Annotated in this window: 51 protein-coding genes; 22 read left to right on the forward strand and 29 right to left on the reverse strand. The window is 65.3% G+C overall.

Features of this window, described 5'->3' with window-relative positions:
• Positions 1-93 precede the first annotated feature (93 nt).
• Positions 94-651, reverse strand: coding sequence for a type I restriction endonuclease (locus tag A6A05_RS09455; protein ID WP_068499779.1), 558 nt, complete (start codon positions 649-651; stop codon positions 94-96).
• 296 nt (positions 652-947) lie between these two features.
• Here A6A05_RS09455 and A6A05_RS09460 point away from each other — a divergent pair, with 296 nt between their 5' ends.
• Positions 948-1,289, forward strand: a complete 342-nt coding sequence (locus A6A05_RS09460) for a DUF6538 domain-containing protein (RefSeq protein ID WP_068499781.1) — start codon at positions 948-950, stop codon at positions 1,287-1,289.
• A 40-nt stretch (positions 1,290-1,329) separates the two neighbouring features.
• Here A6A05_RS09460 and A6A05_RS09465 read toward each other — a convergent pair whose 3' ends face one another.
• Positions 1,330-1,959, reverse strand: a complete 630-nt coding sequence (locus A6A05_RS09465; protein ID WP_068499784.1) for a hypothetical protein — start codon at positions 1,957-1,959, stop codon at positions 1,330-1,332.
• 143 nt (positions 1,960-2,102) lie between these two features.
• On the opposite strand from A6A05_RS09465, the gene A6A05_RS09470 reads away from it, so the two are divergent.
• Together A6A05_RS09470 and A6A05_RS09475 are read left to right on the forward strand one after the other, a co-directional pair.
• Complete coding sequence (locus tag A6A05_RS09470; RefSeq protein ID WP_068499787.1) at positions 2,103-2,435, forward strand: hypothetical protein; 333 nt, start codon at positions 2,103-2,105, stop codon at positions 2,433-2,435.
• Entirely contained in the window at positions 2,428-2,862 is a 435-nt protein-coding gene (locus A6A05_RS09475) for a type II toxin-antitoxin system VapC family toxin (protein WP_068499789.1), read from the forward strand. Before A6A05_RS09470 ends, A6A05_RS09475 begins: the two co-directional genes overlap by 8 nt.
• 13 nt (positions 2,863-2,875) lie before the next feature.
• Here the strand turns inward: A6A05_RS09475 and A6A05_RS09480 are convergent, their stop codons facing one another.
• Positions 2,876-3,181 (reverse strand): hypothetical protein, encoded by a 306-nt coding sequence (locus tag A6A05_RS09480; RefSeq protein WP_068499792.1) that lies wholly within the window; start codon positions 3,179-3,181, stop codon positions 2,876-2,878.
• A 9-nt stretch (positions 3,182-3,190) separates the two neighbouring features.
• Positions 3,191-4,474, reverse strand: coding sequence for a tyrosine-type recombinase/integrase (locus A6A05_RS09485; protein WP_068499794.1), 1,284 nt, complete (start codon positions 4,472-4,474; stop codon positions 3,191-3,193).
• A gap of 459 nt (positions 4,475-4,933) precedes the next feature.
• Here A6A05_RS09485 and A6A05_RS09490 point away from each other — a divergent pair, with 459 nt between their 5' ends.
• On the forward strand, positions 4,934-6,649 hold the full coding sequence (locus tag A6A05_RS09490) for a glycosyltransferase family protein (RefSeq protein WP_068499797.1): 1,716 nt from the start codon (positions 4,934-4,936) through the stop codon (positions 6,647-6,649).
• Here A6A05_RS09490 and A6A05_RS09495 read toward each other — a convergent pair.
• A complete protein-coding gene (locus tag A6A05_RS09495; RefSeq protein ID WP_068499798.1) occupies positions 6,646-7,032 on the reverse strand; it encodes a hypothetical protein in 387 nt (128 codons plus the stop codon). The genes A6A05_RS09490 and A6A05_RS09495 overlap by 4 nt on opposite strands.
• A 283-nt stretch (positions 7,033-7,315) precedes the next feature.
• On the opposite strand from A6A05_RS09495, the gene A6A05_RS20810 reads away from it, so the two are divergent.
• Positions 7,316-7,486 carry a hypothetical protein gene (locus A6A05_RS20810; protein ID WP_156520989.1) on the forward strand — a complete coding sequence of 57 codons (171 nt, stop codon included), beginning with the start codon at positions 7,316-7,318 and terminating at the stop codon, positions 7,484-7,486.
• A gap of 72 nt (positions 7,487-7,558) precedes the next feature.
• Entirely contained in the window at positions 7,559-7,987 is a 429-nt protein-coding gene (locus A6A05_RS09500) for a DUF411 domain-containing protein (RefSeq protein WP_068499801.1), read from the forward strand.
• On the opposite strand, the gene mnmA is transcribed toward A6A05_RS09500, so the two are convergent.
• From mnmA to cysE, 12 genes are all read right to left on the reverse strand, one after another.
• Positions 7,981-9,057 (reverse strand): tRNA 2-thiouridine(34) synthase MnmA, encoded by a 1,077-nt coding sequence (mnmA, locus tag A6A05_RS09505; protein ID WP_068499803.1) that lies wholly within the window; start codon positions 9,055-9,057, stop codon positions 7,981-7,983. The two genes, A6A05_RS09500 and mnmA, sit on opposite strands and share 7 nt — an antisense overlap.
• Complete coding sequence (locus tag A6A05_RS09510; protein WP_068499806.1) at positions 9,054-9,758, reverse strand: DUF599 domain-containing protein; 705 nt, start codon at positions 9,756-9,758, stop codon at positions 9,054-9,056. Before A6A05_RS09510 ends, mnmA begins: the two co-directional genes overlap by 4 nt.
• A gap of 130 nt (positions 9,759-9,888) precedes the next feature.
• On the reverse strand, positions 9,889-10,083 hold the full coding sequence (gene iscX, locus A6A05_RS09515; RefSeq protein ID WP_068499809.1) for a Fe-S cluster assembly protein IscX: 195 nt from the start codon (positions 10,081-10,083) through the stop codon (positions 9,889-9,891).
• A 4-nt stretch (positions 10,084-10,087) separates the two neighbouring features.
• The gene (locus A6A05_RS09520) at positions 10,088-10,426 is read right to left on the reverse strand and encodes a ferredoxin family 2Fe-2S iron-sulfur cluster binding protein (protein ID WP_068499811.1); all 339 of its coding nucleotides are present in this window, start codon (positions 10,424-10,426) and stop codon (positions 10,088-10,090) included.
• Between the two features lie 24 nt (positions 10,427-10,450).
• Positions 10,451-12,367, reverse strand: a complete 1,917-nt coding sequence (gene hscA, locus A6A05_RS09525; RefSeq protein WP_068499814.1) for a Fe-S protein assembly chaperone HscA — start codon at positions 12,365-12,367, stop codon at positions 10,451-10,453.
• A 25-nt stretch (positions 12,368-12,392) separates the two neighbouring features.
• The gene (gene hscB / locus A6A05_RS09530) at positions 12,393-13,025 is read right to left on the reverse strand and encodes a Fe-S protein assembly co-chaperone HscB (protein WP_245644253.1); all 633 of its coding nucleotides are present in this window, start codon (positions 13,023-13,025) and stop codon (positions 12,393-12,395) included.
• Positions 13,025-13,363, reverse strand: coding sequence for a HesB/IscA family protein (locus tag A6A05_RS09535; protein ID WP_068499817.1), 339 nt, complete (start codon positions 13,361-13,363; stop codon positions 13,025-13,027). The genes hscB and A6A05_RS09535 overlap by 1 nt, the downstream gene beginning before the upstream one ends.
• A gap of 22 nt (positions 13,364-13,385) precedes the next feature.
• Positions 13,386-13,799 (reverse strand): Fe-S cluster assembly scaffold IscU, encoded by a 414-nt coding sequence (gene iscU / locus A6A05_RS09540; RefSeq protein WP_068499820.1) that lies wholly within the window; start codon positions 13,797-13,799, stop codon positions 13,386-13,388.
• A 61-nt stretch (positions 13,800-13,860) separates the two neighbouring features.
• Positions 13,861-15,099, reverse strand: coding sequence for an IscS subfamily cysteine desulfurase (locus A6A05_RS09545; protein ID WP_068499823.1), 1,239 nt, complete (start codon positions 15,097-15,099; stop codon positions 13,861-13,863).
• Positions 15,100-15,118: 19 nt separating this feature from the next.
• On the reverse strand, positions 15,119-16,243 hold the full coding sequence (locus A6A05_RS09550; protein ID WP_068499895.1) for a cysteine desulfurase family protein: 1,125 nt from the start codon (positions 16,241-16,243) through the stop codon (positions 15,119-15,121).
• 18 nt (positions 16,244-16,261) lie between these two features.
• A complete protein-coding gene (locus tag A6A05_RS09555) occupies positions 16,262-16,726 on the reverse strand; it encodes an Rrf2 family transcriptional regulator (RefSeq protein ID WP_068499826.1) in 465 nt (154 codons plus the stop codon).
• Positions 16,727-16,780: 54 nt separating this feature from the next.
• Positions 16,781-17,548 carry a serine O-acetyltransferase gene (gene cysE, locus A6A05_RS09560; RefSeq protein ID WP_068499829.1) on the reverse strand — a complete coding sequence of 256 codons (768 nt, stop codon included), beginning with the start codon at positions 17,546-17,548 and terminating at the stop codon, positions 16,781-16,783.
• Between the two features lie 228 nt (positions 17,549-17,776).
• On the opposite strand from cysE, the gene A6A05_RS09565 reads away from it, so the two are divergent.
• Positions 17,777-18,463: an alpha/beta hydrolase gene (locus A6A05_RS09565; protein ID WP_068499832.1), complete on the forward strand. Its 687-nt coding sequence runs from the start codon at positions 17,777-17,779 to the stop codon at positions 18,461-18,463.
• A gap of 61 nt (positions 18,464-18,524) precedes the next feature.
• On the opposite strand, the gene A6A05_RS21495 is transcribed toward A6A05_RS09565, so the two are convergent.
• The 3 genes from A6A05_RS21495 to A6A05_RS09580 form a co-directional block, all read right to left on the reverse strand.
• Positions 18,525-19,004 carry a glycine zipper 2TM domain-containing protein gene (locus A6A05_RS21495; RefSeq protein ID WP_156520990.1) on the reverse strand — a complete coding sequence of 160 codons (480 nt, stop codon included), beginning with the start codon at positions 19,002-19,004 and terminating at the stop codon, positions 18,525-18,527.
• Between the two features lie 139 nt (positions 19,005-19,143).
• Positions 19,144-19,716, reverse strand: coding sequence for a DUF1013 domain-containing protein (locus tag A6A05_RS09575; RefSeq protein WP_068499898.1), 573 nt, complete (start codon positions 19,714-19,716; stop codon positions 19,144-19,146).
• Between the two features lie 88 nt (positions 19,717-19,804).
• Positions 19,805-20,773: an NAD(P)H-quinone oxidoreductase gene (locus A6A05_RS09580; protein ID WP_068499837.1), complete on the reverse strand. Its 969-nt coding sequence runs from the start codon at positions 20,771-20,773 to the stop codon at positions 19,805-19,807.
• A gap of 84 nt (positions 20,774-20,857) precedes the next feature.
• Here A6A05_RS09580 and A6A05_RS09585 point away from each other — a divergent pair, with 84 nt between their 5' ends.
• From A6A05_RS09585 to A6A05_RS09595, 3 genes are read left to right on the forward strand one after another with little or no spacing between them, the layout of a single operon-like run.
• Positions 20,858-21,040: a DUF1192 domain-containing protein gene (locus A6A05_RS09585; RefSeq protein WP_068499838.1), complete on the forward strand. Its 183-nt coding sequence runs from the start codon at positions 20,858-20,860 to the stop codon at positions 21,038-21,040.
• Positions 21,041-21,058: 18 nt separating this feature from the next.
• Positions 21,059-21,841 carry a 3-hydroxybutyrate dehydrogenase gene (locus A6A05_RS09590; protein WP_068499901.1) on the forward strand — a complete coding sequence of 261 codons (783 nt, stop codon included), beginning with the start codon at positions 21,059-21,061 and terminating at the stop codon, positions 21,839-21,841.
• A complete protein-coding gene (locus A6A05_RS09595) occupies positions 21,838-22,272 on the forward strand; it encodes an acyl-CoA thioesterase (protein WP_068499840.1) in 435 nt (144 codons plus the stop codon). Before A6A05_RS09590 ends, A6A05_RS09595 begins: the two co-directional genes overlap by 4 nt.
• A 4-nt stretch (positions 22,273-22,276) precedes the next feature.
• On the opposite strand, the gene A6A05_RS09600 is transcribed toward A6A05_RS09595, so the two are convergent.
• Together A6A05_RS09600 and A6A05_RS09605 are read right to left on the reverse strand one after the other, a co-directional pair.
• Complete coding sequence (locus A6A05_RS09600) at positions 22,277-22,474, reverse strand: hypothetical protein (RefSeq protein WP_068499904.1); 198 nt, start codon at positions 22,472-22,474, stop codon at positions 22,277-22,279.
• A gap of 153 nt (positions 22,475-22,627) precedes the next feature.
• Positions 22,628-23,101, reverse strand: a complete 474-nt coding sequence (locus tag A6A05_RS09605; protein ID WP_068499843.1) for an Hsp20 family protein — start codon at positions 23,099-23,101, stop codon at positions 22,628-22,630.
• Between the two features lie 226 nt (positions 23,102-23,327).
• Here A6A05_RS09605 and A6A05_RS09610 point away from each other — a divergent pair, with 226 nt between their 5' ends.
• On the forward strand, positions 23,328-23,720 hold the full coding sequence (locus A6A05_RS09610; RefSeq protein WP_068499845.1) for a DUF1465 family protein: 393 nt from the start codon (positions 23,328-23,330) through the stop codon (positions 23,718-23,720).
• A 9-nt stretch (positions 23,721-23,729) separates the two neighbouring features.
• Here the strand turns inward: A6A05_RS09610 and A6A05_RS09615 are convergent, their stop codons facing one another.
• The 3 genes from A6A05_RS09615 to A6A05_RS09625 all read right to left on the reverse strand — a co-directional run bounded on the left by A6A05_RS09615 (position 23,730) and on the right by A6A05_RS09625 (position 26,345).
• Positions 23,730-25,529: an adenylate/guanylate cyclase domain-containing protein gene (locus tag A6A05_RS09615; RefSeq protein ID WP_068499848.1), complete on the reverse strand. Its 1,800-nt coding sequence runs from the start codon at positions 25,527-25,529 to the stop codon at positions 23,730-23,732.
• Between the two features lie 167 nt (positions 25,530-25,696).
• Complete coding sequence (rpmE, locus tag A6A05_RS09620) at positions 25,697-25,921, reverse strand: 50S ribosomal protein L31 (RefSeq protein ID WP_068499851.1); 225 nt, start codon at positions 25,919-25,921, stop codon at positions 25,697-25,699.
• 82 nt (positions 25,922-26,003) lie between these two features.
• Positions 26,004-26,345 (reverse strand): response regulator transcription factor, encoded by a 342-nt coding sequence (locus A6A05_RS09625; protein WP_172822255.1) that lies wholly within the window; start codon positions 26,343-26,345, stop codon positions 26,004-26,006.
• 151 nt (positions 26,346-26,496) lie between these two features.
• Between A6A05_RS09625 and cyaY the strand changes: the two genes are divergently transcribed.
• Complete coding sequence (gene cyaY / locus A6A05_RS09630) at positions 26,497-26,829, forward strand: iron donor protein CyaY (RefSeq protein ID WP_082910843.1); 333 nt, start codon at positions 26,497-26,499, stop codon at positions 26,827-26,829.
• Between the two features lie 2 nt (positions 26,830-26,831).
• On the opposite strand, the gene tyrS is transcribed toward cyaY, so the two are convergent.
• A complete protein-coding gene (gene tyrS / locus A6A05_RS09635; RefSeq protein ID WP_068499909.1) occupies positions 26,832-28,082 on the reverse strand; it encodes a tyrosine--tRNA ligase in 1,251 nt (416 codons plus the stop codon).
• An 84-nt stretch (positions 28,083-28,166) separates the two neighbouring features.
• On the opposite strand from tyrS, the gene A6A05_RS09640 reads away from it, so the two are divergent.
• Positions 28,167-29,240, forward strand: coding sequence for an anhydro-N-acetylmuramic acid kinase (locus tag A6A05_RS09640; RefSeq protein ID WP_068499855.1), 1,074 nt, complete (start codon positions 28,167-28,169; stop codon positions 29,238-29,240).
• Between the two features lie 68 nt (positions 29,241-29,308).
• The gene (locus A6A05_RS09645; RefSeq protein ID WP_068499858.1) at positions 29,309-29,629 is read left to right on the forward strand and encodes a ZinT/AdcA family metal-binding protein; all 321 of its coding nucleotides are present in this window, start codon (positions 29,309-29,311) and stop codon (positions 29,627-29,629) included.
• Between the two features lie 5 nt (positions 29,630-29,634).
• Here A6A05_RS09645 and A6A05_RS09650 read toward each other — a convergent pair whose 3' ends face one another.
• From A6A05_RS09650 to A6A05_RS09660, 3 genes are read right to left on the reverse strand one after another with little or no spacing between them, the layout of a single operon-like run.
• Positions 29,635-30,192: a hypothetical protein gene (locus A6A05_RS09650; RefSeq protein ID WP_068499861.1), complete on the reverse strand. Its 558-nt coding sequence runs from the start codon at positions 30,190-30,192 to the stop codon at positions 29,635-29,637.
• A 3-nt stretch (positions 30,193-30,195) separates the two neighbouring features.
• Positions 30,196-31,344 carry a pyridoxal phosphate-dependent aminotransferase gene (locus A6A05_RS09655; RefSeq protein WP_068499864.1) on the reverse strand — a complete coding sequence of 383 codons (1,149 nt, stop codon included), beginning with the start codon at positions 31,342-31,344 and terminating at the stop codon, positions 30,196-30,198.
• A gap of 1 nt (position 31,345) precedes the next feature.
• Positions 31,346-32,965, reverse strand: a complete 1,620-nt coding sequence (locus tag A6A05_RS09660) for a gamma-glutamyltransferase (RefSeq protein WP_068499867.1) — start codon at positions 32,963-32,965, stop codon at positions 31,346-31,348.
• Here A6A05_RS09660 and A6A05_RS09665 point away from each other — a divergent pair.
• The 8 genes from A6A05_RS09665 (at position 32,952) to A6A05_RS09700 (ending at position 40,565) form a co-directional block, all read left to right on the forward strand.
• A complete protein-coding gene (locus tag A6A05_RS09665) occupies positions 32,952-34,328 on the forward strand; it encodes a M48 family metalloprotease (protein WP_068499871.1) in 1,377 nt (458 codons plus the stop codon). The genes A6A05_RS09660 and A6A05_RS09665 overlap by 14 nt on opposite strands.
• A 76-nt stretch (positions 34,329-34,404) precedes the next feature.
• Entirely contained in the window at positions 34,405-35,193 is a 789-nt protein-coding gene (locus A6A05_RS09670; protein ID WP_068499875.1) for a DsbA family protein, read from the forward strand.
• A gap of 144 nt (positions 35,194-35,337) precedes the next feature.
• Positions 35,338-36,252, forward strand: a complete 915-nt coding sequence (locus A6A05_RS09675) for an ABC transporter permease subunit (protein WP_068499878.1) — start codon at positions 35,338-35,340, stop codon at positions 36,250-36,252.
• A gap of 1 nt (position 36,253) precedes the next feature.
• Positions 36,254-37,507 carry a high-affinity branched-chain amino acid ABC transporter permease LivM gene (livM, locus tag A6A05_RS09680; protein WP_068499880.1) on the forward strand — a complete coding sequence of 418 codons (1,254 nt, stop codon included), beginning with the start codon at positions 36,254-36,256 and terminating at the stop codon, positions 37,505-37,507.
• Positions 37,504-38,346 (forward strand): ABC transporter ATP-binding protein, encoded by an 843-nt coding sequence (locus tag A6A05_RS09685; RefSeq protein WP_068499883.1) that lies wholly within the window; start codon positions 37,504-37,506, stop codon positions 38,344-38,346. The genes livM and A6A05_RS09685 overlap by 4 nt, the downstream gene beginning before the upstream one ends.
• A 3-nt stretch (positions 38,347-38,349) precedes the next feature.
• On the forward strand, positions 38,350-39,066 hold the full coding sequence (locus A6A05_RS09690) for an ABC transporter ATP-binding protein (protein ID WP_068499887.1): 717 nt from the start codon (positions 38,350-38,352) through the stop codon (positions 39,064-39,066).
• A complete protein-coding gene (locus A6A05_RS09695) occupies positions 39,063-39,404 on the forward strand; it encodes a DUF6867 family protein (protein WP_068499889.1) in 342 nt (113 codons plus the stop codon). The genes A6A05_RS09690 and A6A05_RS09695 overlap by 4 nt, the downstream gene beginning before the upstream one ends.
• Before the next feature lie 60 nt (positions 39,405-39,464).
• Complete coding sequence (locus A6A05_RS09700) at positions 39,465-40,565, forward strand: branched-chain amino acid ABC transporter substrate-binding protein (RefSeq protein WP_068499891.1); 1,101 nt, start codon at positions 39,465-39,467, stop codon at positions 40,563-40,565.
• Positions 40,566-40,749 lie beyond the last annotated feature (184 nt).

The raw sequence follows: 40,749 nt of genomic DNA on the forward strand, positions 1-40,749 counted from the left end.
CCGTCAAGTCGCTGGGATAGCGGAGGCCGCGCCGCTCATAGACCCGCCGGTTCTCCTTCGTCCACATGCTGCCCCCCCGATTCGTCTGGAGAGCTATGGAATCACAACTGATTCATCGGACTCAAGAACCTTCCGGACGGGCTCTAAGATGCTGGCAGTCTCCAAAATTGTGGCCACGTCAAAATTGCCCGTGGCAAACTTCTTCAGCTCCTCCACCTGAGCAGGTCGATAGTTGAGCATGTCGAACTCAAAGAATGGCTTCGCATCCATCTTGTTCGGTTCAGCGAGATCGGTGAAGAACCAGTAGACAATGCCGTTGGTCAGGATGCCGAAGCGGGCCTCCGTGACAGAAAAATAGCGGTAGAGCTGGGACATGTGCTGAGTTGATAGCGCACCTTTGCAGGGCTTGCACTCAACGAGCATCACCACTTTTCCATCAAGCTTGATGGCGTAATCAACCTTCTCGCCCTTCTTCACGCCGACATCAGCGGTGAATTCAGGCATTACCACGTGCGGGTCGAATACATCGTACCCAAGGTCACGGAGAAACGGCATGATAAAGGCCGTCTTGGTGGCCTCTTCCGTTTCGATGGCATCCTTCTGTTTGGCGATGCGCTGAGCAAGCGCCGCTATCTTGTCGGAAAAATCCATCAGAAACACCCCCCTGACCGTTTGTCGAATGTCGCCACACGACCTTTGATTTAGCCCATCTTACCACCCCTATTGATTGCAGCAAGAGCGCAATATTAACTAGAATAAAAAACATCACACGTCGCAATGTGCGGGACATAACGAGAGTTCAGCAGCCAAAAGAGTGCGGCCGGAGCTTTTCACGTCGATCTGAGGGAATTTATGGTGGGCGGTGACGGGCCGACCACCCCGCCCTGATAATTCAAGGGTTTGGTATCATAAGGCTCCAGGTGTGGCAATCAGGTGCGACAATTGCCATGCAGACCACTGCCTACCTGACCCTATCACGGCACAACGTCTACTATTTCCGCTGGCCGCTGCCCATGGAACTCCATCCGCTGCGCCAGCGCCTATATATAAGGACATCGCTGCGCACCCATGACCGCAGGGAGGCGTTGCGCCTTTCGCGCAGTTTGGGCTACTTGGGAGAGACACTGACCGCCCAAGGGATCGCCTCCGGTATGCGCTATGATGAAATCCGCGCCGTGCTGACCAAGCACTTCTCCGACAAGCTGGCACAGCACAAGGCCCGCATTGCGGAGCATGGCCGCACAGGCGCTCCAAAGCGCCACGGTGGCGGGAATCGTTGGCGGCGGTGACGAGTTCCAGCCGGTCTGATTTGTCCAAGGTCATTGCCCGTTACCCCTTCGACTTCTCGACAAGATCGGCAAGGGTGCCCAACAGGGTGTCGTGGCGCTTGGCTCGTCGTTCGGCGATGGCGAGGCGTTCCTGTTCGATGGAGAGCATTTGCGCCTCGTGCTCCCGCGCCTGCCGGTTGGCCTCGTCCTGCATGGCGAGGCGGGCGGCAAGCTCGGCCTTGGTGCGGGCCTCGGTCACTTCCGCTTCGCGGGCGACCCGGCGGCGGTGCTCCTCGTCCTCGGCAAGCTTCCGCTTCCGCCGCTCTTCCTCGGCCCGTTCGGCTTCGATCCGGGCGGCTTCCGCCGCCTGCCGTTCCCGCTCGGGACGGGTCTTTTCCCACTGGTGGCGCTCATGGGCGTTGCGGCCCGCCTTGGTGACGAAGACAACGCCCCGCAGCAGCCACAGAATCACATTGCCGATGGCGTGGAAGATCGAACGGACGGTCCAGGGGATGCCCGCCCATATGCGGGGGATGATCCGCAACCCGTTGCCGCGTTCGCCGCTGAAGAACACCCAGCCGAGGACGTGGAAGCCGTAATAGAGGGCGTACAGCAGCGGGAAGGCGCAGACAAAGGCGACAACGCCAGCACCAATGGGGTTGGGCGGATGCTGAAAACTGGCCCATGCCACGGCGATCAGAAACGAAAGCTGAGGGGGCCGATGTGCTCTACAACGGTTAGAAAATTTTGAAATCCGGCGATATGGCGTATAATGTCCTCGTACCCTCTAATTTTTCCTATATGAAACAAGTGGTTGAAGGCTGAGGCGCTGACATGGAAACGGTCATTCGCGATGTGACCTTGGAAACGGTCAACCAAGCCATTGCCAACCGGGCGGGGATCAAGCCCGGTGAGAGCTTTTCCGTTGTCGTCGTCGATAGTGCGCCGCGTCCGCATTCCCGTCTGGCCGATGTCGCGGGGAAAGCACGAGTCCCCGTGGCTCCGAAAGGGCTGACGGTGGAAGGAGCTGCGAGCGAGCCGGGCGAGGGCGTCAAGAGCCGCATGGAGCGCCTGCTTGCCAAGGCAGGGGCGGGCGTTGCCCTGGTCGGCCCACAGACGACCGAAGATATCGACCGGCGTATCCGTGAGTTCCGGGGCGATGAATAGCGACGTATCGAACGCCAGCCGTATCTACGCGGACTCCAACACCCTTATCTATCTGGTCGAAGGCTCGCCGGAGTTTCTGCCGTTCGCCGAAAAGCTCTTCCGGTATGCCGGGGAGCAAGGCATTGCGCTGGTGACGAGCGAAATCACCATTGCCGAATGTCTGCACGGGGCCCACAAGCAGGGGAGCGAGGCGCTTGCGGAGGAATACCGCGAGGTGTTCCGCGATATGGACGTGTTCAATCTCGTCCCCGTTGCGCGGGAGATTCTGGAGCGTGCCGCGAGGATCGGCGCGGAGCAGAAATTGAAGCTGATCGACGCCATCCACGTCACGTCCGCCATTGATGCCGGGTGCGACGTGTTCGTGACCAATGACCGGGGCATCAAGAGCACGCCGGATTTGAAGGTCGTGCAGCTTTCGGAGCTGTAGCCAGTCGGGGCGGTCAGAAGTCGTCGGGGATGTCCACGCCCTCGGGAAACGACAGGACGCCCGCCTTTACCAAGACGGATTTGATGGTTGGGAATTCGGCGAATCCATCGTCATACAGCTCGCCATCCACGAAATCACACTCGGTCAAGGTGGCTCGAAAGAAGTCCTCGACACGCCCGCGTCGATTCGGCCCCAGGTAGCTGACGGTCAGGATGGTGCGTTTGTAGTGGATGAGGACAACCCGCCCATCGTCCGTTTCCGCTTCCCATTGGGACGGGAGGGCCGGGCAAGTGCGCCGTAGGGAAACGATGTTGATCATTGGGTTCCCCTATTTTCGCAATTTTACCACGTTGGTCGTGTCCTTGGGACTGATGAGCCCATCCAGGTAGTTCGCCCAAGCTTCAAACGCCCGGCGGCGATCATCCATATACAGGGCCTTGTTGTACACCCCCGCAACGCCCGCCTTTGCCATTCCCGAGACGTGATTGACGCAGGCTTCCACCACATGAGGGGCAATGCCGACGTGCTCATTCATCATCGTCACCATGGTGCGGCGCAGGTCGTGCAGCGTCCAATGCTGCATGGGCTGTTCACCCGCCTCCTCGCGGCGCTTGGCGATCCAGGCATCCACCCGTTCCTTGGCATTACTGAAGCCGGTGGTCGGGGTGTTGCCGGTGGTGGTGAGGAGCAATCCCATGTCTCCGACGACCGGACGACCTGTGAGGATGGTGACGACCTGGGGGGAAAGCGGCACGATATGGGGCCGTCCGTTCTTCGTGCGATCCCCTGGGATATGCCAACTCGGCTTGTCCGTGTCGGTATCCGAAAGCTCGCTCTCGCTGATGCCCGCCACCTCGCAACGGCGCTGACCGGTCAGAAGAAGGAGCTTGAATAGGTCGCCGAACAACCCGCCTTCCACCTCGAACGCGGCCAAAACTTCAGCAATCTCCTTCTCGTTCAAGGTGCGTTCGCCGATGCTCTTGGGAGATGGCGGCTTGATACGGTCGGTCGGCGGCACTTCGAGCAAATCCCGCTCCGCGCACCAATTGAAGAACTTGGAGAGGTAGGCCAGCATCTTGTTCGCCCCCTTGGGGCTTCCTTTCTCGATCATCGTATCGAGCACCGCGCGAACGTCGGCGCGGGTGATGGCGGTGATGGGCCTGTCCTTCCACCCAGCCGTATATCCACCGAACAGCGCCAGCCGGTAATCTTTCTGCGTCGCCGCCGCAAGGTGGGGTTCGGCGTGCTGGCGCATGAAGCGTTCTGCAACAGCCGCGAAGGTGGCGGCGGTTCGCTGGGTATCCGCTTCTTTCTGTTGGGCCTTCTGTTCCCTGGGGTCGATGCCGCGTGCGGTGAGTTCCGTCCACTCTCCGGCCTTCTCGCGGGCATCCTTGAGGGTGATGCCGGGGCCGTCTTCCATCACCTTCGCGTGGCCGATGGTGAGGCGGATCTTTTTCCCGTGAAGGCGGGTGATCACGAAATACGAGCGGCTACCCGCCACCGACACACGCACGCCGAACGCGGGCATGGCGGCATCAAAATATTCCACCTGCCCCTTTTCCGGGAGCTGCAAGCGGGCAACGGCAAGCACGGTGAGTTTTATCTTCGGCATGGTCTGAACCCTTTTCCTAGGGGACGCCTAGGGGACAAACGTCGCCCGTTAGGGGACGTTCACGCATGTAAGGCCATGTTCGATAAATCGCGCAAGCGCGTTGTAATTACGGGGTTTTTCACGGCTTTATGAGAAGCTATGTTCCACTGGATTTCGCGTTTCTGGAGGAATCATAATCCTGGGGTCGGGGGTTCAAGTCCCTCTCCCGCTACCATCCTTCGCGAAACAAAAACCCTTGTCGGGCCTCTGGCCGGACAGGGGTTTTTTGTTTGCTCGCGCGTCAAAATCTGCCACGACGTCATCGTTCGGGTCGAGCGGGGCGTGATTCGGTTGAATCACGCCCCGCTCTGCGGCCATTGCGGCCGCGGCCACGCAAACCGGAGGTTTGCGCCCGGCGAGGGGCAAAAAATGACGAGATCATGCTGCGATCTTTTCGCGGCATGATCGAGGATACGCGCGATGGTCGACGACGAGGTCCTGAAGCGGTGGCGCCACGACGTGCTGGAAGCAGGCGGCGGGCCGCAGGCTTGGCTGGAGCTGGCCGGCGGGCTGGCCGGGCAAGGCCTGCTTGATGGCGGGGCCATTCCGGCCCTGCTAACCGGCCTGACCCAGTTCCCCGATGATGGCAGCCTGCTCAAGGCCCTGGCGCTTCACGAGTTCCGCGCAGGCCTTGACGATGCCGCCCGCGCACGCCTGGCCGAACTGGCCACCTTTGATGCCGAGGCGGCGCTACTGCGCCTCAGGATCGACCAGGCCAGCGGCGCCATCGCTCGCGACGACATGGTCCGGGCCGCCGGACTGGTCATCAACGTCACCCCCTGGGGCGAGCCGCACGAGGAATTCGTCCGCCTGTGCCGCGAGGCCGGCTTCCACGATCTGGGGGTGCAGTTGGTGTCGCAATGGCTCCAGCACCGGGGAGCCACGGTGTGGGCCTATCTGCGGGCCGGCGAGATGATGCTGGAAGCCGGCCAGATGGCAGCGGCCATCCCGGTCTTGCTGGATCTGTGGCAGCAGCGTTATCTGGTCAGTGCCGATATCGGCCCATGGACCGGCATCCCCGACGACACCCCCGCCGACGAGGCCCGGGTGATCGAGGCGATCAGCCACGCCTTCGCCATCCCCGAGAGCGAGCTTCCAATCCACCCCCTGCCCGACCATGGCCACGACCCGGCACGGGTGTCGGTGCTGTATGTGGGGTCCGAAAGAACCGGCGCCGGCCTGGACGCCCAGAACGACCTGGCCGCCCACTTCAAGGCCGCCGCCCTGGCCGCCGGGGGACAATGCTCGGTCTGGCTGGACAGCGTTCTGGCCGCGCCCTGGGGCCGGCGCTGCGGCGATGCCCTGGCCCAGGCGCGGCGCCAGGCCTTCGTCGCCGAACTGGACCGGGCCCGCCCCGACATCGTCTTGTTCGACGTCCAGGCCCTTCCGGGCGGACGCAGCCTCTCGATCGACGAAATGACGGATTTGAAACAGCGCTTCGGGTTCCGGCTGGTGTTCGTCAGCCGCGACACGCTGCGGGCCACCCATGGTCTGATCGAAGCGTGGGCGCGGGTCGCCGACAAGATCTTGCTGTTCGACCCCAATGCCTATGTCTTCACCGATCGCGCCGCCGCCGATCTGGGGGCACGGTCGCTGGCCATCCCGGTTCCCGCCCTGGGCCCGCCCTTCGCACCAATCGACGCGCCGGCCGAACACCAATTGCTGTTCGTCGGCAGCACGTCGGGGCCGCACCGCTCCTATCTGGTCGCCGGGCTTGCCGCCGCCGACATCGGGCTCGAGGCCGTCATCGGCCGCCGCCGCCACCAGATCGCCCCCGACCGCGAGTCCTATGCCCGCCTGCTGGCGTCCAGCCGCGCGGTGGTCAATGTCGCCGCCCACGCCTATGGCGACGGCGGCTCGCTGGTGACCGGGCGGGTGTGGGAAACCATCGGCGCGGGATCGCTGCTGTTCGAACAATTGTACGAAGGGTCGTCGCGCTTCTTCGCGCCGTGGCGCCATTTCGTGCCATGGAGCGAACCCGCCGACATCATCCGCCGCTGGCGGGGGTGCTGTCCCGCCACGAGGAATTGCGTGCCAAGATCACCCGCGAGGCCCGCGACTGGGCCGAACGCCATTACGGCCCGGACCGGGTGTGGCAAGCCATACTCAGCCACGCTTTGGCTTGAGCGGCCTTAGCCCGGCTGGACGTTGGGGCAGTCGATAAGCGAGCGGCGGCAGCCGTCGGGCCGGGCCGGGGCATAGTCGGGACAGGTCCGGCAATCGCGGTCCTGGGCCAGCAACAGGCGGTCGCGTTCGGCGATCATCGCCTCGATGTCGCCTTGTTCCAGGATGTCCAGGGTGCGGTTGCGTTCCTCGGCGGCGCGCCCCGACCGGTGGCTCAAGGTCTGTTCGGCCTCGATCAACGAGGTCCGGGCCATCTCGCAGGCCGAATCCACCACCTGATTGAAGCGGTCGAAGGCCACGGTCATCGCCCGCAGCCCGTCGGCGGCGCGCTGTAATTCGACGGCCGACCGGAACATCAAGAAGCGTTCGTGGCTGATGATCTTGGCGTTCGACACGGCGGAACGCTCCCGTCAATGGAGGACACACTCAGGATAGCAGTTCCCCCCTCGGTCAAGTCGAGTGAAATCGGGGAATATCAGGTCCGCCCATCGGAGGGGGGCTCGGCGAAAAAGTATAAGCCCGGAACTAGGCCTGGTGTGGGTTCCTTAAGCTTCCGCCACTTTGGTCCCCCACCGATGCTCATTATCCCTGCACGCTGGCCATGAGTATGATTTCAGCCAACCAAGCCCATACTCAATTCAACCGCACGTACGGTTGACATTCAAAGGGAGAGAGACCATGGACAGCCGCCAGCAATGGATCGAACTGGCCCACATTCTGGAAGCCGAGTGGCGCGGCGAGCGCATCAACCGCAGCCAGGCCCGCGATCTGGCGATGACCCTGCTGCCCAAGCATCCCGAGATGCGCATGACCCTGTCCAGCATCCAGACCCGCATGGCGAGGGCTTGACCGAAGCGCTTGTTTTAGCGCTCAGCCGACCGACATAGTGCACCCACCGTCGCAAGATTTTCGGGTGCTTCCATGAAGAGTGTCGTGTTGGCCTTGGGCCTGGTGTTAACCTCGATTTCCGCCTGGGCGGCCGACGCGCCGCGCCAGGCGGTGGTCTACAAGAACCAAAGCTGCGGCTGCTGCGGTGGCTGGGTCGATTACCTGCGCGACAATGGCTGGCAGGTGGTGGTCCACGATGTCGATGACCTGGACGGGCTGAAGGACCGCATGGGCGTGCCCGATCAGGTGCGGTCGTGCCACACCGCCAAGGTCGGCCACTATGTGATCGAGGGCCACGTTCCCATCGAAGCCATCGACAAGCTGTTTCAGGCCAAGCTGAAGGTCACCGGCATCGCCGCGCCGGGCATGCCCCAGGGCTCGCCCGGCATGAGCGGCGTCAAGGAACCCAACCCCATCGTCACCTTCGGCGGCGGCCCCAGCAAGCTGATCGGGACTTATTGATCGGCGGCCACGATCCAGCCGCCGCCCAGCACCCTGGCCCCTTGATAGAACACACAGGCTTGGCCCGGGGCCACGCCCTCTTCCGGCGCGGCCAGCTCCACCTGGGCGCCGCCATCCTCGGTCAGTTCGACCACAGCTGACGCCGGCGGCCGGGTCGAGCGGACCCGCACCTCGACCGCCACCGGCCCATCGGCCACCTCGCCCAACCAGTTGACCCGCTCCAGCCGGATGCGCCGCCGGCCCAGGGCCGAACGCGGCCCGACCACCACCCGCGCCGAGGCGGCGTCCAGCGCCACCACATACAGCGGATCGCCGCCCCCCAGGCCCAGCCCCCGTCTTTGGCCGATGGTGTAATGGATGATGCCGGCGTGGCGGCCCAGCACGCGGCCATCGACATGGACGATGTCGCCGGGCCGCGACCCGCCGGGGCGCAGGCGTTCGACCAGGCTGGCATAATCGCCGTCGGGGACGAAACAGATATCCTGGCTGTCGCGCTTGGCCGCCACCGGCAAAGCGTGGCGCGCCGCGATGGCCCGGGTCTGGTCCTTGCTGTCCATGCCGCCCAGCGGGAAGCGCAGGAATTCCAGCTGATCCCGGGTGGTGGCGAACAGGAAATAGCTTTGGTCGCGGGCGGGATCGGCGCCCTTCAGCAAGATCGCCCGCCCGCCTTGCTCGGCCCGCTGGACGTAATGGCCGGTGGCCAGGGCCTGGGCACCCAAATCGCGGGCGAAGCCCAACAGGTCGCGGAACTTGACGGTGCGGTTGCACTCGATGCAGGGGATCGGGGTGCGGCCCTGGATATAGGAATCGGCGAAGCTTTCGATCACGTCGGTGCGAAAGATCGCCTCCATGTCGATGACGTAATGGGGGATGCCCAGGGCGTCGGCCACGGCGCGGGCGTCGTGGATGTCCTTGCCGGCGCAGCAGGTATTGGGCCGGCAGATGGCCTGGCCGTGGTCGTAAAGCTGAAGCGTGACGCCTACCACCTCCCAGCCTTCCTCTTGCAACAGGGCGGCGGTGGCCGAGGAATCGACGCCCCCCGACATGGCGACGACGATGCGCCCCTTCATGCCCGCCCCCCGGCATCGACGATCGAGGCCAGCGCCTTCATGCTTTTGGAATGGAACTCGCGGCGGAACAAGATGGCGGTGACGGCAGCGGCGGCGGCCATGAACACCCAGGCATTGACGAACCAGCCCAGCATGGCCAGCGCGAAGTAATAGGCGCGAAGGCCGCGGTTGAAGCTGTTGGCGGCCAGGGCCTGCAGGCGGGCGGCATGGCAGGCGAAGCGGTCCTTGTCGGCATCCAAGGCCTCGGGCATCGGCGCCGAGCCCATCAGGATGCAGCAATAATTGAACTGCCGCAGCGACCAGGTGATCTGGAAGAAGGTATAGATGAACAGGCAGGCCAGCAGCAGCACCTTCATCTCGAACGCCTCGTGGCCGCCATCGGCCATGAAAGGGATGTCGAGAGTGACTTCATAGCCCCTGCGGCCCGAGCCCATCAGCGCGGCCAGACCGCCGACCACCAGCAGGCTGGCCGAGGCGAAGAAGGCCACCGAGCGCATCAGGTTGCCGATGATGGCGGTGTCAGCGACGCGGTTGTCGCGGTCGCACAAGGATCGCATCCACACCAGGCGGTGGCGGCCCATCACCGCCGACAGCGAACGGCCCTTCGAGGTGTAATGATCGGCCGCCACGGTGTAGCAGACCCACAGCGCCAGGAACACGCCCAGCGCGGCAAGGTCGAGAATGGGGATGGACTGGATCATCGTGCGGCCCTCGTCCGTGTCGCCCGGCCCTCACCCGCCTCGGCGATGCCTCGGCACCCTCTCCCGCCCGCGGGAGAGGGAGGGACCCGACGCCAGCGGCGGCGGGAGGGAGAGGGCCACGGCGGGAACCCTAATCCCGTTCGTCGATCCAGGCCATCTGGATGGCTTCCAGGATCTTTTCGTTGGACTTGGCCGGATCGTCGTCGAAGCCCGGCAAGGCGCACACCCAGGCATGCAGGTCGGTGAACCGAAGGTTCACGTTGTCGGCATCCGGGTGGCGCTCTTCCAGGGCGATGGCGATGTCTAAGACGTCGGCCCACTTCATCGGGTTACTTCTTGTCGACCATCATGTTGCGGGTCGCCGCCGGCAGGGTGACGACCAGGCCGTCCAGCGCCTTGCTCATGATCACCTGGCAGCCCAGGCGCGAGGTCGAAGTCAGGCCGAACGCCAGGTCCAGCATGTCTTCCTCGTCCTCGGTGGCCTCGGCCAGCTTGGCGAACCATTCCGGCGCCACCACGATATGGCAGGTCGAGCAGGCCAGCGAACCCTCGCAGGCGCCTTCCAGCTCCAGCTTGTTGCGGTGGGCGATTTCCAACACCGACAGGCCCTCGGGGGCTTCGACCTCGTGGCGGTTTCCGTCGGGAGCAATGAACGTCATCTTGGGCATGGTCAAACCTTCTTCGAGTGCGATCTATTCGCCGCCCCCCAGGGCGCCATCGAGCCGATCCACCGACATGCCGGCCAGGGCGTTGCGGATGCCGCGGTCCATGCGCTTTTCGGCGAAGGACTTGGTGGCGTTCTCCAGATCGTCGACCGCCTGCGTCACCGCGTCGCGGTCCGACCCCGCGCACGCGGCGTTGACCTGCTCGATGGCCGCATCGATAGCCTGTCGTTCGTCCGCCGACAAGAGGTCTTGATCAACCGACAGCGCCGATTGCACCGCCAGCACCGATCGCTGGGCCTCGACCACCGCTTCGGTCAGCAATCTTTGCGCCATGTCATCACGGGCATGGACCAGCGAATCGCGCAGCATGGTGGCCATTTCGTCGTCGGTCAGGCCATAGGACGGCTTGACCACCACCTGCTGCTCGACCCCCGTGGTCATCTCGGTCGCCGACACCGTCAAAAGCCCGTCGGCATCGACCTGGAACTGCACGCGGATGCGCGCCGCACCGGCGGTCATCGGCGGGATGCCGCGCAGCACGAACCGGGCCAGCGAGCGGTTTTGGTCGACCATCTCGCGCTCGCCCTGGACCACATGGATGGCCATGGCCGACTGGCCGTCCTGGTAGGTGGTGAATTCCTGCGCCATCGCCACCGGGATCGGCGTGTTGCGCGGAATGACCTTCTCGACGATGCCGCCCATGGTCTCGATGCCCAAGGACAAGGGCGTGACGTCCAGCAACAGCGTGTCCGAGCCCACCGTCAGGGCCTCGGCCTGCAGGGCGGCGCCGACGGCGACCACCTCGTCGGGATTGATGTTGGAAAGCGGCGGCCGGCCGAAGAATTCGGCGACGCGGGCGCGCACCAGCGGCATGCGGGTCGAGCCGCCCACCAGCACCACGCCCTGGATGTCGGCGACATCGATGCCGGCATCTTCCACCACGTCGCGGCAGATCGAGATGGTGCGCTCGACGAAGGGGGCGGCCAGGCTTTCCAGTTGCTCGCGGGTCATGGTGTGCAGGCTGGGCTTGCCGTCCACCTCGATCATCCATTCGCCCGAGGGCCGGCTGGTCAGGCATTCCTTGGCGACGCGCGCCGTCATCAGGGCCTGCTTGACCTCACCCGAGCTGATCGGATGGTCGCCCACCGCCACCTTGCGCTGGGACAGGAAATGTTCGGCGATGGAATGGTCGATGTCGTCGCCGCCCAGCACGGCGTCGCCGCCGGTGGCCTTGACCTGGAACACGCCCTTTTCCATCTTCAGGATCGAAATGTCGAAGGTGCCGCCACCCAGATCGTAGACGGCGTAAAGACCCTCGACCGAATTATCCAGGCCATAGGCCAGGGCGGCCGCCGTCGGCTCGTTGACCAGGCGCAGCACCTCGATGTCGGCCAGGCGGGCGGCGTCCTTGGTGGCGGTGCGCGCCGCGTCGTCGAAATAGGCCGGCACGGTGATCACCGCGCGGCTGACGAACTTGCCCAGCAGCGCCTCTTCCGCGCGGGCCTTGATGGCGCGCAGGATATCGGCGGAAATCTCGACCGGGGTCAGCACCCGGCCGGCGACGCGCAGCCGCACCATGCCGCCGTCGGGATTGGGTTCCAGCGTATAGGGCAGCGTGCCGGCCAGGCTTTTGACGTCCTCGATGCCGCGCCCCATCAGCCGCTTGATCGAGGTCACCACATGGTCCGGGCTTTCCAGGATCGCCTCGCGCGCGGCCTGGCCGACCACCACCTCGCCGTCATCCTTGTAATGGACCACCGACGGGATCAGCGCCTTGCCGTCGGCGGCGCGTAAGACCTCGACCTCGGTCTCGAAGGACAGCGCCACCACCGAATTGGTGGTTCCCAGATCGATGCCGACGGCGGCGCCCCTCTCGGATTCGTGCGGGGCCGGCGTTTCACCCGGCTCGCACAATTGCAGCATGACGAGACCGTCGTCGGACATGGGATTCTTCCTTTTTCTTTGGCGGTCAGCGCGCCTGGCGGGTCAGGCGGGACTTCTTGGTGCGGGCCTCTTCGGCCAGCTTGACCAGATATTTCAGGCGGATGGTCAGGTGCACCGCTTCGTCCAGGTTCTCGCCGTTGATGGCGGCCGAGATGTGGCACTGGCACGACAGCACGTCGGTGTCGGCGGCGGCCGACAGCTTGGTGATGGTCTCGACGCTGTCGGCGTCGGCGATGGCCTCGCGCTTTTCCATCTGCTCCATCAGCAGGCTTTTGTCGCTGATGGTGCCGCACGCCGTCAGATCGACCTTGTGGCCCATCAGCTCCAGCAGATAGGCGGCCCGTTTCAGCGGGTCCTTCAAGGTCTCGTAGGCCTCGTTCAGGGCGGTGGCCTGCGACTGCGACAGCGCGCGCTCCTTCGGCGTCTTGGCGGCGAAGCGGTCGGGATGCAGCCGGCGCTGGAAGCCGAAATATTGCTTTTCCAGCTCGTCCAGATCGACGTCGAAGGTGGCCTTAAGGCCCAGCCGGGTGAAATGATCGATCGGCCCCGGCCCCTGGACGGCGCCACAGACCGAGCAGAACAGGGCGCGTGTCGCCACCGGCCCCTTGCAGGACCAGCACGGCATCAGTGCGGGCATCGCCTGGGCGGTCATGACCATCAGACGTGGAAGGACTCGCCGCAGCCGCAACGACCCTTTTCGTTGGGATTGCGGAACACGAAGCCCGACTTCATCTGCTCTTCCACCCAGTCCATCTCGGTGCCGAAGACGAACATCGCCGCCTTGGGGTCGATCAGCACGGTGACGCCTTTCTGTTCGACCACTTCGTCGAACTGAGTCTTCTCGTCGGCATATTCCAGGGTGTACTGCATCCCCGAGCAGCCCTTCGAGCGCACGCCGATGCGGATGCCGGCCGACGGCTTGCCACGCTTGGCCAGCATGGCCTTGACGCGGTCGGCGGCGGCATCGGTCAGGATGATGGGCGTCTTCATGTCCATACGCAGGTCCCTTTCTTTCCGGTCAGCCGGCGGCCTGTTCGGCCTCGTCCTCGCCCTGGCCGGACTTCTTGCGATAGTCCGCGATGGCGGCCTTGATAGCATCCTCGGCCAGCACCGAACAATGGATCTTGACCGGCGGCAAAGCCAGCTCGTGGGCGATATCGGTGTTCTTGATGGCCGCCGCCTCGTCCAGCGTCTTGCCCTTGACCCATTCGGTGACCAGCGAGCTGGATGCGATGGCCGAGCCGCAGCCGAAGGTCTTGAACTTGGCGTCCTCGATGATGCCTTCGGGGCTGACCTTGATCTGCAGCTTCATGACGTCGCCGCAGGCGGGCGCACCCACCAGACCGGTGCCGACATCGCCGGAATCCTTGTCCATCGAACCGACATTGCGGGGATGTTCGTAATGATCGACGACCTTTTCACTGTAAGCCATGGAAACCTCCAACCTGACCGGCCTAAACCGGAATCATTCTAGAATAGCACGAAAGCGCTTATCAATGCTCGGCCCATTGGATCGACTTGATGTCGACCCCTTCGAGATGCATGTCCCACAGCGGGCTCATGGCGCGCAGATGCTCGACCGCCTCGGCGACATGGCCGATGGCATAATCGATGTCGGCCTCGGTGGTGAAGCGGCCCAGACCGAAGCGCAGCGAGGTGTGGGCCATTTCGGCATCCAGGCCCAGGGCGCGCAGCACATAGGACGGCTCGAGCGAGGCCGAGGTGCAGGCCGAGCCCGACGACACCGCCAGATCCTTGACCCCCATCATCAGCCCCTCGCCCTCGACAAAGGCGAAGCTGATGTTGATGTTGCCGGGGATGCGCTGTTCCAGGTCGCCATTGACATAGATTTCCGGCAGCCGCGCCTTCAGGCCGTTCAGCAGGCGGTCGCGCAGCATGTGCAGGCGCTCGCCCTCGGCACCCATCTCGGCCTTGGCCAGACGGCAGGCCTCGCCCAGGCCGACGCACAAGGGGGTCGCCAGCGTGCCCGAGCGCATGCCGCGCTCTTGCCCGCCGCCATTGATCATCGGCACCAGACGCACGCGCGGACGGCGGCGGACATAGAGCGCGCCGATGCCCTTGGGGCCGTACAGCTTGTGACCCGAAATGCTCATCAGGTCGATGTTCATGGCGTTGACGTCGAGCGGAATCTTGCCGACCGCCTGGGCGCAATCGGTGTGGAAGAAGGCGCCCTTCTTGCGACAGATGGCGCCGATCTCGGCCAAAGGCTGGATCACCCCGATCTCGTTATTGACGGCCATCACCGAGACGATGGCGGTCTTGTCGGTCACCACCGCTTCCAGTTCGGCCAGATCGATCAGGCCGTTGGTCTGAACCGGCAGATAGGTGACGCGGAAGCCTTCCTGTTCCAGGTGGCGGCAGGTGTCCAGCACGCATTTGTGCTCGGTGACCACGGTGACGATGTGGTCCTTCTTGTCCTTGTAGAAGTGGGCGACGCCCTTGATGGCCAGATTGTTCGACTCGGTGGCACCCGAGGTGAAGATGATTTCCTTGGCATCGGCGCCGATGATATCGGCCACCTGCTCGCGACCGATCTCGACCGCTTCCTCGGCTTCCCAGCCGTAACGGTGATTGCGCGAGTGGGGATTGCCGAACTTCTCGAAGAAATAGGGGATCATCTTCTCGACCACACGCGGATCGCACGGTGTGGTGGCCTGATAGTCGAGATAGATCGGCTGTCCAGGAGCCCGGGCAAGAGTAATGTTGGTCATCCGTTCGATCCCTTTTTCTTCACGCGGCCTGGGCCGCCTGTTTAACGTCCAGTCCCTTGCGGCCCGCCAGATCGGTCCAGGCGTTCAGGAACAATTCGATCTCGTTCTTGGTCGTGTCCGGCCCCAGGCTGACCCGGATCGCCGAACCGGCCCATTCGGGCGCCAGCCCCATCGCCTTCAAGACATGGCTTTCGCCCACCTTGCCCGACGAACAGGCCGAACCGGCGCTGACCATCAATCCGGCCAGATCCATCGCCGCCACCTGCAACTGGGCGGCCACGCCGGGCAGCGCCAGGCAAGTGGTGTTGCACAGGCGCAAGGCGGCCTGGGCGACCACGCGGGCCGCCGGCACCCGGGCGAGGGCTTGGGATTCCAGATGATCGCGCAAATCACTCATCTCTAATATGGTATCCTTGCGCAGGATGTCATCGGCGGCGACACCGAAACCGACGATTCCGGGAAGATTTTCGCTCCCCGAGCGCCGACGTCGCTCCTGCCCCCCACCAAGCAAAAATGGTGCCATCGGAAAGTCGGGGTTTTTCAACGCCAACGCGCCGCATCCGGGCAAACCGCCCATTTTGTGGGCCGACAATGTCAGGAAGTCGACATCCAGGTCCGACATCGACACAACCAACCGGCCGGGGCCTTGGGCGGCGTCGCAATGGACCAGGGCGCCCAAGCGGTGGGCCAGGCGCGCCACCTCGGCGACCGGCTGGATGACCCCGGTTTCGTTGTTGGCCAGCATCACCGAGACGATCGCCGACTGGTCGGATTCGGCCAGCAGGCGTTCCAGCGCCGCCAGATCGACGATGCCGTCCTGGTCCACGGGGACGATGTCGGTGGCATAGGCCAGCACCGACGGATGCTCGACCGCCGAGGCGACCATCCGGGGCCGCTCGCACCCTTTCAGGGCCAAGGCGTTGGCTTCGGTGCCGCCCGAGGTGAAGATGATTCCACCGGCCGGGGCGCCGACCAGGCCAGCGACCGACGTGCGGGCCGCTTCCAGCCGGGCGCGGGCGGCACGGCCGGCGGCGTGGACCGAGGATGGATTGCCGGCCTCGCGCAAGATGTCCGCGACGACCGCCACCACCTCGGGCCGCGCCGGGGAGCCGGCGTTATGATCGAGGTAAGCCGAAACCGTCACGGTCAATCACGCTCCTTTCTACTGGGCCGCCACCGAGCCGGAATTGCCGTGGAACATGCCCGAACTGCCGAGGATACGGCGCTCGCACACGTCGGACAGCGACACCGACGACAGGTACAGGTAAATCTGGTTGCCCAATTCTTCCCACAGATCGTGGGTCAGGCAACGGCCCTTGTGATGGTGGCAGCCGGCCGGCGAACCGGGCGAACAGCGGGTGGTCTGGATCGGCTCATCGACCGCCAGGATGATGTCGGAAATGCGCAACTGGACCGGGGTGCGGGCCAACAGATAGCCGCCGCCGGGACCGCGCACGCTTTTCACCAGGCCGCCCTTCCTGAGCTTGCCGAACAGCTGCTCGAGATAGGACAGCGAAATTTCCTGGCGCTCGGCGATGTCGGCCAAGGCCACCGGACTTCCCTGGGAATGGCTGGCCAGATCGACCATCGCCATCACGGCATAGCGCCCTTTGGTGCTGAGTTTCACGTCTTCGTCTCCCGAGATGGCGGACCCTTGCCTTGGGCCCCGCGCCCGTTGTCGTTACTGCTGCGAGGATGCCGAGAGGGATTTTTCCTCCTCGTCCTCGCCCTGATGCGCCACGATCATCCGCGGCTTGCGACGGCTGGTGCCGTTCTTTGATTTGGTGCCTTCCAGCTCGGCTTCCAGGTCGCCGACCCGTTCCAGCAAGGCGCCGACCTGGGCGCGCAGCGAATCCACCGCGCGCGCCACCGGATCGGGCAAATTCTCGTCTTCCAGGCCATAGGCGCAGAAGGTCGGCTCGCCCTCTTTCGCCTTGCGAAGCACCATGCGGGCGGGGATGCCGACCATGGTGGCACCCGGCGGAACCTCGGTCAGCACCACGGCGTTGGCGCCGATGCGCGCCCCCTTGCCGACGGTGATCGGCCCCAGCACCTGCGCGCCCGAGCCGACGATCACCCCGTCTTCCAGGGTCGGATGGCGCTTGCCCTTGTGCAGCGAGGTGCCGCCCAGGGTGACGCCGTGATAAAGGGTGACGTCGTCGCCGATGATCGCCGTCTCGCCGATCACCACGCCGGTGCCGTGATCGATGAACAGCCGCCGCCCGACGGTGGCTCCGGGATGAATCTCGATGCCGGTGAACACCTTGCCGATGTGCGACAACACCCGGCCCAGCAGGCACAAGCCCTTGCCCCAGCACCAATGCGCCAACCGATAAATCAGCAGCGCATGCAGGCCCGGATAGCACAAGATGACTTCCAGCCACGAATGCGCCGCCGGGTCACGGCTGCGTATCGACGCGATATCTTCTTGAAAAGACTTGAAATCCATGGCGGGCAATATGCTAATCTTCCGGCTCGGTCGCGGCAGGCCATGGCTTGGGGGGATACCGGCCAAGGTTCTGCAGCGATCGAAAGTGAATATAGGATGTCCGACCAGGCCGGTCAACCATGACCGACCCCAATCCATGAAGGCCTCGATAAGTCTCCGACATCGACGGTGGGAGATTCCCGCCGATCCGGGCCGGAAAACCGAACGAAGCTGAAGTCAGGGGATACGATGCCCGAGGTTATTTTCAACGGACCAGACGGCCGCCTTGAAGGCCGCTATCACCATTCCAAGGTTCCCAACGCCCCGATCGCCTTGTTGCTGCACCCGCATCCGCAGCATGGCGGCACCATGAACAACAAAGTCGTCTATGGGATGTACCACACCTTCGTTCGGCGTGGTTTCTCGACGCTTCGCTTCAATTTCCGCGGTGTCGGGCGCAGCCAGGGCAAGTTCGACAACGGACAGGGCGAATTGTCCGATGCCGCCTCGGCGTTGGATTGGATGCAAAGCTACAACCCCAATGCCGGCGCCTGCTGGGTTGGCGGGTTCTCGTTCGGTGCCTGGATCGGCATGCAATTGCTGATGCGCCGGCCGGAAATCGACGGCTTCATCTCGGTGGCGCCGCCGGCCAACATCTACGACTTCACCTTCCTGGCGCCCTGCCCGTCCTCGGGTCTGATCGTCCATGGCAGCTCGGACGAGCTGGTGCCCGAGCCCAGCGTCGCCAAGCTGGCGGCCAAGCTGGGCAGCCAGAAGAACATCAAGGTCCGCTATCGCACCGTCGAGGGCGCCAACCACTTCTTCGGCGCGCACATGGACCCCTTGAACGAGCTGGTCGACCAGTATCTGGGCGAATCGCTGGACGGTGCCACCCGCGCCGAGCCGGCTGCGGCCCTGGCCGCCGCCCTGCCCTGACCGGCCGATCGGCGCTGAAAGAAGATCGGGCCGCCCCTAGGGGCGGCCCGTTTCGCTTGGATTAGTAACGCGGCGGCACGGTGGCATAGCCGCGCGGTTCCGGCGGGCTCCAGCTGGGCTGGTTCCAGCCGCCGCCCCACGCCCCGCCTTGCGGCGCCGCATAGGCCGGCGGTGGCGCATAGTTCCACGCCTGGGGCGCGCCATAGCCCTGGGGAGCGCCGTAGGCCGGTGCCGGGGCATAATGCTGATAGGGCTGCGGCCCATAGGAATAGCGCGGCTGTTGTTGGGCGGCATAGGTGCGGTCGGCGCGGTCCATCGAGGCGCCGGCTTCCGAGCCCATCCACGCCCCCAGCAAGGTGCCGAGCGCCGTGGTAGCCAATTGCCCCTTGCCCTTGCCGAACTGCGAGCCGGCCAGAGCGCCGCCGGCACCACCCAACAGGGACCCGCCGGTCTGCTTGCTGATGCCGAAACCGTCGCCGCCCGGCTGGGCGCAGGCGGCGAGAGACAGGGTCAAAGCGGCCGCCACCAGAATCTTGCGCATGATGTCCTCCATGGTCGGGACCCCATGTCGGAAGGTCCCATGGACATCATATAATACGCCCGGATGGCCGAATTATGGCAGCCCAAACGAAAACGCCCGCCGTTTCCGGCGGGCGTTTGGTTCGCGCGAGGGGCCGTGATTATTCGGCCGAGCCTTCGCCTTCCTCGTGGAATTGCGGCGACACCGTGCCGGCACGCGGCCGGGCCAGGGCGACGGACTTTTCCAACTCGGCCTCGGTGCACAGGCCCAGGGTGACCGGATTGCGCGGCTTGATGTTGGTGGCGTTCCAGTGGGTCTTTTCCCGCACCGACTGGATGGTCGGCTTGGTGGTGCCGATCAGCTTGCACAGCTGCGGATCCGACAGTTCCGGATGGTGCTTCAGCAGCCAGGCGATGGCGTCGGGGCGATCCTGACGCTTCGAGACCGGGGTGTAGCGGGCACCCTTGGGCTTGGCGCGGGGCTGCGGATAGTCGGTGATGTTCAGCTTCAGGTGGGCGTCCTGATCGGCCTCGCAGCGCTCGATCTCGGACTTGGACAGCTGGCCGTTGGCGACCGGATCCAATCCGACGATGCCGGACGCGACTTCGCCATCGGCGATCGCCTGCACTTCCAGGGCATGCAAGCCGCAGAAATCAGCGATCTGCTCGAAGCTCAGAGCCGTGTTCTCGACCAGCCAGACGGCAGTTGCCTTGGGCATGAGCGGCAGGGCCATGTATCTCTCCATCTTGGGGCGCCCGTGCTGGTGGGCGCCGACAATCAATTCCATAAGGCCGTTGTTATAGGGGAGTGGTCAGCCCGGGTCAAACCGTCAACACGATCTTGCCGATATGGGCGCCTGATTCCATCAGCCGATGCGCGTCGGCCGCCTGGGCCAGGGGGAAAGTGGCGTGTACCACCGGGCGGATGGTGCCGGCTTCGATCAGCGGCCACGCCATGTCCTTCAGCCCTTGCGCCATGCGGGCCTTGGCATCGTCCGATTGCGGCCGAAGGGTCGAGCCGGTCAGGGTCAGGCGCTTCAGCATCACCGGCATCAGGTTCAGCTCGGCACTCGAGCCCTTCATGAAGGCAATGTTGACCAGACGGCCGTCGGCGGCCAGCGAGCGGATGTTGCGGGCCATATAATCGCCGCCGACCATGTCGAGGATGACGTCCACCCCTTTGCCGCCGGTCAGTTCCTTGATGGCGGCGGCGAAATCGGTGGCGGTGTAGTCGATGGCGTGGTCGGCCCCCAGCTCGCGGCAGGCCGTGATCTTACGCTCGCCCGAGGCGGTGGCGAACACCGTCGCCCCGAAGGCCTTGGCCAGCTGGATGGCGGTGGTGCCGATGCCCGAGGTGCCGCCATGGACCAGGAACTTCTCGCCCGCCTTCAACTGGCCGCGCTCAAACACATTGTGCCAGACGGTGAAGAAGGTTTCCGGCAAGGCCGCCGCCTGCACCAGATCCAGCCCGGCCGGAACCGGCAGACAATGGCGCTGGTCGGCGGTGACGTACTCGGCATAGCCGCCGCCGGCCACCAGGGCGCACACCGTCTGATCGGTTCCGACGATGGTGCCGGCCACTTCCAGCCCCGGCAGGTCCGAGGCGCCGGGCGGGGCCGGATAGGCACCCTGGCGCTGCAGCACGTCGGGGCGATTGATGCCGGCCGCCGCCACCTTGATCAGCACCTGCCCCGGCCCCGGCTGCGGCACTGTCCGGGTGGCGGGCTTCAGCACCTCGGGCGCGCCCGGTTCGCTGATCTCGATGCAGGTCATGGTGGTGGGCTGGGTCATGGTCGAAGCTCTTTCCGGGCCTGTTTCGCGCCGCGACAATCTGGTACGGTCACGGGAATATGGCAAGTGGCGCCGGAGGTTCCGATGGATTGGGACGAACCCGAGAAGAAGAAGAAACGCCTGGAACCAGCCAATCTGGAAGTTCTGGGCGTCGCCGAACTGGGCGAGTATATCGCCGAGCTGGAAGCCGAGATCGCCCGCGCCCAGGCCGCCATCGCCGCCAAGAAGAATGTCCGTGCCGGCGCCGAGGCGCTGTTCAAGAAATAACCACCGGGGGGAATGAATATGCTGAAGGGACGCACCGCCATCGTCACCGGCTCGACCAGCGGCATCGGTCTGGGGATCGCCCGGTCGCTGGCCGCCAAGGGGGCGGACATCATGCTGAACGGCTTCGGCGACGCCGCCGAGATCGAGGCGATCCGCGCAGGCCTGGAAGCCGAGTTCAAGGTCCGCGCCCTTTATAACGGCGCCGACCTGTCCAAGGCCGACCAGTGCGAGGCGCTGGTCAAGGATGCCGAGACCCGGCTGGGCCGCGTCGACATCCTGGTCAACAATGCCGGCATCCAGCACGTCGCCCCCATCGACGAATTCCCGCCCGAGCGCTGGGACGCGGTGATCGCCATCAACCTGTCCTCGGCCTTCCACACCATCCGCGCCGCCCTGCCCGGCATGAAGGCGCTGGGCTGGGGCCGGCTGATCAATGTCGCCTCGGCCCATGGGCTGGTGGCCTCGGTCAACAAGGCGGCCTATGTCGCCGCCAAGCACGGCTTGATCGGTATGACCAAGGTGGTCGGCCTGGAATGCGCCGAAACCGGCATCACCTGCAACGCCATCTGTCCCGGCTGGGTGCTGACGCCCCTGGTGCAAAAGCAGATCGACGCCCGCGCCGCCGCCCAAGGGGTGTCGGTGGCCGATGCCGGCCGCGACCTGTTGTCGGAAAAGCAGCCGTCCAAGCGCTTCACCACGCCCGAGCAATTGGGCGACACCGCCGTCTTCCTGTGTTCCGACGCGGCCTCCAACATCACCGGCACCCAGCTTGCGGTGGATGGCGGCTGGACCGCGCAATGACCAAGCCCGCCCCGTTGACCAAGGCCGACTTCCGCTATTTCGTCGATATTCAGACCCGCTGGGCCGACAACGACATGTTCGGCCACGTCAACAATGTCGAATATTACCGCTTTTTCGAAATCGCGGTGGTCGATTTCCTGATGGGGCCGTGCCAACTGGACCTGTTCAACGCCCCGGCGGTGCCGTTCGCCGCCGAAAGCAAATGCCGGTTCTTCCGGCCGCTGTCATGGCCGGAAAAGGTGGTGGCCGGCATCCGGATCGAGAAGCTGGGACGGACCTCGGTGACCTATGGGATCGGGCTGTTCGGCGAAGGATCGGACCAGGCGGCGGCGGAAGGCCACTGGGTCCACGTGTTCGTCGGTCGCGAGGATCAGCGCCCCACCGACATCCCCCCCGCACCCCGCGCCGCCTTCGAGGCACATCTGGCCTGACGGATCAGTCTTTTTCCCGCTTCAGCAGCACGCGGACATCCGGCGTGTGGTCGAACGTGTCGATCCGCCAGCCGATATCCTCGACCCGATAGACACGGCCGGAACGGGCGCGGATACGATTGCCAATCCGGCAGGGGATATCCGCCTCGAAATAATGGTTCACTTCAGTCTTGTCGAAAGACTCTGCTATGAAGAACCGCATGACACCCACCATGCCTTACGTTTAAACCCTATTCATAATTATCCATCTTCTTTAGAGTGATTTCAATATTTTCATTTTTATCTATTTTTTTACAGTATTCACAAACAAAACACCCGGAGTCATTGCTGACTCCGGGCGTTGGCACGACGGCGATCAGGCCGCTTTGTCTTCGGCCGGCGGGCTTTCAATCAGCCGCGGGCGTTCCTTCATTTCGATGGGGATGCTGCGCGGCTTGGCCGATTCGGGGATTTCCCGCTTCAGATCGACATGCAGCAGGCCGTTCACCAGGGCGGCACCATCGACCAGGATGGTGTCGGCCAGTTCGAAGCGACGTTCGAACGAACGCCCCGCGATGCCGCGATGCAGGTATTCGGCGGGCTTTTCCTCGTGCCGGTTCTTGCCGGTGATCACCAGGGTATGGTTGGTCACGGTGACGTCCAGGTCGGCTTCGGCGAAGCCGGCCACCGCCATGGTGATGCGGTAATGGTCGTCGTCCAGCTTCTCGATGTTGTAGGGCGGATAGGCCAGCGTCTGGTCATCCAGGCGGCCGGCGGCATCCAGCATCCGCGACAGATGGTCGAAGCCGATGGTCGAGCGGAACAGGGGGGAGAGATCAAAAGCACGCATGCCCAGTCCTCCTTCTCGAAGCAACCAGAATTGAGATGGCGGGCCATTGGCCGCCCGTGCCGTCCCCAGGGACCGGACAGCGGCGAATCCCGCGCGAAGTGCCGGTTCCGGCCACCTCGCACCATCGATTTAGGATGGATTCTGGGGCCGTCAAGCCCCCGCCCCTTGCCGGTCGGAACCGGCGTTCCCACCTCGGAAAAGATGGGCATCACACGGGATTTCGGCCATGCAACACCCGGCTTTCGTGCGCAAGACCTATGCCGAGACACTGGACCTGATGGTCGAGGCCCGCAATTACCTGGGCCTGGCCGGCCCGCCGGTCGGCCGATCCCCCATCGAATCCGTCGTCGGCTTGCGCCACTCGTGCGAGGCGCTGCGGGCGACCGCCCGGCTGACCAGCGTGATGGCCTGGCTGATGATGCAACGCGCGATCCAGCTGGGCGAAGTGGACGAGGATCAGGCGCTGGCAGGAGCCGCCTGGCTGGACGGCGACCCGGTCTGCCTGGCCGAGGCCGACGAACCGCTTCTGCCGCAAGGGCTGCAAAATCTGCTCAGGCGCAGCCTGCTGCTTTACGTCCGGGTGGCGCGGATCGAGGAACGTCTGCGTCAGGCGGCGTGACCAGGCCAGCTATTTCCAGGGAATCTCGTAAAGGGGAATGGCGTCCTTGAAGCCCTTCATGTGCTTGGCGCCGACGGCGCGGAAGCCGGCCTTGGGCTTGCCCGACAAATCCATCACCGAGGCGGTGCACAGGATTTCGTCGGTGTTGGTGGCGGCGCAGACGCGGGCCGCCAACTGAACGGTCGAACCGAACAGATCGTCTTCCTCCTGGATCGGCTCGCCGGCATTGAGGCCGATGCGCAGATGCAGTTCCTGGCTGGGCATGCGCTGGTTGTGCTCGGCGACCTGGCGCTGCATGGTCACCACCGAGTCGATCGCGCCGGCGGCCGAATAGAACGACGCCATGATGCCGTCGCCGGTATGCTTGACCTCGTTGCCGCCATACTTGGCCAGGGCGTTCCTGACGATCAGATTGTGGCGGCGCACGATTTCCTGGGCGGCGGCGTCGCCCCGCTGCTGGGTCATGTCGGTCGAGCCGACCATGTCGGTGAACAGCACCGTCATCATCTGCTTCTTGGTCTCGCCGCCCTTGCGGTTCCAGTTGGTGAAGACGTCGCGCAGGCCCAGATGGGCGCCGTCCTCGTCGCCCAGCAGGAAGTTGCCCATGGCGTCGCGGCCGGCCTGGGCGACCGACAGGTAGCGCGGCTCGCGCAGATATTCCGGCAGCTTGTCGTGGAAGCCCTCGGCCAGTTCGCCCTTGGTCCCCAGCCGGTCCAGGGCCTGGGCCAGCAACTGGCGCCGGCCGGAACTGGAAATCTTCCTGAACTCGCCCAGGGATTCGATGGCGCCGGCCAGATAAAGGTGCAGGGCGAACTTGTTGTAGGCGTCCATCTCGATCCGGTTGGCGCGACAGAAATCCATCGCGCCATCCAGATAGCGGCGCACCGCGCCGGCCTGCGATTCGGCCGACTGGCCGCCGGCTTCCTCTTTTTGCGGTTTGGCCTGCTCGGCCTCACGCGATGGCTGCGACATGATCTCGGGCAGGGCTTCGTCGGCCGGCGGCAGGATCGGCGGGAAATCGTCGTCGGCAAAGGCCGGCAGGTCGTCGTCCTTGTCGGCGATCAGCGGCAGGTCGCGCGCCGCCTCGTCGGCCAGCTTGTCCACCGACTTCTGCAACTGGCTGTCGCGGCGGGGCGCGCGCGGCGTGCCCCACGACAGGTTGGGCGCGCCGAAGGTCGGGACCTGGGCGCGGCGCGGCATGAACTTCATGCCCAAGGGCACCGCCGTCATCAGGAAGGTCAGGGCGAACACGGCGACCAACAGCTGGTTGTAAGCCGCTTCCGAGATCGACATCGAAAAGCCCATCTTCCACAACAGCACGATCGCTTCCGGCGTGACCTTCAGGGCCAGCATCGATACCGCCAGCGACAGGGCGCAGATGCCCATCAGGCGGACCAGGATCTGACGCAGCTTGGCGGCATCCTCGATCTCGGACGCGGTCTTCTTGCGCTGGGGCGCGGGCGCCGGTCTGGCCGCGGCCTTGGCGGCCGGCTTGGCCGCCGCCTTGCCCGAGGATTTGGGCTGGTCGCGGTCGCCGGACGACGACGATGCGCGGGCCTGGGCCGGTTTGGGTGCCGTCGGTGGCGGCTTGCCCGAACCGACGCCCGAGCTGACATAGACGTCGGCTTCCTCGAAGGCGTTGTCGTCGGTGTAATAGGTTTCGCGGAGCACCTTGACCTTGATCTTCAAGGTCTGCTCCAGCTCCTTGGCTTCGGCAATCGCGGTTTCACGCTCGGTACGTGGGAACCGTGCGTGCAGCATCCAACCCCGGCCTTCGAGGACGTAAACCTCGTAATGGACGATGATCATGACGTCTGCTTACCCGCTCTTCTGATCCGCTCCAGCGAACCAATCCCCCGGTTGCTGTACCCATTTCACCGGGATAAGTCTATCCCAAAACGGCAATAGGGCCGCCAGTCCAAAAGACTGGCAGCCCTAAAAATCGTCCGAGGCCGGGCCGAAACGGCCCGTCTGCATCAGGACTTGATGCCGAAGCTGGCGAAACGCTTGTTGAACTTGGCGATCTGGCCGCCGCTGTCAACCATGCGGTGCACACCGGTCCAGGCCGGGTGCGACTTGGGGTCGATGTCCAGACGCATGGTATCGCCTTCCTTGCCCCAGGTCGTACGAGTCTTGAACTCGCTGCCGTCCGTCATGACCACGTTGATTTCGTGGTAGTCGGGATGAATGTCGTTCTTCATGGCGTCCTGCTCCGCAAATCGAAGGCGCCTCTATACAGAAAAGCCCGGGCCTTCGCAAGCGGTCGAGAAGAAAAAAATGCGATCAGCGCGTCGTCGGGATCGGCGGGGCGGCCCCCAGGCTGACCCGGACGGCGGCCAGCAGGTCCTCGCGGCCGAACGGCTTGGGCAGGAAATGGGTGATGTCGGTCCCTTTGACCGCCTCGCAGGCCCCGCCGCCGGGCACCGCCAGGACGCGGGTCCCGCTGAAGCCGGCCGGGCTGACATGGCCGTCGGCAATGAGCAGATCGGCCGGACGACGGGCGTGGCGGGACAAGGCGTCAACGCCATCGTCGGCGACATCGACCTCGTATCCGGCGGATTCCAGGATGGTCTTCAGCGAATGGCGCAGGCGCAGTTCGGATTCCAGCACAAGGATGCGGGTCATGGTCGTCTCCCCAGACTTCTTTTGGGCCATTCGGCCGCTTGGTTGCATCCAGTATCACCATCCGGACACAAATACGCAATCACCGTGATGACGAGGCGCTTCCAAGGCGATACCATTCGGCCCAACTGTGAAAGCCCAAGGAACCACACCGATGACCATGGATCTCAGCCGCTTCAACACCTTGGCCGACGATACCATCGAAGCCATCGCCGACAAGGTCGATGACCTGCTGGGCGACAAGATCGACGCCGACCTGCAGGGCGGCATCCTGACCATGACCATCGGCGGCGGCGGCGGTCAGTATGTCGTCAACAAGAACGGGCCGATGCGCCAGGTGTGGCTGGCCTCGCCGGTCAGCGGCGCCTGGCATTTCGAATGGGACGAATCCGGCCATTGGCTGTCGACGCGCGAGCCGAAGCTGGCGCTTGACGCCATCCTGGCGCAAGAGCTGAACGACCGCTTCGGCGTCACAGTCGCGTTTTAGGCTTATTCCGGCCGAACCAGGACGTGACGCTTCTTGCCGGCGGTCAGCTTCAGCACGCCGTCCTTCAGGTCGGCGCTCGAGATCGGCTGGGCCGGGTCCTTGATCGGCTGGTCGTTCAGGCGACCGCCGCCTTGTTGGATCAGGCGCCGGGCCTCGCCGTTGGAGGTCACCAGTCCGGCCTGGACGAACAGGGCGAAGGCGGTGATGCCGGCGGCCAGATCGCCGGCCGCCACCGACACCGTCGGCAGGTTGGCCGACAGCGCCCCTTCCTCGAAGGTCTTGCGGGCGGTCTCGGCGGCTTCGGCGGCTGCCGCCTCGCCGTGTGCCAGGCGGGTGACCTCGCCGGCCAGGATCTTCTTGGCCTCGTTGATCGCGGCGCCCTGCAGGGCCTCCAGCTTGGCGATCTCGGCCAGCGGCAGCTCGGTGTAGAGCTTGAGGAAACGGCCGACATCGGCGTCCTCGGTGTTGCGCCAATATTGCCAGAAATCCCACGGGCTCAGCATGTCGGCGTTCAGCCACACCGCGCCGTTGGCGGTCTTGCCCATCTTGGCGCCCGAGCTGGTGGTCAGCAGCGGGCTGGTCAGGCCGAACAGCTCGGCCCCATGGACGCGCCGGCCCAATTCCACGCCGTTGACGATGTTGCCCCACTGGTCCGAGCCGCCCATCTGCAGCACGCACTTGTTGCGCGCCCACAGCTCGGCGAAATCATAGGCCTGCAGGATCATGTAGTTGAATTCAAGGAAGGTCAGCGGCTGCTCACGCTCCAGCCGCAGCTTGACCGAATCGAAGGTCATCATGCGGTTGATGGTGAAGTGGCGGCCGTAATCGCGCAGGAAGCTGATATAGTTCAGCTGGTCCAGCCAGTCGGCATTGTTGACCATCATGGAATCGGTCGGGCCGTCGCCGAAGCTCAGATACTTGGCGAACACCGTCTGGATGCCGGCCATGTTGCGGGCGATATCCTCGTCCGACAGCATCTTGCGGGCTTCGTCCTTGCCGGTCGGGTCGCCGATGCGGGTGGTGCCGCCGCCCATCAGCACGATCGGCTTGTTGCCGGTCTTCTGCCACCAGCGCAGCAGCATGATCTGCATCAGCGAGCCGACATGCAGCGACTGCGCGGTGGCGTCGAAGCCGATATAGGCCACCGCCGGCCCCTCGCCCAGGCGCTTGTCCAGCGCCTCCAGGTCGGTGCACTGATGCATGAAGCCGCGCTCGGCGACGACCTGCAGGAATTCGGAGCGGGGAGAGGTCATGGCTTCGACCGATCGTTTCTGTTGCTTGCCCAAAGGCGGCCCCTTTAGCACAATCGGCGCTTTCTCACAACGACGCGGGCGACCATGCTGGCCTTGGGACTGATGAGCGGGACCTCGCTGGACGGCATCGACGCCGCCTTGGTGGCCACCGACGGCGAGACGGTGGAAAGCTTCGGCGCCGCCGCCACCTTCCCCTATGACGAGGATTTCAAGGCGGCCCTGCGCCAAATCCTGGGCGGCACCGGCCCGGTGGCCGAGGTCGAGCGGCACCTGACCCACCTGCATGCCGAGGCGGTGGCCGGGCTGCTGGCCAAGGCCGGGCTGGAGACCGCGGCGGTCGATGTCATCGGCTTCCACGGCCATACCATCCTGCACCGGCCCGACCAGCGCCGCACCTGGCAGATCGGCGACGGCGCCCTGCTGGCCCGGCTGACCGGCATTGCCGTGGTGAACGATTTCCGCTCGGCCGACGTCGCCGCCGGCGGCCAGGGCGCGCCGCTGGTGCCGGTGTTCCACCAGGCGCTGGCCGCCGGGCTGGCGAAGCCCTTGGCGATCCTGAACCTGGGCGGGGTCGGCAACGTCACCTGGCTGGGCGAAGACGGCGCCATCCTGGCCTTCGACACCGGCCCCGGCAACGCGCTGATCGACGATTGGGCCATGGCCCATACCGGGCGGCCCTGCGACACCGACGGCGCCCTGGCCGCCTGGGGCCGCGTCGATTCCGGCGCCCTGGACCGCTTCGCCGGCCACCCCTATTTCGCCCGCAAACCGCCCAAATCGCTGGATCGCGACGATTTCCAGTCCTTCGCCCTGGGGCTGGTCACTGACCAGGACGCCGCGAACGGCGCCGCCACCCTGACCGCCTTCACCGCCCGCGCGGTCGCGCTGGCTGGCGACTGGTTCCCCGCCCCGGCCGCGCGCTGGCTGGTGTGCGGTGGCGGCCGGCACAACCCGGCCCTGATGGAGGCCCTGAACAGCGGACTGGGCGTCACGGTCGAACCGGTGGAACGGGTCGGCTGGGATGGCGACGCCCTGGAGGCCCAGGCCTTCGGCCTGTTGGCGGTGCGCTCGCGACGCGGGCTGCCCCTGACTTATCCTGCGACCACGGGCGCGCCATTTTCGTGCAGCGGTGGAAAATTTCATCCCGCTCTGAGGTGAAGCCCGTATCGACTTTGTTAAGGCCTGGCGTCTAGGCTAGCCTACCATCGAAGGCTCGGGAGGAACCGATGAAGGTGTTGGTCGCTGCCGCCATTCTGATGCTGTCGATGCTGGCGCCGTCGGCGCGGGCCGATCAGGTCTCGGCGATCGGGGCGGTGCGCGCGCAGCCCAAGGTGATCAATGCCCAGGCCGACAATTCCGGCACCCTTTACGCCTTCGTCAAGGCCGACAAGGCGGCGTGGGACCAGTATGCCGCCTATCTGTGCCAGGTGATCAAGCCCCACCAGGCCCGTATCTTCCATATCCGCATCGTCGACGTCACCAAGGCCAATTTCAGCCAGAACCCCAACAATTGGCCGCGCCTGGGCGAGGCCGCCTGCGGACGATAACAAGCTCACTCCGGCTTCTTCGGGGTCAGCGCCTTTGGATTCCAGCCCTTGACCGCCACCGGCTTGCCGCTTTGCGAGCGCATGACCCGGGGCCGCACCACCTGATCGGCTGATGGCGCCGCCCCCTTGGCCGCCGCCTCGCCCTGGTAGAACTTGACCATCTCGGCGAAGGGGACTTCCTCGTTCGGCCCCTTGTTCATCGCCGCCGCCACCGCCGGATGCTCGTTCAGCCGCTTGTTGAGCTGGTCGGCCGAGTACTGACCGAAGCGGCGCCAGATGCTGTCGAGGAAATGGGCGGCCTGATCGGGCACCGGATTGCCTTCCAGATGCGGCGGCCGCCCATAGGCGAAGGCGTGGAACACGGTGGGTTCGACGGGTCCGAAATTGTCGGTGACGAAGGTCGCCGGCATCAGCTTGCGGCCGGGATAGGCCACGGTGTAATAGGCCTGGGCCAGGAACATCAGCCGATGCAGCTTCTGCGGCTGGATGTATTCGCGGTCGTTCAGCGCGCGGTCGGAAAACCAGATCACCACGTCCAGGCATGATTTGATGGCGAACTGCATGAACTATCTCCGCCAGCTTTTCAGACGCTTGGCCGCTTCGACCATGTCGGCGGTGGCGCCCGCGAACGAGAAACGCAGGGTCCGGCTGCCGTGGAACGGATCGAAATCGGTCCCGGGCGTTACCGCCACCCCGGTCTCGGCCAGCATGCGCTTGCAGAATTCGGGGCTGTCGTTGGTCAGCTCGGCCAAATCGGCATAGAGATAGAACGCCCCGTCCGACGGCGCCAGCCGATTAAACCCGGCCTTGGGCAATTCTTCACGCAAGATGTCGCGGTTGACGCGATAGGTGGCGACGCGGGCGTCAAGCTCGTCCGTGCAGTCGAACACCGCTTCGGCCGCCAGTTGCGACAGGGTCGGCGGCGAGATGAACAGGTTCTGCTGCAGGCACTCGACCTCGCGCGCCAGGTCGGTCGGCACCACCATCCAACCCAGCCGCCAGCCGGTCATGGCGTAATATTTCGAGAAGGAATTGACGATCAGCGCATGGGGGGCGATGCCGGCGGCGCTGGCCGCCGCCCCTTCATAGGTGATGCCGTGATAGATCTCGTCCGACACCAGGCGGACCTGGTTGGTCTCGCACCAGACGGCCAGTTCGGCCAGTTCCGCGGCGGACAGCATCGACCCGGTCGGATTGGACGGGCTGGCCACCACCACGCCGTCCAGCCGGCCGGGCACACTCTCCAGGATCGGCACGGTCAATTGCCAGCGCGATTGCTCGCCCACCGCCACCGGCACGCACTCGATTCCCAGGGCGGTCAGGATGTTGCGATAGGCCGGATAGCCGGGTGCGGCCACCGCCACCCGCGCGCCCTTGGGGAAGGCCGCCAGGAAGGCCAGCACGAAGGCCCCCGACGAGCCGGTGGTCACCGCGATCCGTTCCGGCGCGACCGCCACCCCATAGGTCTGGCGGTAATGGCCGGAAATTCTTTCACGCAAGGATGGAAGCCCCAGGGCGTCGGTATAGCCCAGGGCATGGGACGACAGCGCCGAACGGGCGGCGTCCAGCACCCGGGCCGGGGCCTGGCCCGAAGGCTGGCCGACTTCCAGATGCAGCACGTCGCCGCCGGCCGCCGCCCGTTCGTTGGCGGCGCGCATGACGTCCATGACGATGAACGGATCGATCTGCCCCTTCAGGGCGTTGTGAAATGCCATGTCAGTCCTTGCCGACCACCGCCGACAACCCCGCCCCGCGCGGGTCGGCGACCGCCCGGCAGGTCGTGAATCCGGCCTTGCCGGAATCGCATTGCAGGGCGTTGACCCGGGCCGGGATCGGCGTCGCCCGCACCTCGTGGCCGCGCTTGGTCAGCGGCTCGGGGTTGCCGCCCTGGTCGGCCGGCTCGATGGCGGTGGTGTCGGGATTACCGGAATGGTGGACACGTGCAGCCGCCACGGCGTCGGGCAGCTTGCGGCCCTCGACCTGCGCCGCCAGCAGCACCTGGGTCAAGGCCGTCGGCGCGGTGATGCCGCCGCTGGGCGAGGCGGCGAAATGCACCTCGTTGACATGGGGGTTGACGACCACCACCGGCCCCAGGCCGGCCGGGCCGGTATTGTGTCCGGGCGAGGCCGCCAGCACCATGCCGGTGCCCTGGGCCACCTTGCCGATACCGAACAGCCCGTTGGTGCTGACGTTGCAGGCGATGGTGTTGCCGCGTCCGTCCATCACCAGCAGGCCGGCGGCCTGGATGGCGTCGGCCGGCTTGTTGGCCTCGACCGCGACGTGACGGGCGGGATTGTAGCCCGCCAGCAGACCGGCCACCCGGTCGGCATTCAACAGACCGGCGGCCTGTTCGTTGGGCCAGCCGTCGGGCCGCATCCAGCGGGCGCGATCGGAAAAGGCCCGGGCCGAGGCCTCGGCCATCAGGTGCGGACGTTCTTCGGCGGCGACGTCGGCCCACTTGCCGACCAGGGCGGCAGTCAGCTGGGCCGCCACCGCGCCGGCCACCGCCGGCGGCGGGGCGAAATGGGCGACGTCATGGCCGACCTTGACCTGCAGCGGCGTCACCCATTCGGGCTTGACCGCGCGCAGGTCCTCAGGCGTCAGCGAACCGCCGGCCTGGGTGACCGAGGCGATCAACTCGCGCGACAAGGCGCCGGTGTAGAAATCGCCGGGCGAACGCCGCACCCGGGCGATCAGGCTGGCCAGGTCGAACTGCACCAGTTCCTGGCCCTCGGCCAGCGGCCGGTTGTCGGGAAAGAACACCCGACGCGCACCCGGGTCGGCGGACAGGGCCTGGGCGGCGCGGTTGAAGTCGTTGGCGAAGGCGCGCGAGGTCGGCGTGCCCAGGCGAGCCAGCTTCTCGGCCTCGTTCAGCAGGCCTTCCCACCTCATTTTGCCATATTTGGCGTGTAGGGCATAAAAGCCGCGCACATTGGCCGGCACGGCCGTCGGCACCCGGGCCTGGCCCGCGGCCACCGACGGGCGGGCCATGAATTCCAGCGCCTCGGTGGTCTTGGAATCCTTGTCATGGACCACACAAACGCCGCCGCCGCCCAGGCTGGCAGTTGACGGAAGGGTGACGGACATCGTGAAATACATCGCGACCATCGCATCGGCGGCGGTGCCGCCGGCAGACAGGACGTCGCGGGCCACCAGGACGGCTCGCGGCTCGTCGGCAACGGCGACGCCACCGAAGCCCTTGACGTACCCGATGGTGCCGACAGGCTTGCCGCCATCGAAACAGGCCGAAAGGCCGGTCGCCAGAAGGGCCGTGAGGATCGCACGGTTGAAACGACGAGACCCATTCGACGGAGACCAAGGCTTGCTCACGCGCATCATCCTTCTTTCATTCCTGGTGCTGACGCTGATGATGCCCGGGGCCGCCCATGCCCAGCAAGGCCAACCCAAACGCAGCTTCATCCGCGACGCGGAGGTGGAAAATACCATCCGCACCTTCACGACGCCACTTTTCCAGGCGGCCGGCCTGGCGCCCGATTCGGTGCGCCTGCATCTGATGGTCGATCCGTCGCTGAACGCCTTTGTCGCCGGTGGGCTCAACATGTTCATCCATACCGGCCTCTTGATCCGCGCCGATAGCCCCGGCCAGTTGATCGGCGTGCTGGCCCACGAGACCGGCCACATCGCCGGCGGCCATCTGGCCCGCATCCAGGACGCCGCCGGCAACGCCTCGACCGAGGCGCTGATCGGCATGCTGCTGGGCGCCGCGGTCGGTGCCGCCACCGGACGCGCCGATGCCGGTGCCGCCGTGATGCTGGGCTCGCAGGAACTGGCGGTACGCAACTTCCTGACCTACACCCGGGGCGAGGAATCCTCGGCCGACCAGGCGGCGCTGCGCTTCCTGGACGGTACCGGCCAATCGTCCAAGGGCCTGGCCGAGTTCTTCGAGATCCTGGGCGACCAGGAATTGCTGGTGACCACCCGCCAGGACCCCTATGTCCGGACCCACCCGCTGACCCGCGACCGTATCTCGGCGGTCCGCGACCATGTCGCCAAATCGTCCTTCTCGAACATTCCGCCCCGGCCGGAATGGGTCGAGATGCAGCGGCGCATGCGCGGCAAGCTGTTCGCCTTCATCGAACCGCCGTTTCGCACACTGACCCGCTACAAGGACAATGACGCCAGCCTGGAAGCGCGCTATGCCCGCGCCATCGCCCTTTACCGCAAGCCCGACATGGCCGCAGCATTGCCGGCCATCGATGCCCTGCTGGCCGAGCGCCCCAAGGACCCCTATTTCTGGGAACTGAAGGGGCAGATGCTGTTCGAGAACGGCCGCGGCACCGAGGCCCTGGCCCCCTATGCCAAGGCGGTCGAGCTGCTGCCCGAAAGCGCCCTGATGCGGATCCAGCTGGCCCAGGTGCAGATCGAGCAGGAAGACCCCGCCCTGCTGGCCGAGGCGCAGAAGCACCTGGCGCTGGCGGTCCACCAGGAGCCCGACAACCGCACCGGCTGGCGCCTGTTGGCCATCGCCCACGGCCGAGACGGCAACGAGGGCATGGCCGCCTATGCCATGGCCGAGCAGGCCCTGATCGAGGGCCGCCTGCCCGACGCCAGCTTCCACGCCGGCAAGGCCGAGCGCCTGCTGCCCAAGACCGGCGAGATCTGGCTGCGCATCCAGGACATCAAGGAACGCGCCGCCCAGGCCGCCGACGAGCAGAAGGGCCAGCGGCGCCGTCGCTAAATTTCAATCCTTTGTTGCCCGCCGTCCGGCCTTGGGCCAATATGCCGCCACACCGTTTGCAGGAGTTTCTCCGTCGATGATTCGCAAGACCTTTGCCGCCGCCCTGCTGGCCTCGGCCGCCCTGTTCACCGCGCTGCCCGCCAGCGCCCAGGAAGACCAGACCTTCAACGCCAAGCAGACCGACGCCGTCCGCAAGATCGTCCGCGACTATCTGATGGAACATCCCGAGGTGATCGGCGAGGCCATCGAGGCCCTGCGCGAAAAGATGAAGGCCCAGGCCGAATCCGACGCCAAGAAGGCGATCGAATCGCGCAAGGATGAAATCCTGAACGCCGCCGATGATCCGGTCAGCGGCAATGCCGCAGGCGACGTCGTGGTGGTCGAGTTCTTCGACTACAACTGCCCCTATTGCAAGGTGGTGCTGGACCCGATGATGGAGGCCGCCAAGGCCGACGGCAAGGTCAAGGTGGTGTTCAAGGAAATGCCGATCCTGTCGGAGGAATCGCTGACCGCCGCCCGCGTCGCCCTGGCCGCCAAGAAGCAGGGCAAGTATGACGAGGTGCACCGCGCCTTCATGAAATTCCGCGGCAAGCTGGACGACAAGGCGATCTTCCGCCTGGCCGGCGAGGCCGGCGCCAACGTCGATCAGATCAAGAAGGAAATGATGGCGCCCGAGATCGAGAAGCAGATCCGCAAGAACATCGACCTGGCCCACGCGCTGGACATCTCGTCGACGCCGTCCTTCGTGGTGGCCGGCAAGGACGGCAAGGCCGCCCGCATCCTGGCCGGCGCCATCGAAGGCCCGGTGTTCAAGCAATTGTTCGACATCACCAGGAAGGGCGGCCGCCTGAGCGGCGCCAACTGATCAATCCCGACAGGTCAGGGCGAAGGCCGGCCGCAAGGCCGGCCTTCGTCATTTCTGGCGCCCTGTCCGCTTGACTTGCCCGCCCGCTCGCGTAGGGTTTCCAGGGCCCTGCCCGAGGGTGGGCGGCGGCGACCGGGAACAGGCATGGAATACTTCCTTCAGCAATTGATCAACGGCTTAACACTGGGGGCGATCTATGGGTTGATCGCCATCGGCTACACCATGGTCTACGGCATCATCGGCATGATCAACTTCGCCCATGGCGAGGTTTACATGCTGGGTGCCTTCATCGCCTTGATCGCCTATTTGGTTTCGACCTTGGTCGGCGGCCAGTCGGTGGCATTGGGCTTGATGGCGGCCCTGCTGGCCACCATGCTGTTCACCGGATTGTGGGGCTGGGCGATCGAACGGGTGGCCTATCGCCCGCTTCGTGGCGCGCCCAAGCTGGCGCCCCTGATTTCCGCCATCGGCATGTCGATCGTGTTGCAGAATTTCGCCCAGATCAGCCAGGGCGCCCGGGTCAAGCCGCTGCCGCCGGTGATCGGCGGCGGGTTCGAGCTGATGACGGGCGACGATTTCACCGTCAGCCTGTCGTCCTTGCAGATCGTCATCATGGTGGTGACGGTGGTGCTGATGGCGCTGTTCACCTGGATCATCACCCGCACCCCGCTGGGCCGCGCCCAGCGCGCCACCGAGCAGGACATGAAGATGGCCGCCCTGCTGGGCGTCGATGTCGATCGGGTGATCTCGGCGACCTTCGTGATGGGGGCGGTGCTGGCCTCGGTGGCCGGGCTGATGGTGACGCTGTATTACGGCGTCATCGATTTCTATATCGGCTTCCTGGCCGGCATCAAGGCCTTCACCGCCGCCGTGCTGGGCGGCATCGGCTCGCTGCCGGGCGCCATGCTCGGCGGGCTGCTGCTGGGCCTGATCGAGGCCTTCTGGTCGGGCTATTTCTCGATCGAGTACAAGGACGTCGCCGCCTTCTCGATCCTGGTGCTGGTGCTGCTGTTCCGCCCCACCGGCCTGTTGGGCCGGCCGGAAGTGGAGAAGATCTGACATGAAGGCGCCCCCCATAGCCGCAGCCTTGCGCGAAGGCCTGGCCGGCGCATTGGTCGCCGCCGGGCTGGCCCTGCCGATGCTGGGCTTTCGCCTGGTGGATTCGGCGCAAGGCCTGTCGCTGGGCACCCGGTTCGACTGGGTGTTGTGGGCCGCCCTGATCGTGGGATTGGGCCGCTTCGCCATGACCATCCTGCGCGGGGCCTGGCAGCCATCCCAGGCGCCGGCCATGGGCGAGGCCAAGGCCGCCCGCCTGCGCCTGATGGCCGGCTGGGCCTTGGCCGGGCTGGCGATCACCCTGCCCTTCCTGCCCTTTTCCGACCGCAATCTGGTCGATAAGGCGACCTTGGTGCTGATCTATGTGATGCTGGGCTGGGGGCTCAACATCGTGGTCGGGCTGGCCGGCCTGCTGGATCTGGGCTTCGTCGCCTTCTACGCCGTCGGCGCCTATTCCTATGCGCTGTTGGCCACCGGGCTGGGCTGGTCGTTCTGGCTATGCCTGCCGCTGGCCGGGCTGTTCGCCGCCGGTTTCGGGGTGGCGCTGGGATTTCCGGTGCTGCGCCTCAGGGGCGATTATCTGGCCATCGTCACCCTGGGCTTCGGCGAGATCATCCGCGTCATCTTGCAGAACTGGCAGGATTTCACCGGCGGCCCCAGCGGCATCAGCTCGATCCCGCGCCCGACCCTGTTCGGCCTGCGCTTCATGGCCAGCGCCCCCGACGGCCACCAGACCTTCGCCGATTATTTTGGCCTGGCCTTTTCCGGCGACCACCGGGTGATCTTCCTGTACTTCATCATCTTAGGCTTGGCGCTGTTGACCAACCTGTTCACCCTGCGCATCCGCCGCCTGCCCATCGGCCGGGCCTGGGAAGCGCTGCGCGAGGACGAGATCGCCTGCCGCTCGCTGGGGCTGAACCCCACCACCATCAAGCTGTCGGCCTTCGCCCTGGGCGCGATGTTCGCCGGCTTCGCCGGGTCCTTCTTCGCCACCCGCCAGGGCTTCATCAGCCCGGAAAGCTTCAGCTTCATCGAATCCGCGGTAATCTTGGCCATCGTCGTGCTGGGCGGCATGGGCAGCCAGATCGGCGTGGTGCTGGCCGCCCTGATCCTGGTCGGCCTGCCGGAATGGTTCCGCGAATTGCAGCAATACCGCATGATCGCCTTCGGCGGCGCCATGGTGCTGATCATGCTGTGGAAGCCGTCGGGACTGTTGTCCAGCCGCGCCCCCACCATCCGGCTTAAGGGGGCGAAATGACCTTCAAGCCGTTGTTGGAGGTCGAGCACGTCACCATGCGCTTCGGCGGCCTGATCGCCGTCAACGACCTGTCGTTCCAGGCGGGCCAGGGCAAAATCACCGCCATCATCGGCCCCAACGGCGCCGGCAAGACCACGCTTTTCAACTGCATCACCGGTTTCTACAAGCCGCAGGTCGGGCGCATGGCGCTGCACCACGCTTCGGGGCCGGTGCTGCTGGAACGGCTGGACGATTTCCGCATCGCCGGCCAAGCCCGGGTCGGGCGGACCTTCCAGAACATCCGCCTGTTCTCGCGCATGAGCGTGCTGGAAAACCTGATCGTCGCCCAGCACAAGACGCTGATGGCGGCCAGCGGCTTCTCGCTGGCCGGCCTGTTGGGCCTGCCCGTCTATCGCAAGGCCGAAGCCCGCGCCATCGACAAGGCCCGCCATTGGCTGGACAAGGTCGGCCTGACCGAATGGGCCGATGCCGATGCCGGCTCGCTGCCCTATGGCTCGCAGCGCCGGCTGGAAATCGCCCGGGCGATGTGCACCGACCCGCTGCTGTTATGCCTGGACGAGCCGGCGGCCGGCCTGAACCCCCGCGAATCGGCCGAGTTGAACAACCTGCTGGTCGGCATCCGCGACGAGGAGAAGATCGGCCTGTTGCTGATCGAACATGACATGAGCGTGGTGATGGGCATTTCCGACTGGGTGGTGGTGCTGGATTACGGCGCGAAGATCGCCGAAGGCGCCCCGGCCGACATCGCCCGCGACCCGGCGGTGATCCGCGCCTATCTGGGCGAGCCCGAGGACACGCCGCTGCCGCCCGACATCGCCGCCGAGATCGGGGAGCTTTGACCCATGCTGAAGGTCGAGAATCTCCATTCCGGTTACGGCCGCATCCAGGCGCTGCACGGCATCGATCTCGAGGTCGGGCAAGGCGAGATCGTCACCCTGATCGGCGCCAACGGCGCCGGCAAGACCACGCTGTTGATGACCATCTGCGGCAATCCGCGCGCGACCCAGGGCCGCGTGCTGCTGGACGGCACCGACATCACCCGGCTGCCAACCCACAAGATCGCCCGCCTGGGCCTGGCCCACAGCCCGGAAGGACGACGCATCTTCCCGCGCATGAGCGTGCTGGAAAACCTGCAGATGGGCGCGGTGGTGGCCGATCCCAGGCACTTTTCCGACGATCTGGACCGCGTGCTGACCCTGTTTCCGCGCCTGCAGGAACGCCTGAACCAGCGCGGCGGCACCCTGTCGGGCGGCGAACAGCAGATGCTGGCCATCGGCCGCGCCCTGATGAGCCGGCCCGCCCTGCTGCTGCTGGACGAGCCGTCGCTGGGCCTGGCCCCCTTGGTGGTGCGCCACATCTTCGACCTGATTGCCAAGATCAACGCCGAACAGAAGGTCACGGTGTTCCTGGTCGAACAGAACGCCTTCCACGCCTTGAAGCTGGCGCACCGCGGCTATGTGATGGTCAACGGCCGCATCGCGCTGGCCGGCAGCGGCGCCGAATTGCTGGCCAACCCGGAAATCCGCAGCCATTACCTGGAAGGGGGCGTGCAGGCATGATCGACAGCATCCCCGTCTTCATCGGAATCACCATCTTGTTCATGGGCGGTTGCGCCTTCATGACCGGCAACGCCCTGGCCCGGACCTGGCGGCCGTGGTGGATGGGCGCCCTTTACGCCCTGGGCCTGGGCGCCGCCGACCGTTTCATCGGCTTCGCCCTGTTCGGCGGCAGCCTGCTTTCGCCCGGCGGTTACGCCATCGACACCATGGTCCTGGAAGCCATCACCTTGGCGGCCTGGCGGGTGACCCTGGCCAAACGCATGTGCGACCAATATCCGTGGCTATACCAACGCACCGGCCTGTTCGGCTGGACCGACAAGATCGCCCATCGTCACTAGACGGCGTGGGTGTTAAGGTTGTTCAGGGACGTGACACCAACTACTGGAGGGACAAGGGAGATGAGGACGATCAAGACGATTGCCGTCGCCGCCGCCATCGCGGCGTTGACCACCGCCACCGCCAAGGCCGACATCGTGATCGGCGTCGCCGGCCCGATGACCGGCTCGGAAGCCGCCTTCGGCGAGCAGTTCAAGCGCGGCGCCGCCAAGGCGGTCGAGGACATCAACGCCAAGGGCGGCGTGCTGGGCCAGAAGCTGCAATTGGTGATGGGCGACGACGCCTGCGATCCCAAGCAGGCCCGCTCGGTCGCCGAGGAACTGGCCTCGAAGAAGGTGGCCTTCGTCGCCGGCCATTTCTGCTCGGGCTCGTCGATCCCGGCCTCCGAGGTCTACCAGGAAAACGGCATCTTGCAGATTTCCCCTGCCTCGACCAATCCGAAGTTCACCGAACGCGGCCTGCCCAACGTCTTCCGCACCTGCGGCCGTGACGACAACCAGGGCAAGATCGCTGCCGAATACGTCGCCCAGAAGCTCAAGGGCAAGGTGGTCGCGGTGATCCACGACAAGTCGGCCTATGGCAAGGGCCTGGCCGACGAATTCAAGGGCTCGCTGAACAAGCTGGGCGTCAAGGAAGCCTTCTTCGAGGCCATCACCCCCGGCGAGAAGGATTATTCGGCGCTGGTGACCAAGGCCAAGCAGGCCAAGGTCGATGTGCTGTTCCTGGGCGGCTACAAGACCGAGGGCGGCCTGATCGTGCGCCAGATGCGCGACCAGGGCATGAAGACCACCCTGATGGGCGCCGACGCCCTGGTCACCGAGGAATATTGGGCCATCACCGGCGCCGCCGGCGAAGGCACCTTGATGACCTTCAGCCCCGATCCGCGCCTGCTGCCGCAGAACGCCGATCTGGTGAAGCATTTCCGCGCCCAGAATTACGAGCCCGAGGCCTATACCCTTTACACCTACGCCACCATCCAGGCGTGGGCCAGCGCGGTCGAAAAGGCCAAGAGCGCCGAGTGGAAGAAGGTCGCCGACACCCTGCGCGCCAACAAGTTCGACACCGCCATCGGCAATGTCGGCTTCGATTCCAAGGGCGACGTCATCGGCCCGACCTATGTCATGTATGTGTGGAAGAACGGCAAGTACACCTACGCCGAATAACCCGCGTTTCGGCAAGATGAGAGCGTCGCGCCTTTGATCGAAGGCGCGACGCTCCGGCGCCCATGTGTGGACGGCCCCTGCGTTGCAAGGGAAATTCGACGTTCTGCGCGACCAGGCTGGGTGCAGTCATGTGTCCGGCCTGTTTGTGCGGTTCACCTGACCGCTGGCCATGATGTGATCCGCG

The sequence above is a fragment of the Magnetospirillum moscoviense genome (genome assembly GCF_001650635.1).
GTDB classification, from domain to species: Bacteria; Pseudomonadota; Alphaproteobacteria; order Rhodospirillales; family Magnetospirillaceae; genus Magnetospirillum; species Magnetospirillum moscoviense.

Bases quoted from the DNA above. Each gene is read 5' to 3' on its own strand.
- A6A05_RS09455 (WP_068499779.1), bottom strand. From the start codon at position 651: ATGGATTTTTCCGACAAGATAGCGGCGCTTGCTCAGCGCATCGCCAAA.
- A6A05_RS09460 (WP_068499781.1), top strand. From the start codon at position 948: ATGCAGACCACTGCCTACCTGACCCTATCACGGCACAACGTCTACTAT.
- A6A05_RS09470 (WP_068499787.1), top strand. From the start codon at position 2,103: ATGGAAACGGTCATTCGCGATGTGACCTTGGAAACGGTCAACCAAGCC.
- A6A05_RS09475 (WP_068499789.1), top strand. From the start codon at position 2,428: ATGAATAGCGACGTATCGAACGCCAGCCGTATCTACGCGGACTCCAAC.
- A6A05_RS09480 (WP_068499792.1), bottom strand. From the start codon at position 3,181: ATGATCAACATCGTTTCCCTACGGCGCACTTGCCCGGCCCTCCCGTCC.
- A6A05_RS09485 (WP_068499794.1), bottom strand. From the start codon at position 4,474: ATGCCGAAGATAAAACTCACCGTGCTTGCCGTTGCCCGCTTGCAGCTC.
- A6A05_RS09490 (WP_068499797.1), top strand. From the start codon at position 4,934: ATGGTCGACGACGAGGTCCTGAAGCGGTGGCGCCACGACGTGCTGGAA.
- A6A05_RS20810 (WP_156520989.1), top strand. From the start codon at position 7,316: ATGGACAGCCGCCAGCAATGGATCGAACTGGCCCACATTCTGGAAGCC.
- A6A05_RS09500 (WP_068499801.1), top strand. From the start codon at position 7,559: ATGAAGAGTGTCGTGTTGGCCTTGGGCCTGGTGTTAACCTCGATTTCC.
- mnmA (WP_068499803.1), bottom strand. From the start codon at position 9,057: ATGAAGGGGCGCATCGTCGTCGCCATGTCGGGGGGCGTCGATTCCTCG.
- A6A05_RS09510 (WP_068499806.1), bottom strand. From the start codon at position 9,758: ATGATCCAGTCCATCCCCATTCTCGACCTTGCCGCGCTGGGCGTGTTC.
- iscX (WP_068499809.1), bottom strand. From the start codon at position 10,083: ATGAAGTGGGCCGACGTCTTAGACATCGCCATCGCCCTGGAAGAGCGC.
- A6A05_RS09520 (WP_068499811.1), bottom strand. From the start codon at position 10,426: ATGCCCAAGATGACGTTCATTGCTCCCGACGGAAACCGCCACGAGGTC.
- hscA (WP_068499814.1), bottom strand. From the start codon at position 12,367: ATGTCCGACGACGGTCTCGTCATGCTGCAATTGTGCGAGCCGGGTGAA.
- hscB (WP_245644253.1), bottom strand. From the start codon at position 13,025: ATGGTCATGACCGCCCAGGCGATGCCCGCACTGATGCCGTGCTGGTCC.
- A6A05_RS09535 (WP_068499817.1), bottom strand. From the start codon at position 13,363: ATGGACATGAAGACGCCCATCATCCTGACCGATGCCGCCGCCGACCGC.
- iscU (WP_068499820.1), bottom strand. From the start codon at position 13,799: ATGGCTTACAGTGAAAAGGTCGTCGATCATTACGAACATCCCCGCAAT.
- A6A05_RS09545 (WP_068499823.1), bottom strand. From the start codon at position 15,099: ATGACCAACATTACTCTTGCCCGGGCTCCTGGACAGCCGATCTATCTC.
- cysE (WP_068499829.1), bottom strand. From the start codon at position 17,548: ATGGATTTCAAGTCTTTTCAAGAAGATATCGCGTCGATACGCAGCCGT.
- A6A05_RS09565 (WP_068499832.1), top strand. From the start codon at position 17,777: ATGCCCGAGGTTATTTTCAACGGACCAGACGGCCGCCTTGAAGGCCGC.
- A6A05_RS21495 (WP_156520990.1), bottom strand. From the start codon at position 19,004: ATGCGCAAGATTCTGGTGGCGGCCGCTTTGACCCTGTCTCTCGCCGCC.
- A6A05_RS09575 (WP_068499898.1), bottom strand. From the start codon at position 19,716: ATGGCCCTGCCGCTCATGCCCAAGGCAACTGCCGTCTGGCTGGTCGAG.
- A6A05_RS09580 (WP_068499837.1), bottom strand. From the start codon at position 20,773: ATGACCCAGCCCACCACCATGACCTGCATCGAGATCAGCGAACCGGGC.
- A6A05_RS09585 (WP_068499838.1), top strand. From the start codon at position 20,858: ATGGATTGGGACGAACCCGAGAAGAAGAAGAAACGCCTGGAACCAGCC.
- A6A05_RS09590 (WP_068499901.1), top strand. From the start codon at position 21,059: ATGCTGAAGGGACGCACCGCCATCGTCACCGGCTCGACCAGCGGCATC.
- A6A05_RS09595 (WP_068499840.1), top strand. From the start codon at position 21,838: ATGACCAAGCCCGCCCCGTTGACCAAGGCCGACTTCCGCTATTTCGTC.
- A6A05_RS09600 (WP_068499904.1), bottom strand. From the start codon at position 22,474: ATGCGGTTCTTCATAGCAGAGTCTTTCGACAAGACTGAAGTGAACCAT.
- A6A05_RS09605 (WP_068499843.1), bottom strand. From the start codon at position 23,101: ATGCGTGCTTTTGATCTCTCCCCCCTGTTCCGCTCGACCATCGGCTTC.
- A6A05_RS09610 (WP_068499845.1), top strand. From the start codon at position 23,328: ATGCAACACCCGGCTTTCGTGCGCAAGACCTATGCCGAGACACTGGAC.
- A6A05_RS09615 (WP_068499848.1), bottom strand. From the start codon at position 25,529: ATGATCATCGTCCATTACGAGGTTTACGTCCTCGAAGGCCGGGGTTGG.
- rpmE (WP_068499851.1), bottom strand. From the start codon at position 25,921: ATGAAGAACGACATTCATCCCGACTACCACGAAATCAACGTGGTCATG.
- A6A05_RS09625 (WP_172822255.1), bottom strand. From the start codon at position 26,345: ATGACCCGCATCCTTGTGCTGGAATCCGAACTGCGCCTGCGCCATTCG.
- cyaY (WP_082910843.1), top strand. From the start codon at position 26,497: ATGACCATGGATCTCAGCCGCTTCAACACCTTGGCCGACGATACCATC.
- tyrS (WP_068499909.1), bottom strand. From the start codon at position 28,082: ATGACCTCTCCCCGCTCCGAATTCCTGCAGGTCGTCGCCGAGCGCGGC.
- A6A05_RS09640 (WP_068499855.1), top strand. From the start codon at position 28,167: ATGCTGGCCTTGGGACTGATGAGCGGGACCTCGCTGGACGGCATCGAC.
- A6A05_RS09645 (WP_068499858.1), top strand. From the start codon at position 29,309: ATGAAGGTGTTGGTCGCTGCCGCCATTCTGATGCTGTCGATGCTGGCG.
- A6A05_RS09650 (WP_068499861.1), bottom strand. From the start codon at position 30,192: ATGCAGTTCGCCATCAAATCATGCCTGGACGTGGTGATCTGGTTTTCC.
- A6A05_RS09655 (WP_068499864.1), bottom strand. From the start codon at position 31,344: ATGGCATTTCACAACGCCCTGAAGGGGCAGATCGATCCGTTCATCGTC.
- A6A05_RS09660 (WP_068499867.1), bottom strand. From the start codon at position 32,965: ATGCGCGTGAGCAAGCCTTGGTCTCCGTCGAATGGGTCTCGTCGTTTC.
- A6A05_RS09670 (WP_068499875.1), top strand. From the start codon at position 34,405: ATGATTCGCAAGACCTTTGCCGCCGCCCTGCTGGCCTCGGCCGCCCTG.
- A6A05_RS09675 (WP_068499878.1), top strand. From the start codon at position 35,338: ATGGAATACTTCCTTCAGCAATTGATCAACGGCTTAACACTGGGGGCG.
- livM (WP_068499880.1), top strand. From the start codon at position 36,254: ATGAAGGCGCCCCCCATAGCCGCAGCCTTGCGCGAAGGCCTGGCCGGC.
- A6A05_RS09685 (WP_068499883.1), top strand. From the start codon at position 37,504: ATGACCTTCAAGCCGTTGTTGGAGGTCGAGCACGTCACCATGCGCTTC.
- A6A05_RS09690 (WP_068499887.1), top strand. From the start codon at position 38,350: ATGCTGAAGGTCGAGAATCTCCATTCCGGTTACGGCCGCATCCAGGCG.
- A6A05_RS09695 (WP_068499889.1), top strand. From the start codon at position 39,063: ATGATCGACAGCATCCCCGTCTTCATCGGAATCACCATCTTGTTCATG.
- A6A05_RS09700 (WP_068499891.1), top strand. From the start codon at position 39,465: ATGAGGACGATCAAGACGATTGCCGTCGCCGCCGCCATCGCGGCGTTG.